Source organism: Rhodococcus sp. 5A-K4, from assembly GCF_046097995.1.
Lineage (GTDB): Bacteria > Actinomycetota > Actinomycetes > Mycobacteriales > Mycobacteriaceae > Rhodococcus_F > Rhodococcus_F erythropolis.
In genome coordinates this window covers 1-57,671 of the sequence record NZ_JBJURM010000030.1, presented here as the reverse complement: position 1 = coordinate 57,671, position 57,671 = coordinate 1, and the positions used below count along the sequence as shown (strand labels likewise).

The following is a 57,671-nucleotide window of genomic DNA, read 5'->3' as shown; positions in this document are numbered from 1 at the left end:
CCGTACGTCGCAATCATGGACGGGATCGTCATGGGCGGCGGCGTCGGAGTGTCCGCACACGGCGACATTCGCATCGTGACCGAGCGCTCGATGATCGGAATGCCCGAGACCGGAATCGGTTTCATCCCTGACGTGGGCGGAACTTACCTGCTCTCGCGTGCTCCCGGTGAACTCGGAACGCACATCGCGCTCACCACGGCGCGACTGAGCGCCGGCGATGCCATCGCAGCAGGCTTCGCGGATCACTTCATCCCGTCGGAGAACATCGAGACGTTCATCGCCGCACTCGCGTCGTCTTCGGTTGCCGACGCCGTGGCGCAGTACGCGGAGCCGGCTCCGGTGTCGGAACTGTTGGCCCAGCAGAGCTGGATCGACGCCGCGTACTCTGCCGACGACGTCTCCACCATCGTCGAGCGTCTTCGAGCGAGTGGAATCCCCGAGGCGGAGAAGGCAGCGGAGCAGATTCTCGGCAAGTCTCCGATTGCACTGTCGGTGACCCTGCGATCCCTGCGACATGCCAAGGAAGCAGCAAGCTTGGAAGAAGTCCTCAACGAGGAGTTCCGGGTCTCGACGGCAGCGCTCGCCTCACACGACCTGGTCGAGGGTATTCGCGCCCAGGTAGTCGAGAAGGACCGAAACCCGAAGTGGTTGCCGGCAACCCTCGAAGATGTCACGGCTGAATCCGTCGATGCCTACTTCGCCCCGCTGGGCGACAACGAGCTCGGACTCACCCCTCAACCGCAAGGCAACTGATCACCGCCGAAGGAGCATCACTAATGAGCACCATTGGATTTATCGGACTCGGTCACATGGGTGGCCCGATGGCGGCCAATCTCGTCAAGGCCGGACACAAGGTCGTCGGTTTCGATCTGGCACCCGCGGCGCTGGAGCAGGCAGTCAAAGACGGTGCATCGGTAGCGGATTCGGCGGTCGACGCCGTTCGCGGTGCCGACGTCGTGATCACGATGCTGCCGAGCGGTAAGCATGTTCTGGGTCTGTACGAAGAGCTGCTGCCGGTGGCAACACCGGGCACGCTGTTCATCGACTGTTCCACCATCGACGTCGCCGACGCCCGCGAGGCACACGACAAGGCCGAAGCGGCCGGTCACCGCAGCGTCGACGCACCGGTCTCCGGTGGAGTCGTCGGGGCTACCGCAGGCACGCTGGCATTCATGGTCGGCGGTTCCGAAGCTGACTTCCAGGCCGCGTCACCGTTGCTGGACGTGATGGGCCGCAAGGTCGTTCACTGCGGCGACGCCGGTGTCGGCCAGGCTGCCAAGATCTGCAACAACATGATCCTCGGCATTTCGATGATCGCGATCAGCGAGGCATTCGTGCTGGGCGAGAAGCTCGGCCTGAGCAACCAGGCGCTCTTCGACGTGGCGTCCAACGCCTCGGGGCAGTGCTGGGCACTGACCACCAACTGCCCGGTACCGGGACCGGTGCCCACCAGCCCGGCCAACAACGACTACCAGCCCGGCTTTGCTGTCGCGCTGATGGACAAGGACCTCGGTCTGGCTGCAAATGCGCTGCGCAACAACGGCGTCGATGCGGAGATCGGGCTCAAGGCCGCGGAACTCTACAGTCGCTTCCACGCCGCGGGCGGTGGCGGTCAGGACTTCTCTGCCATCATCAACGACATCCGTGACCGTTCGACCGAAGGACAGTAGTGACCGACTTCAACACCATCATCCTCGAGCGTAAGGGTCGCGTCGGCGTCATCACGCTCAACCGCCCGAAGGCTCTCAACGCCCTGAACTCCGAGCTGATGAACGAGGTCGTCGCCGCGGTTGCCGACCTCGAAGCGGACAACGGCATCGGAGCCATCCTGATCACCGGTTCCGAGCGCGCCTTCGCCGCCGGCGCCGACATCAAGGAAATGCAGTCCAAGACGTACATGGACGCATACGTCGAAGATTTCTTCACCCCGTGGGACCGCGTCGCAGCCGCTCGTAAGCCGCTGATCGCCGCCGTCTCCGGGTACGCGCTCGGTGGTGGCTGCGAACTGGCGATGCTCTGCGATTTCATCATCGCTTCGGATACCGCGAAGTTCGGCCAGCCCGAGATCAAGCTCGGTGTCATTCCGGGTATCGGTGGCTCACAGCGCCTTACGCGCGCCGTGGGTAAGGCCAAGGCCATGGAGCTGTGCCTGACCGGCCGCAACATGGACGCAGAAGAGGCCGAGCGCGCAGGCCTGGTTGCCCGGATCGTTCCGGCCGCCGATCTGCTCGACGACGCATTGAAGACCGCAACCACCATCGCCGAGATGTCGCTGCCGATTGCGATGATGGCCAAGGAAGCGGTCAACCGTTCCTTCGAGACCACACTCGCCGAGGGCGTCCGCTTCGAGCGTCGGGTGTTCCACTCGACCTTCGCGACGGAGGATCAGAAGGAAGGCATGACCGCGTTCGTGGAGAAGCGGTCCGCCGAGTTCAAGCACCGCTGAAATTCGTTAGCGCTGAACTTTCGAACAGCTGAAACTGCCCTCACACTCGTCGAGAGTGTGAGGGCAGTTTCTTTGTGTGTACGGGTCGTCGGTTCACCACTTGGTGGGCGCGCCGCCGGTGTCGAAGTCACCCGCAGTCTTGCGAAGTTCAGTGAGGATCGTCACCAATTGCTCGAGCTTGTCCTGCTGGAGCCCGGGGTGTGCGAACACTTTGCTGTTGAGCATTTCAGTGGCTTCGAGGGCCAGCGCGCGACCCGCGTCGGAGATCTCGATGAGCGTCGCACGTCGATCGCTGGGATGCGGGACCCGCCTGACCAACTCCGCTTTCTCCAAACGGTCGACGGCATTGGTGACGCTGGTGGGGTGAACCTGGAGTCGGGCACTTGCCTTGGCCATCGGGAGTGCGCCCGACCTGGTGAAGGTGAGAAGCGTCAGCAGTTCGTAGCGGGCGAAGGTCAGCCCGAGAGGCTTGAGTACCTCTTCGACCCGCGCCATCATGATCTGTTGCGCACGCATCACCGACGTGACCGCAGCCATACCGTCGGCGACATCGCTCCAACCGTGCTTCGTCCACTGACGATGCGCCTCTTCGATGGGGTCGAGGGGGAGCGGCGCGGGGGGAGACATAAGTTCGATCATCCCATGCTGGCAAGCGGTCGGGTGCCTTGTCTGATTGTGTGTCGCAGCCGCTTACGTCTGTAGAGTCCCACGGGTGATTTCAATCCTCGTAGCGGGTGGCGTCTCGTTGTTCGTCGCGCTCTTCCTGACTCCGTTTCTCATTCGTGTGCTTTCGCGGCAGGGGCTCGGGCACGAGATTCGGATCGAGGGTCCGCAGAGTCATCAGGGCAAGCGTGGCACCCCGTCGATGGGCGGGATCGCGATCATCGCCGGCATGTGGGCGGGCTACCTGGCGGCACACATCATCGGATTCGGCTCGCGGCTACCGCGGCTGTCTGCATCCGGTTGGTTGGTTCTCGCGCTCGCCACGTCGCTGGGAATCGTCGGTTTTCTCGACGACTTCATCAAGATCCGTAAGAAGCGCAATCTCGGGCTCAACAAGACAGCGAAGACCGTCGGTCAGCTCGCGAGCGCCATCATCTTCGGCATTCTCTTCCTGCAGTTCTCCAACAACAACGGAGTCACCCCCGGAAGCCAGTACCTGTCCCATGTGCGAGATATCTCGGTGTTCTCCATGGGTGCCATCGGCTTTGTGGTCTTCTTCTGCATTCTGGTGTTCGCCTGGTCCAACGCCGTCAATTTCACCGACGGTCTCGACGGTCTCGCGGCCGGCTCGATGGGCATGATCCTGGGGACCTACGTCGTCATCGCCGGTTGGCAGTACCGGAACTCATGTGTCCTCGAGCCTGCCGCCGGTTGCTACGACGTTCGTGACCCCCTGGATCTCGCGATCGTCGCTGCCGCCGCAGGCGGGGCGTGCCTCGGCTTCCTCTGGTGGAACGCCGCCCCGGCTCAGATCTTCATGGGTGACACCGGCTCCTTGGCGCTGGGCGGCCTGGTGGTCGGCCTGTCCGTCACGACGCACACCGAGCTGCTGATGGTCATCATCGGCGCCCTGTTCGTGGCTGAGATCCTGTCGGTGATCATCCAGGTTCTGGTCTTCCGATCGTCCGGCCGACGCGTATTCAAGATGGCCCCGATCCATCATCACTTCGAGTTACTCGGTTGGCCGGAAACCGTCGTGATCGCAAGATTCTGGATCTTCGTCGCGATCTCGTGCGTCCTGGGACTTGCCACCTTCTACAGCGAGTGGTTCTCCGCTGCCGGTTAGACCGATTCACTCTTTCGGGTCGTATCACTCTTTCGGGTCGTAGCCAGAAGAGCGACCAGACCGAGCGACACACACGCCGTCATCGTGACGGCCAGGGCTGTGCTCGTGTTTCCCAGCAGGCCGACGGCCGGCGCGATGGCCGCACCGACGCCGAACTGGAATGCACCGAGCATTGCCGCGGCAGTACCGGCCGCTTCGCCGTGACGAGCGAGCGCCAGTGCCGGGGCGTTGGGAAGAACGAACCCGATGGCACCGGCCATGACCCACAGTGCGATCACGAATCCGGCGAGCCCGCCCAGTTCCAGGACCGCGACGGCAATGACGACGGCCCCGGAGACAACTGCAGCCACGAGGGCCCACTTGGTGATCTGCTGAGGAGTCCAGCGATCGAGCAGTCGGACGTTGACCTGCGAAGCACCGATCAACGCAATCGCGCCCGCACTGAAGAGCAGTGCGAACTCCTGCTGATTGAGGCCGTACTGATCTTGATAGACAAACGACGCGCCTGAGACATACGCGAACAACGACGCCATACCGACGCTGGAGACGAGCGTCAGGACCATGAACGTGCGGTCGCCGAGCAGCGAACCGTAGGTGCGGAGAACCGACTTCAATCCGCTCGGGCGACGCTTTTCCTTCGGCAGTGTTTCGGACAGTCCGAAAGCACCGATCATCGCTGTGCCGACGCCGATCAGTGCCAGGACGACGAAGATCCCGCGCCAGTCGAGGGCGACGAGGAGGGCGCCACCGATGCTGGGCGCCAGGATCGGCGCAACGCCGAGCACGAGCATCAGCCGGCTCATCACGACGGCAACGGTGTTACCGCTGTAGAGGTCGCGGACGATCGCCATGGTGACCACTGCCGCGGCCGCCGCGCCCATGCCCTGGAAAACCCGCAGGATGCCGAGGACCGCGATGCTCGGTGCGAAGACCGCCAGCAGCGAAGCCAGGATGTGCACACCGATCCCGGCGAGCAGCGGCTTCTTGCGGCCGAGAGTGTCCGAGAGCGGCCCGACCAACAGCTGTCCGAGTGCGAGGCCGATGAGAGTTCCGGTGATCGTCAGCTGAACCGTTGACGACGAGACCCCGAGATCGGCGCCGATATCCGGCAGCGCGGGCAGGTACATGTCGATGGTGAAGGGCCCGAGCGCAGTCATGGAACCGAGGGCAAGAATCTTCCCGACGCTGGGCTTACGGTCGACACTGCTCATTTCCAGCGGGGCTGCCTCTATGGGCGGGGCTGCCTTCACGGGCGGGGCAACGGCGGTGTTCTCGGCACTCATGAAACCTTCTGGGTTGTCTGGGTCTGGCGAACTGCTCGGTCGTTCGGGCGAAATTCGTATGATCTGCGCCCGCCGAGGGAGTCAGCATCGAGACTGACCGATTTGTTCCCGAAGGGCTCGCAGTTTTCCCAGAGACTGGAACGGCGGGTGGGATAGCACTCGAATCATGCTGAGCGGAACTGTGGTTCGACGCCGTGACTCAGGGCAGAGTTACTCACTGACGCGGGTGTGGCTGAGTGGCTAGGCACCGGCCTGCAAAGCCGTTCACACGGGTTCGAGTCCCGTCATCCGCTCGTGTCGGAGACCGGCAGGCATACCGCCTGCCGGTCTTCCTTGTGAGGTCCCGGTTCACGGGGTCGGCTGCGATAGTCTGGGCTGCCGGAGCGAGCGGACCATATGAGTGAGGCACTGAATTGATTTCGGGACAGGACCTGCGATCACGGCGCTTGGACGTGGGGATCAGTCAGTTCCAGTTCGCCCGTCAAGCGGGAGTCTCGTCAGCCGTCGTCTCCGCGTGGGAACTCGACAAGGCGTATCCGAAGCCACCGGCGGAACGAGCAGTTCTCACGGCCCTCTCCGCGCTGGAAGCGGCCAAGCGTGAGGGTACGTACGCGGCACCCCGGAAGCGATCGAGCGGCAGTACCCGTGCGCGTCGAGTGACACCGGTCAACGACCCCGCCTCGGTGGCCCGGCGTGCCGTCGCGGGGGCAGGAAGCGGCGGCCCCACCGTATTGACAGCGTTCTCGGGTTGTGGCGGTATGGCCGAAGGCTTTCGGATGGCGGGGTTTTCGGTGGAGGGATACATCGAAGTCGTGCCGGAGGCGCGTGCGACCTTCGATCGGAACTTCCCCGGCGCGAGGTGCCTCGGCGAGGACATTCGGGCGATCGACGAAGCCCGGGTGAAAGATCTTCTGGCACAAGTGGACATCGATGTGTTGGCTGGGGGACCGCCGTGTCAGGGGTTCAGCCTCGCCGGCCGGCGAGACCGCGACGATCCGCGCAACCATCTCTTCCGGAACCTGCTGCAGCTCGCCGAATTGGTGAAGCCGAAGGTCTTGGTGATGGAAAACGTGCGACTGCTGCTCAGCATGAAGGACCCGGACGGTGGGATGGTCGTCGACCGGATTCTCGGCGAGATGGCTGCATGCGGTTACGACGCGTCGGTCAACACGGTCAATGCGCAGGATTACGGCGTCCCGCAGTTCCGGGAACGAGTGTTCATCGTGGCGACCCGCCGCGACAGTAGTATCGGGCCGCTGCGTTTTCCGCCGAAGACTCACGGCGTGAATGGTGTTGCACCGCTGAGGACTTTTCGCGATGCCACCGTCGACCTGGCCCCGCTGGAATCCGGGCAGGCTTGCGAGACGGACCCGCTGCACTGGGCCGTCGAGCATCCCGAGCACGTCTTGCGGTGGCTGCGTGATGTACCAGAAGGAATGTCGGCGCACGACAACGAAGATCCGGCCATGCGACCGTCGTCCGGGTACAACACGACGTACAAGCGCCTCCGGTGGGACGAGCCGGCGTCCACGGTCGGAACCACTTTCGGGATGATCTCGGCTTCACGCAACGTGCATCCGAAACACACGCGATCGTTGACCGTTCGAGAAGCTGCTCGCCTCCAGACCTTTCCCGACGACTACGTCTTCGAGGGTAAGTGGGGAGCGGTGCGCACGATGATCGGCAATGCGGTGCCGCCGCAGCTGGCGTCGGTACTGGCAGGAGAGATCAAGAAGGCACTCGGCTGAGATAGAGCACCTACGGAAAATGGGGCCGACAATGTCGGCCCCATTTCGAGTTACGCCCTGGCAGGGGTGTGGTGCAAGCGAATCAGCTGAGGTTGAGCTTGGCGATCAACGGCTGGACGACCTTGATGATGTCGATGACGGCGCTGAGGGTGTTGATGGAACCCATGTTTCGGTCCTCCGTGTCGTATGTACAGGTTTGTATGTACAAGGTTGTGTCTGCGTGGTGTTTCTGTACGACCTTGTGTCGCAGACACAAGTTAGCAAACTGGACGCTTGTTTTGGTCGAAATGGCCACTTTGCGCTGAAGTTGCTGAAAAGTTCACGGATTGTTCAGGAGCGGAAACAAAAAACAGGCCGGACTCCCCGAAGTCCGGCCTGTCGATGACGCTTTGCGATCAGCTGAATGCCGAAAGTGCGCTGATGAGGCCGATGCCCGCAACTGCGACCTTGAGGACACTCAAGACGTCTTCGAGCTTGACACCCTCGGGCAATACGTTTTCGACAGACTCCATGTTGGATCCTTCATGTGTTGGGGTCGTGGTCCAGCGCCACTGCAAGCAAGATACCCAATCGTGACCACCTGTGAAACCCCGGCGCGAAGATCACAGTTTTGTTGCGCCGGACTCACTGGCCGTCGCAGCCATGGTGGCCGCCACTATTTGTTCCACGCTGATGCCCGCCGCCGGTAGGCAGTGGTAGAAAATTCGTTCGCAGAGGTCGACCATCTCGCCTCGTTCGAGGGTCGGCTCGTCGATCCAGTTGACGACTATTTCCTCCATGAATGCCTGCCACCCGGCGATGGTCGCCTCGACGGTCGCATTCGATTCGATGCCCAGATTTGTGAGCGCGGCGACGATCCATGTGGTGAACGTTCGGCGCATCCCGCGATAGATCGTGCGCATCCGGACGTCGCCACTGCCGGCCATCCGCATCACGGCGAGGTAAATGGTGGGGTGCTCGATAACGGCATCGACGAAAGTTTCGATACCTGAACGCAGCTGGGACGTGATCGGTAGTTCGGGATCCGGTCGCATTCGATCTTCGAGATCGGCCGAGGCAGCCTCGAGGATCGCGTTCTGGAAACCCTTCTTGTTCTTGAAGTAGTGAAACAGCAGTGGGGGCGAGACACCGGCCTCGGCTGCGACGCGATCCATCGACAGTTGGTCGAAAGGCTCGGTCCGCAACATGTGTACTGCTACCTCGAGGATTTGCCTCTGACGGTCTTCGGGGGAGCGGGGGACTGCGGCCATTCCGACATCTTATGTATTGGTTCGGAAGGTTCATTGACTTTTACTCAACGCTGTCTATAACGTGAGGTAACACATACGTGAGGCGAGGAGTCCGACAGTGTCTGCTTTCGACATCGTGGTCAACGACGGGTTGTGGTTCGACGGGACGGGGGCTCCTGGTCTGCGTCGAAATCTCGGAATTCGAGACGGCGTGGTCGCGGAGGTGTCCACGACGAGCCTGGAGATCGGGCCGGACACCGAGGTGATCGACGCGGCCGGCAAGTGGGTTCTCCCGGGCTTTGTCGACGTCCACACGCACTACGACGCCGAAGCCTTGGTCAGTCCAGGCCTTCCGGAATCGGTTCGCCACGGCGTCACTACGGTCGTGCTCGGCAATTGCTCACTGTCGACGGTGTATTCGACCCCGCGTGAAATCGCTGACCTGTTCAGCCGGGTCGAAGCAGTTCCCCACGACGCGGTGCTGCGCATCCTCGAAGCGAACAAGACCTGGACCGGTCCCGCGGCCTACGCCGCCGCACTCGAAGCCCTTCCCCTCGGACCCAATGTCGCGGCATTCATCGGCCACTCCGACATCCGCACGCACGTACTCGGATTGGGGCGCGGCACCGACAAGAAGGTCAAGCCGACCCGCTCGGAACTCGGCCGGATGGGCTCGATGCTCGAGGACGCCATCGATGCGGGGATGCTAGGCCTGTCGTCGATGACCAATGCCCTCGACAAGATCGACGGCGACGAATACCGTTCTCGCTCTTTGCCGTCGACGTATGCACGGTGGAAAGAGTTCCGATTCCTCAACCGCATCCTTCGCGATCGCGGAAAGATCTTGCAGAGCGCTCCGACCATCAACCTGCATCCGAACGTCGCGGCGTTCTTCGCCGAAAGCTCCGCCATCGGACGCAAGAAGCCGCTCAAGACGTCGCTGCTCTCCGGTGCGGATTCGAAGGCCTACCCGGTGATCGTGTACTTCATGCTCGCTGCGGCCCCACTGCTCAATCGCTTCGCGAAGACCGATTTCAAGTGGCAGCACCTTCCGGTTCCCTTCACCGTCTACGCGGATGGAATCGACCTGGTCGTGTTCGAGGAGTTCGGTGCCGGCGCCGCCGCTTTGCATCTCAAGGACCAGGTGGAGCGCAACGAACTGCTCCAGGACGAGTCGTACCGTCGCGCATTCCGTAAGGACTACGACAACAAGTTCTCACCCCGCATCTGGCATCGCAATTTCTACGATGCGGTCATCGTGGGATGCCCGGACGAGACGTTGATCGGCAAGAACTTCGGTCAGGTCGGTGACATCCGCGGAGTGCACCCGGTGGACGCGTACCTCGACCTGGTGGTGAAGTACGGGCGAGATCTTCGCTGGCGCACCACCATTGCCAATCACCGGCCCAAGTTCGCGAAGAAACTCGCCGCGAGTTCCGGTGTGCAGATGGGCTTCGGCGATGCCGGCGCACATCTGCGCAACATGGCGTTCTACAACTACCCGGTGCGACTCCTCAAGCGCGTCAAGGACGCTCAGAGTGACCGCAAGCCGTTCCTCACCATCGAGCGCGCAATCCACCGCCTGACCGGTGAACTGGCGGACTGGTACGGCATCGACGCCGGACATCTACGCCAGGGCGACCGCGCGGACTTCGTTGTCATCGATCCAGCCGGGCTCGACGAGTCGGTCGACGGCCTGTTCGAGGCAACCGTTCCCGAGTACGGCGGGATCAGTCGAATGGTCAACCGCAGCGACGATGCGGCCGTCGCGACAGTGATCAACGGCCGACTCGTCTACCGCGAAGGTGAATTTGCCCCGGGATTCGGCATCGAAAAGACAGGCCAGTTCCTGCGCGCAGGTGAAAAGGCTCCGATTACACGGGCCGCGAAGACTAGCGTGGCGCTATGACTACGCCGGCGGATCGCCTCACCTCGTACTCCCGGTCCGGGCTGACTTTCGAAGTACGCGACGACGGACCGGCAGACGGTCCGGTCGTGGTCCTCCTGCACGGATTTCCGCAGGATTCCCGCTCATGGGATCACCTCGCGCCGTTACTGCACGCCCGCGGCTTCCGCACCGTGGCGCCGGACCAGCGAGGGTACTCACCCGGTGCCCGGCCGAAAGCGCGCTGGGCCTACCGCGGGTCCGAACTCGCCGCCGACACTGTCGCGCTGATCGACACACTCGGTGTGGGGAAGGTGCACCTGGTCGGCCACGACTGGGGTGCCGCAGTCGCATGGCAGGTGGCTGCCGAACGGCCGGATTTGCTCGATACCGTTACCACGGTGTCGGTTCCGCACCCGCTGGCCTTCATCAAGGCGATGGTGACCAGCACTCAGGGACTGAAATCGTGGTACATGGGGGCGTTCCAATTGCCCTTCGTTCCTGAGAAGATTCTGGCCTCGACTTCGCTGGGCGAGAAGTTCCTGGTTTCGAGTGGGCAGACGCCGGCGAATGCGCGGCGCGATCTGAACGCCATGCTCGCTCCCGGCAGACTGCGCGGCGGTCTGAACTGGTACCGCGCGATGTGGATGACCAAGCCGAACCCGGCAGCTGCCCGGGTCACCGTGCCGACCCTGCACGTCTGGAGTGACGGCGACGCCGCCATCGGGCCCAAGGGTTCTGCCCTCACTCCCGCGTTTGTCGACGGTCCGTATCGGTTCGAAGTTCTCCGGGGTGTGAGCCACTGGATTCCCGACGAGGCGCCGACGGAGTTGGACCGGTTGCTCGGCGAGCATTTCAGCAGCTGACCGAGTTGCGTACTGAAGCCCCCGCCGTCCGGCGGGGGCTTCAGTCGTCAGCAAGGTCGTCAGCAAGGTCGTCGACCAGCGGTGGTCAGCGAGTTCCGAATCGCTCCTCCACCTGTTCCTTCGTCAGGCCGAACTCCTCGAGCGTGTACTTGTGCGACGGTTTGCGAGCACCCGAGCGGCTTTCCTCGTGCATGGCCTCCATCGACTGCTGGGCGGTAGATGTCAACGGGATGTCGAAGTGCGTGTAGATGTTCTCGACGGTTCCCAGTGGATCGGTGACGAAGTCCTGATAGTCGACGTCGATGAACTGCGCGGGATTGTGGTGTGCGCGTGCACTGTCGAACTGCTCGAGCCCCCTGGCCCACAATTCGAGCTGACTTTCGCCGATCACCTTGTCGGTAAACGTGTTCGACCAACCCTCTGTCGCCTGGGCGGCCAGGCTGCACACCGACGGAATGATCGTCGTAGGGGAGCGGTGAGTCTGGATGACGAGAGCGTCGGGGTACGCCTCCATCAATTCGTCGAGCGCAAACAGGTGGCTCGGGTTCTTGAGGACCCACCGTCGATCCTGATCGGGCAGACCGATCAGCTGCAGGTTCTTCTTGTGTCGTGCATAGGCGTTCGACCACTCCTGGTCCTTCAGCCATGCGGAGTACGTGGGTAGATTTGCCAGGCACTCGTACGACACGGACTTGAACGTCTGACGCAAGAGTTGCCAACATTCTTCGACTTCGCTGGCCGACATGTAGTGCACGCCCATGAATTCGGGATGCTCGACGTGGTGTTGACCGAATGTCTCCTCGATCTTGGCGAAGACCGGGTTCGATTCCCACGTATCGCGAGGCGGGCGAGGCTGAGGGAACTCGGTCAGCCACATCTCGAGGCCCTGGTGAGCCGGGTCGACCGTGAGGAGGCGGTGCAAGGCAGTGGTGCCCGTCCGTGGCAATCCGGTGACGAAGATCGGCCGCTCGATCTTGACGTCGGCGTGTTCCGGATGCTCCTTCCACGCCGATTCGCTGAGCAGACGGGCCACCAGGGCGCCGCGAAGGAATACCCGAGAGATCTTGCTGCCGAAGGGCGTCAGATCCTCGTCGCGGTCGTAAGACTCGAGGAGGACCGACAGAGCCTCGGTGTAATCGTCGACGCCGAAGTCCGTCAGGCCGGTCATCCGCGTCGCCGAGGCATGGAGATCCTCGACGGTGCCGACGTGAGTGCGTTCAGTCATGGTGCTCCTAGTGATGGAATTCGCCGCAGTTGACGTCGATGCATTGGCCGGTGATCGCGCTGGCCATCGGGGACGCCAGGAAGATCGCCGCATCGGATACTTCATCCGTCGTCGGCAGGCGCTTGAGGTCGGTGTTCGACGCAGTGTGCTCGTAGATCTGCTCGACACTCATGCCGAACTTCTCCGCCTGGTGCGCGAAGTATCCCTTGAGGGTGTCTCCCCAGATATAGCCGGGTGCAATCGAATTGACACGAATTCCCTGCGGGCCGAGTTCGGTGGCCAGGGACTGCGACATGGCGAGCAGGGCCGACTTCGCCATCTTGTAGCTGCCGTAACGCTCTTGCGAATGCCGCAACACCATCGAATTGATGTTCACCACGGAGCCGTCCGACTCGGCAAGTGCCGGCGTGAACAGCTGAGTCAGGCGCAACGCACCCAGTACGGTCAGTTCGATGCTGTCGCGGATGTGCTGGTAATCGGTGCGAGCCAACGGTTTCATCGACGGAATCGAGAATGCGTTGTTGATCAGAGTGTCGACTTTGCCGTAGGCGGCAATGGACTCGGCCACCAGATTCTCGGCGGAAGCCTGGTCGGTGATGTCGGTGGCAACGGTGACGGCGCGCCCACCGGCATCGACTATTTCTTTCGCAACGTCGTCGAGTCGCGATTGCGTACGTGCTGCGAGAACAAGACTCGCGCCGGCCGACGCACATCGAAGGGCCAGAGCGCGGCCGAGTGCCGGGCCGACTCCGGAGATGACTACTACACGGTCTTCGAGCAAGGCGGTCATGATTACCCCAGCATTCGGTTGTCGATGGCGGCCTGGCGCTGGGCAATGCGCGCTGCCCAGTCCTCGGCGGTGATGGTGTTGGTGTCGAAATGCGGCAGGTGCTTCGCAATATCTGCGACGGCGACGATTTCGACGGTGGGACCGTCCTGCGGCGTCAGCTCGCGGGACACGCGCTGCCAACGGAACTGCAGAATGCCGCGCGGATGTCCGACGGTTTCGATCCAGTTGGTGACACCGGGGTTCTTCTCGCTGACCACCATTCGGACCATCCCGTCCGGATCGACCTGTGCCTGGCCGTTGTTGAGGGAGGTCTGATGATTGACGTAGTCCAGTGAGATGTACCAGAGGCTCCCCAGTTGGAAGCCGAGATACGGTGCGTCGGAGGCGGGAACGGTGATGATCATCGCCTGCTCGTCGGTGAGTTCGTAATGTCCCACCGACGAGTACTGCGTTGCCAGCCCGCCCGGTGTCAGGCGTGGTTCGGTCATGGTGTTGACCGTGAGCTTGAGGTAGAACCACTCCGGGAACTGGAGCCACGTCTTGACCCGCGTGACCAGTGCCTTCCCAGCCCGGGCGTAACGCTTCTCGGTCTCTTCGGCGGTGAGAGGTGGCGGCGCGATCCCGATCGAATCGGTGCGCTCGATGCGGATCACGCCGCGCTGCTGACTCCAGTCGCTGTAGACCTCGCGAACGACCAGCTGCGAGGATCCGGGCGCCAGGGTGTAGTAGTTGGCTCGTCCGTCGGCGGGGCCGGGGCCGAACCAAGCGACGAAGTTGCCGTCGTCGTCTATCTCCAGCTCGCGGTCGTCGAAGGCGATTTCGCTGCCGGGAACGTTCGAGTTGGTGTAGTTCCCACTCAACACCTGGAAGCTGAGATCGGCTGTGGTGCCGCGCTTTCCGGTGACCTTGTATTCCTTGTCGTCGTTGATACGGGCGCCGAAGTAGAGGGTGTCCGGGTTGTCGAGACCCATCTTGGTGAATGGTCCGGTGCCCTGGATGAAACTCGGATGGGTCTTTTCGCTGGCCCAGGCGGCATGCGTCGTCGCGATGATTCCGCCGGCCAGATATTGGTATCCCTCCAGTAGATCCTGTTCGGATCTGATGTGCGGCGCAGTCTCGATCAATTTCTCGGCTTCGGCGATCGCCTCGGCAAACGGGTCCGTCAGCACGCTGGCTCCTCACAGTTCCGACTATGTCGCCGGTCCAGAGCGTCGTGGTACAAATATGTACCTATTTGGTAGATGTTGGGTATTTCGACAATAGAACGCGTTCTAGGGAGTGGTCAATGGGTGGACCGGAGAAGACGCCTGACGAGGGACGCCCGCGGGGGAGGCAATCGCCTCCCACCGAACGGGTGGTTCAGGTGCTCGACTACCTCGTGGGCCGCCCTGATCAGCGGTTCGGGCTGTCGGAACTGGCCCGCGCGCTCGAGATCAGCAAGCCCACCTGCCTGGGAATCCTCACCGCGCTGGCTGATCGTGGATACCTGACTCGGGACGAGGTGTCGAAGACCTATGGGCTCGGTCCGGCCTTGATCGCGGCCGGACGTGCAGCTCAGCGAGGATTTGCCGTCGGACCCATTGCCCGCACCCATCTGGAGAAAGTGAGCACGGAGTTCGGGACGACGTGCACGGCGTCCGGTGTGATCGGTGATCAGATCAGCGTTCTCGAAGTGACCGGACCGATCGGAGCGCGTCGCGCCGCCAAGGTCGGTCAGGTGTACCCGTTCGCACCACCGGTCGGACTGATGTACGTCCTCTGGGGTTCGGATCACGACATGGACAGTTGGCTGAGCAAAGAGCCGAGCCTGCCGGTGCGCTTGGATCGCGAGCGTTTATGGAACGTGGTCCGCGAGTGTCGCGCTGCGGGGTATCTGGTCGAGAGTCTGGATCCAGTCGGGCAGCGACTGCACACGTTGATGGCGGGCGTTGCGACGCACGATCTTCCGCCGGAGGTGCGTGAACTGCTCGGGGAGATGGTGTCGAGCCTGGGCGAGAGGGTGTATCTCGGGCGTGACATCAGCTCTGACGACGAGCATCCCGTCAGTCTCATCGCGGCCCCGACCTACGACGCCGAAGGGCATCAGGCCCTTGTGCTGACACTTTATGTGGGCGGGGCGATCACCGGCGCCGAGATCGAGCGAAGGGCCGCGGCGTTGGTTGCGGCGGCGGATGCGGTGACGGCGGAAGTTGGTGGCCGGAGTCCGGTTCGCGGTTTGTGACGTCTGATTGCCGGTCATTGACCTTTGGGTAGAACGAGTTCTATTCTGTGATTGCGTTCAATTTAGAACCAGTCCGGTACATAAATGTACCGATGCGGAAATGGTGTTCCGCACGGAGTACGTGATGCTCAGGAGCGAAAGACATGGCAACACTCCAGACCCCGCCCGCCTACGAGTTGTCGCATTTGCGGGCACTCGAAGCGGAGGCGGTCCATATTTTCCGCGAAGTCGCAGCGACTTTCGAAAAGCCGGTCCTCCTGTTCTCCGGAGGTAAGGATTCCGTCGTGATGCTGCACGTAGCGGCCAAGGCATTCTGGCCTGCTCCATTGCCGTTCGCCGTGATGCACGTTGACACCGGTCACAATTTCGACGAGGTGATCGAGTTCCGCGACCGCACGGTCGATCGCTTCAACCTGCGTCTTGTCGTCTCCAGTGTGCAGGACGACATCGACGCCGGACGCGTCATCGAGGACACCGGAGTCGGTTCCAGTCGCAATCGCCTGCAGACGCACGCGTTGCTGCGCGGAATTCGCGACAACAAGTTCGACGCCGTGTTCGGTGGTGCTCGCCGAGACGAGGAGAAGGCGCGCGCCAAAGAGAGGGTGTTCAGCTTCCGGGACGAGTTCGGGCAGTGGGATCCCAAGGTGCAGCGACCTGAACTGTGGAACCTGTACAACGGCAAACACCGTAAGGGTGAACACATTCGGATCTTCCCGCTCTCCAACTGGACAGAGCTCGATATCTGGCAGTACATCGAGAAGGAACGGATCGACCTTCCCGGCATCTACTACGCCCATCGTCGCGAAGTTGTTCCGCGCGACGGAATGTTGTTGGCACGCACCCGCTTCCTCGAACTTCGTGCCGGCGAGGAGTCCTACGAGGCGTTGGTGCGCTTCCGTACGGTCGGCGACGCAACTTGTACCGGATGCGTCGAATCGTCGGCCGAAACACCGGCCGCTGTAGTGGAAGAAGTTGCGGCGAGCCGTATCACGGAGCGTGGCGCAACCAGAGCTGATGACCGGATTTCCGAAGCTGGCATGGAAGATCGTAAGAAAGAGGGGTACTTCTGATGCCGCAACTGCTGAGAGTCGCTACAGCGGGCAGTGTCGACGACGGAAAATCGACACTCATCGGCCGGTTGCTCTACGACTCCAAGTCGATCTTCGAGGACCAACTCGAGGCCGTGGAGCGAAGCAGTCGAGAACGCGGCGACGAGTACGCCAACCTCGCGCTACTGACCGACGGATTGCGCGCCGAGCGTGAACAGGGCATCACGATCGACGTGGCCCACAGGTATTTCGCGACCCCTCACCGGAAGTTCATCATCGCGGACACACCCGGGCACGAGCAGTACACCCGCAACATGGTGACCGGCGCTTCGACGGCCGACCTTGCCCTGATCCTGGTGGATGCACGCAAGGGTGTGCTCGAACAGACGCGACGGCACGCTTTCTTGTCGACTCTCCTGGGGATACCCCACCTCGTGCTGTGTGTGAACAAAATGGACCTCGTGGGCTGGTCTCAGGAACGGTTCGAGGAGATCAAGGAAGAATTCCGGCAATTCGCGATCAAACTGGACGTCCACGATCTGACGTTCATTCCGGTGTCGGCGCTGTTGGGGGACAACATCGTTGCCCGGACCGAGAACATGTCCTGGTACGACGGGCCTTCTCTGCTGCACCATCTCGAGCAGGTGCACATCGCTTCGGATCGCAACTTGATCGACGCGCGTTTCCCGGTGCAGTACGTGATCCGTCCGCAGAAGCAAACGGATGCCGACCTCCACGATTTCCGGGGATACGCCGGAACGGTTGCCAGTGGCGTCTTCAAACCCGGCGACGAAATCGTGGCTTTGCCTTCAGGATTCACCTCGACGGTGAAGGCAGTCCACGGGCCGGGCGGTGACGTGATCGACGAGGCGTTTGCGCCCTCGGCCGTATGCATCGAGCTGGCCGACGATCTCGACGTCAGCCGAGGGGACCAATTGTGTCGGCTCAACAACCGGCCGCAGGTCGGGCAGGAAATCGATGCGATGGTCTGTTGGTTGACTGAACAGACCACCCTGTCGGAGAACAACCGCTACTCGTTGCTGCACACCACGCGCTCCACGAAAGCGCAGATCGTCAAGCTCGACTATCGCCTGGACGTCAATTCTCTGCACCGCGACGAGAAGGCAGAATCTCTGTCCCTCAACGAGATCGGTCGAATCTCGATCAAGACGCAGCAGCCGTTGATGTTCGATCCCTACCGCCGCAATCGGGTGACGGGCAGCTTCATTCTCGTGGACGAGACCACGGGCAATACCGTTGCTGCTGGAATGATCAACGGTCCGACGCTCAAGGAGTCGCGCGTCGTCTGGCACAGTTCGGAGGTTTCTCGCGAGGAGCGTGCGACCGCCGGTGGGACTGTGTGGCTCACCGGTCTCTCGGCCTCGGGTAAGTCGACGATCGCCGTGGAACTCGAACGCCGCTTGGTGGCCGCGGGTATCCCGGCGTACCGCCTCGACGGCGACAACCTCCGGCACGGATTGAACGCGGATCTCGGGTTCAGTGCCGAGGACCGAGCCGAGAACGTCCGCCGAGTCGGCTCGGTGGCGCAGTTGTTCGCTGATTCAGGTGCAGTGGCAGTGGCCTGCCTGATCAGCCCGTACCGCGAAGATCGTGATCGAGTGCGGGCGGCGCACGAGGCCGCCGGGCTGAAGTTCGTCGAGGTTTACGTCGACACCCCGATCGAGCAATGTGAAGCCCGAGACCCCAAAGGTATGTACGCCAAGGCCAGGGCCGGGGAAATCAAGGGTTTCACCGGAGTCGACGATCCGTACGAGGCTCCAGCCAGTGCCGAGCTGGTGATCAGACCCGAAGACGGAACGCCTACCGAACTTGCGCTGCGAATTATGGAAGTGTTGGACCGGTGAGCGAATCCACACACAGCAGAATCGCCGACGAGGCACTCGCGGCGGAATTGGCGCAGGCCGCTGGTGCGATCCTCCTGGGGATCCGAGCCGAGGGCCTGGGTGTCGACGACGGTCGTGAGCTGGGTCGCCGGGGCGACAAGGCCGCCGATTCCTACATCCTCGACCGGTTGGCCGCCGAGCGGCCGGAGGATTCCGTGCTCTCGGAGGAGTCTGCCGATGATCGCAATCGTCTGGACGCATCCCGGGTTTGGATCATCGATCCGCTGGACGGCTCCAAGGAATACGGCTTGCCGGATCACGCGGATTGGGCAGTGCACGTGGCGCTTTGGGAGCGCGATAGCGGAATTACCGCAGCCGCGGTTGCTCAGCCGGCGCTCGGAGCGGTGTACTCCAGTGGCGACGAGGCCGATTCGGTTCCCGCGAATTCGCCGCTCCGCGTAGTAGTCAGCGGATCGCGACCGCCCGCATTCACCGAAGCGGTGGCCGCCGAACTCGGCGCCGACGTGGTGCACATGGGATCGGCCGGCGCCAAGGCGATGGCGGTGGTGCGAGGCGAGGTCGACGCCTACCTGCATGCCGGTGGGCAGTGGGAATGGGATTCGGCCGCACCCGTCGGCGTCGCACAGGCGGCCGGGCTGCATTGCAGCCGCATCGACGGTTCGCCGCTGCTCTACAACGAATCTCACCCCTACCTTCCGGATCTCGTGATCTGCCGACCGGAGTTGGCTGAGTCGATCCTGGGTGCAATTGCCAAGCACTCCACGGAGTCTGCGGTCAGTGGGCGCGTCGCCATGGCGCGTGAATACGTGAACGCGTTGCTCACTCACGACGCAACGAAGGTCCGATTCGCCGCTGACGCCTGGCGGGTCGAGAACGGTCAGCGAACCGGTGACACCGGCGCGTTCATCAGCAACGAGCTCGAACAGGGGCAGCAATATCGCGGAATCGTGGCGATACGTGAACTCGCGCTGCGTGAGTGGGGCGAGAGCGTCGTCGCGCGGTATCTGCTCGACCTCGGAACACCTGGCCAGGCACCGGCCGTCACAGTTTTCGTCACCGAGTACTTCGGGATACCGGCAGGCGAGATCGAAAGCATCCTGGCAATCATCGAACCCTACGACAACGATTCGAAAGAGGCTGGAACACAATGACATCGGACAAGCTGATCACCGATTTCTGCGCGCTGTGGGCGGCCGCCGATGTTGCAAAGATCGTCGACTACTTCACCGATGACGTCGTTTATCACAACATTCCGATGGAGCCCGTGGTCGGTCGCGAGGCCGTCCGGGCGTTCATCGAGCAGTTTGTCGGTGCCTTCGGCAACATCGACTTTCAGATCAAGCGTCAGGTCGCGGACGGCAACACCGTCATGAACGAGCGCGTCGACGTCTTCACCATCAACGGCGCCGAGGTAGCGCTCCCGGTCATGGGGGTATTCGAAGTCGAGGACGGAAAGATCAAAGCCTGGCGCGACTATTTCGACATGGCGCCGATCAACGCGGCAGCCGGCCAGGCCTGATCGGGGCGCCTATTCCGCGATGACAGCGTGCGGGTAGTCCGCCGAACGGTGCTGGAAACGCGTAATGGCGGGATTCACGATGACGCCGTCACGGATTTCGATGGCGCGGTCGACGGTCTCGTCTGCCTTCCAGGCCGTCTCTCCTGCCATCACAGTGGGCAGGTAGGGAAGAAGTGATTCGCTGATCTCCCACGACGCGGAGTTCCACAGGTACGACGGGCTGTGATCGACGCCGTAGTAAGTGATGTTGTCGCCGACGATGAAGGTCGGATCCGCGAACGAGGTGGGACGAGCCCAGCTGAACCCCATGCCTTCGTCGCACGAGACGTCGACGATGAGGCTTCCCGGTTGGAAGTCCATGAGATCTTCCTCGGTCAGGAACGTCAGCGGGGCATCCGTGTTCTGCAGTACGCAGTTGACGACGATGTCGTGCTCGGCCAGGAAGCCCGGTACCGGCACGCTGTGGTTGTCGAGCATGACGTGGCTGCCGCGGACATCGCCGTTGTTGTTGTCGAACGAGACCATTCGCGCCGAGTGGATGGGGGAGCTGACGGCGGTGACGCCGCGCTGAGTCAGTACGTCCACTTCGTGGATACCGTGCGCCTTGAGTGCAGTGACAGCGCCGCGTGCAGTGGCACCGAAACCGATCACGGCAGCAGTGAGACGGCGGCCGTAGTCTCCGGTGGAACCGATCAACTGCAGGGCGTGCAGTACCGAGCAATAGCCGGCCAACTCGTTGTTCTTGTGGAACACATGCAGATTGAACGATCCGTCGCTGTGCCAGAAGTTCATCGCTTCGAAGGCGATGAGAGTCAGTTTCTTGTCGATCGCGATCTGTGTCAGCTCGGTGTCCTGGACACAGTGCGGCCAGCCCCAGAGAACCTGACCCGACCGTAGTTCGGCGAGGTCACGCACCAACGGCTTCGGTAGCAGAACCACATCGGTTTCCGCCAAAATCTGCTTGCGCGTGCGGATTCCGGCCACCAGACGCGAGAGGTAGTCGTCGGAGTAGCCGAAGGGGTGGCCGTAACCCTCTTCGAGGTAGATCCGAGAACGTAGTTCGGCATCGATGCGATCGAAATGCGCAGGATGGATCGGCAACCGGCGTTCTGCCGGTTTGCTCGACTGTCCGATGACTCCAAGGGTGCGTGCGTTGTTCAATTGTGTATCTCTCGATAGGAGCAGGTAGAGATGTCAGGCAGGCGCCTGAGGGACTAGCAGAAGCCGCAGGAACGCTGGCAGATTGCCTCGGCCAGGATCGCGTGAAGGCGTGCCGGCTGCGCTGCTGTCGATCGCCGACGGCAACAGAAAGGCGCGCCGGTATGTGCTCAGTCTAGTCCTGAACGGTCCTCGCCCGGCGGCCGGGCGAGGTGCGGTGCTGCTCCGACGTAGGGCTACTGCTCGCGCAGGCGTGAATCCAGCACGGCCAGTTGAATTTTGCTGGCATCCGTGTGTACTTGACGACCTTTGTCGGTGACGTCGATGAAGACTCCGCGCCGGTCAGCCTCGCACAGTGCTCGCTGAACCAGTCCGGCCTTCTCGAGGCGGGCGACGCTGCGGGAGAGCGCACTGGGACTCAGGTACATCTCCGAAGCCAGATCCTGCATCCGTGGACGCTCACACGAGGTGTCCATGAGTCGGTCGAGGGCCTCGAAGTCGCTCATACTCAGGCCGTGCGCCGACTGCATCTGGCGATCGAGTTCGCATGCGATGTCGTTGTAGCTGGTCGACAACGAGCGCCAGGTGTTGCGCAATTCCGATTCCGACGTCACGACCGCATTCTAGTTGAAGACTCGATTACGTGCAATTGCATTAAATGCTTGTGCATTAAGTGCATGTGCATCTATTCTCGCTGACGTGACTTGCACAGACTCGACACTCAAACCATTCGATTCGCCGGAATCCCCGGGTTCTACGGAATCCACGGATCCGGCCACAGGAGAGGGCTGGTCCCTCAAGCTGTGGGGCATCCTCGCGGTGCTCTGCCTCGTGTTGTTCCTCGACGGTCTCGATGTGTCGATGGTGGGCGTCGCTCTACCGTCCATCGGCAACGAACTGGGCCTGTCCACTACTTCGCTGCAGTGGATCATCAACGGCTACGTCCTCGGATTCGGCGGCTTGTTGCTACTCGGCGGACGTACCGCCGATCTTCTCGGGCGCAGGAAGGTCTTCCTGATCGCGCTGACCGTGTTCGCAATCGCTTCGCTGGTCGGTGGCCTTGTCGACAACGGAACACTGCTGATCGCATCACGATTCGTGAAGGGACTGGCGGCGGCCTTCACTGCGCCGACTGCAATGTCCATTCTCACCACGACGTTCAAGGAAGGTCCGGCCCGTAACCGTGCGCTTTCGGTGTTCTCCGTGTTCGGCGCCAGTGGTTACTCGTCGGGCCTGATCCTGGGTGGACTGTTGACCAGTGCCGGTTGGCGATTCACGTTCCTGATGCCGGTTCCGTTTGCCGTCATCGCGCTGATCGGTGGGTACTTCCTCATTCCGCGGGACCGTCCCGCAGATACCGGGGGACACGACCTCGTCGGCGCCGTCACCCTGGTGACGGGAATGCTTCTCACGGTCTACACGATGGTCTCGGCTCCGACCCGTGGGTGGGCACACCCGATGACGCTGGGTTCGTTCGCCGTCGCAGCCGTGCTTCTGGCGACGTTCTTCTTCGTCGAGAAGAAGGTGGCTCATCCACTTGTGCGACTTGGGCTTCTGCGCGTCGGCACCATCGTTCGTGCGAATCTGGCCATCATCGCGCTCTTCGGTTCCTACCTGAGCTTCCAGTTCATGATGACGATCTTCCTGCAGTCGGCCCTCGGCTGGTCGCCCCTGAAGATGGCGATGGCACTGCTCCCCGCGGGCATCATCGTCGCCTTCGGATCGCCGTTCGTCGGACGGCTGGTCGACTTGTACGGCAGTGCCAAGCTCATCATCGCGGCACTGACCTCGCTCAGCGTCGGGTACCTCTGGTTCCTCTTCGCGGGCAGCGATTCACCGTCGTACGTCGTGGCGATTCTGCCGAGCGTCATCCTGCTCGGACTCGGATTCGCGTTGGGCTACACCTCGATCATGGCCCAGGCCACCTCGGGTGTCGACGACTCGGAGCAGGGTTTGGCGTCCGGGCTGGTGAACACCTCCGCTCAGGTCGGTGCGGCGCTCGTACTCGCTCTCACTACCGCCCTCGTGACCGCCGGATCGCACACCGCGTCCGGTGCCGGTACCGCCGGATTCGAACAGTTCCATCCCGGACTGATCCTGGTTACCGGAGTCGCGCTGGTGGGCTTGGCGATCACCGTCTCGCCGCTGGTACGTGGAAGGTCGCTGCGGGGAAGATCCGTGCGTGAAAGGCGCGCTGAGGAAGAAAAGGAATTGGCCGAGGTCAACTGAATACTTGCTTCATCCGCGAATGCGCTCGGCCGCGTAGGAGACAATCCTGCGCGGCCGAGTTGCTGTGTCTGAACTATCGGGTGGCAGATTTCGGGGCTGCGTCTTTCAGGGCTGCGTCTTTCAGGGCTGCGTCGAAACTCGTCGACGTAGCTTGCGAACCGAGAATCAAGGCAAGACGCACCAACATGGCTTCGCGGTCGGACGGATCAGCCTGATCCAGTGCGTTCGACAGTGCCAACCAGACGTGCTCGCGGTGGCCCTCGTCGTCGATCACCGCAGTTGTCGCCGACTGTGCCGTATCGAAGTGCGTCGGCGCAGTGCCGGCGGTGAGGTGCTTGGCCACGTCGTTCAAATGCGTGGGAGCGCTGATGCGGCAGAGCGTCAATCCGTCGGGCCGAATCACGAAGATCTCGCCGACACGAGCACCGAGGGCAGATGCGAGATTGCCTTCGGCATCGCGAATCGTGGAGTCGTTAGTTCCCGCGGTGATCACCCGTACGGTTTCCGGTGCAAGGGCCTGAGCGAGAATCTCGGCTTGCGTGTCGAGTTCGGATACCAGCTCAGCTGACAGTCCGAAAGCCAGCAGGCCGAATCCAGTACCGCGCAGACTGTTCAAGGAGGTTTTCGAACCGTCCGCCGAGACCTGGACGACTCTGTCCTCCAGCGGATCCCCGGGTAGTACGCCCTCGGTGCCCGCAGCTGTGGGCCACGTCAGCGGCGAGAGACGGGCGTGCGTTGCACTCGACTGGCGCGGGTTGATGAGGTGCGCGAATTCGCTTCGCTTGGTGGCGAGTTCGAGTACGGCGTCGCGGGTGGTCCGGTATCCATGACTGCCGGGCGACATGATGAGCGTCGACTTGCCTGCATTGTCGACGTTCTGCTGCCACGCGCTGCGACGTTCCTTCGAATACGCGTCGAGGATGCCGGTATCGGCAGCTCCGTTGATGACGGCGGCCAGTTGCCACACCAGGGTCTCGGCGTCTTCCATTCCTGAGTTGAGGCCACGCACACCGAAGATCGGAACAAGGTGCGCGGCGTCGCCGGCAAAGAGCACACGGCCGTGGGTGAAATCTTCCAGGGCGAGTGCATGGGCGCGGTAGAAGCCGAACCATTCCAGGGTCCAGGGGATGTCGCTCTCGAGCCATTCGAGGTGACGCGTGATGCGGTCACGGATGCGATCTTCTTGCGTCTCCGCTTCCGGATCGTCCGACGCATCGAGCTGGTAGTCGATGCGCCAGATGTCCCGTGGTTGGCGGTGCATGATGATCGTGGACCCCGGATTGCTGGGTGCGTCGAACCACACCAGACGCTCGGCCGGGAGTTCCGATTCCCAATGAATGTCGGCAATGACGTAGTTGCCCTCGTAGCTGTTGCCCTGCAAGCGGATTCCGCTGAGTTCGCGCATCTTGCTTCGTCCACCGTCGGCAGCCACGACCCACGCCGCGCGCAATTCGCGGGTTCCGAACGCGGTGGAGACGGTCAGTGTCACCTCGTCGTCACCGCCGGAGATGCCGGCGATCGACGACGACCAGTGGAAGTTCACCAGTGGGTGGGCGAGCAACTTGTCGGTCATGATCTGTTCGAACTCGGATTGCGAGACGTTGACCATGGGTCCGCGCGCGTCGTGCTCGGCGGATGCCATCCGGAACTGCAGTACTTCCTGATCGCGGTAGTAACTCCGACCACCCACCCACGGTAGAACGATGTCTTCGAGTTCGGCGCCGAAACCAAGGCGTTCGGCAACTTCGAGGCTGTGCCGTGACACGCAGATCGCGCGACTGCCGAACGAGACCTGATCGGCCGCTTCGAGAATCGTGACGGCAATGCCGCGCTGCGCCAAGCCCATGGCTACGCCCATGCCGACTGGGCCGGCTCCGACGATCACGACGGGAAGTGCGTCGGCCGAAGGCGCCATGGAAGCGAAGTCCTCGGGGGCGTACTTCTTCGGATGAAAGTAGGTCGACATGGTCACGAGGCTTTCTGTGCGGCAGTGTTTTTCGGGATCAGTTGAGGTTCCGGGAGTAGCAGGATGGAAACCAAGCTGATCACGGCAATGATCACGAAGTAAACGGTGATGGCGAACGAGGTGTCGAAGGCGGCGTAGAGCGCGGTGGCGATCATCGGGGCCAGACCGCCGCCGAGGATTGCGCCGATCTGGTAGCCGAGTGACGCTCCGCTGTAGCGGATGTGTGCGGGGAACAATTCGGCGAACAGTGCCGCTTGTGGGCCGGCGCAGCAGCCGAGCGTGAAGCCGAGGGCGATCATCGATACGAGCATCACCGGGACGATCGCTGTGTCGATCAGCGGAAAGAACACCGCTGCCGCCACTACCAGGGTGATCGAACTGCGGATGTAGACGGTCCGGCGTCCGAGAGTGTCCGACTTGTGAGCGCTGAAAGCCATTCCCGCCATCCAGAACGGGCAGGATGCGATGAGGAGGAAGAGCATCGTGGTTTTGCTGAAGCCGAGTTCGGTCTCGCCGTATTTGAGCACGTAAACCATGTACGCGTACGCAATTCCGTTGGTGGCGATGAAGGTTCCACCGGCGAGGAGCACTGTCTTCCAGTGTCTGGTGAGAACCTCGAGAATCGGCATGGACTCCGCCGGTGCTTCGGACTTCGAAGCGGTGAACTCGTCACTTTCCTCGAGGCCGAGACGGATCCACATCGCAACGCCCACAAGAACTGCGCTGAGCAGGAACGGGATTCGCCATCCCCAGGAGTTGAATGCATCGTCGTCCATGAAGGCGGCGAGGGGGAGATAGACGAGATTGGCCACCAGTACGCCTGCGGGAACACCGATTTGTGGTGCGCTGCCGTACAGCCCCTTCTTGCCCTCCGGTGCGTTTTCGGTGGCGACCAGAACTGCGCCGCCCCACTCGCCGCCGACACCGAGTCCCTGAACGAATCGCAAGGTCACCAGGAGTATGGGGGCGAAGACGCCGATGGCGGCGTAGTTGGGTAGCAGGCCGATGGCAACGGTGGCGCAGCCCATCAGCATCAACGAGGTGACCAACATGGATTTGCGTCCGATGCGGTCGCCGAAGTGGCCCATCACGATTCCGCCGATGGGACGCGCGACGAATCCGACGGCGAGGGTGGCGAAGGCGGCCAGGGTGCCGGCCAGATCGGACGTGCCGGGGAAGAACTGCTTGCCGAGCACGAGCGCGGCGGCGGTGCCGTAGATGAAGAAGTCGTACCACTCGATGGCGGTGCCGACAAAGCTGCCGAGGGCGGCCTTGCGCGCCTTGACCGTCGCGGCGGTGCGCGTAGCGGTCGGTGAGGCGATGGAGGTCATGAAGTGCCTTTCGAGATGAATGTGGCTTGAAGAAACAATGACGTGCGCCACAACAATTGAAAAGCGAAAGAATTGGAGGTTCTTGCACGGAAAATACGTGGAACCAGCTCCGCTGCCTGGTAGTGGGACTATTGGGCAGGTTCCGAGGGTGAAACGAATTCTATGAAAGCGCGTGCGACGCGGCTGAGGCGAGTGTTCTGGTGCCACGCGAGAACTACGTGCACCGACGGCACGACAGGGGAAGCGATGGTCTTGACGACTACCTCGAGCCCCTCGTACGTGACGTCCATCTTGGGGCGCTGGAGCAACAGCGTCCAGCCGAGTCCGCGCCCGACAAATGCCCGCGCCGTCTCGAAGTTCGCGGTTCTGTATGCAACCTTCGGGATGAATCCGCCTTCGCGGCAGACGTCGAGCGCGTGTTTGGTGCTCGGCGGCGCGTCGAGGAGAACCATCGGGTGTTCCGCGAGATCCGGAAGATGGATCGGTCGCTCGGACCGCGCGAGTGGGTGTTCGGCACCCAGGACGATCAAGGGTTCGCGGATGGCCAACGGAACTGTGCGCAATTGTGGAGACAGGTCCAGGTCGTAAGCGATCGCGAGGTCCAACTCGCCGTTCTCGAGATGTGCCTGGAGCCGATTCTGAGTGTCCTCGCGGAACTCCACCTGCGCGTCGGGATTCTCACGGGTGAACCCGGCGATCATCGACGGCAATACCGTCGGCCCCAGAGCGGGATAGCAACCGATCGCGATGGGCCCCGACACGCTTCCGCCGGTTCCGAGCGCATCGGATTCGAGTTCCCCGGCTTGCTGAAGTAGCGCCCGGGCGCGCACCAGAACGGATTCACCGGTGCGGGTCAGTTGAATGCCGAATGAGCGACGGCGAACGCACAGTTGAACTTTGAGCGCGCGTTCGAGTTCGGTGAGCGACGCGGACAGGGCGGAGGGGGAGAGATGCAAGCGCTCGGCCGCGGCGCTGATCGTCCCGGTCTCGGCTACCGCGACAAACGCAGCCAGCTGACGCATCGTGTACGTGGGAGCAGGATCGATGCGAGGCATGAGATCGACAGTAGTCGGATAGATTGCCCTGAATTGTTTGGTGTGGCACCGTGAAGAGGTCGACGATCAATCGCTGACCTGCGTCTTCGTGGTGCCCCCGGCAGGATTCGAACCTGCGACCTTTCGCTCCGGAGGCGAACGCTCTATCCCCTGAGCTACGGGGGCGCACCGAATGCTCGGTGTGCCGATTGGGCTGCGTTAGCGTAGCGCATCACGGGGGGACAAGACCAAACCGGCACCCGTCTCGGCATGGCGTCGTCGCGGGAGGCAGTCGAGGATGCGGCCGGGGACCATGGTCGTCGAATCATCTGTACCGACTGACTCGGATGCTTTTTACGCCTAGGCTCGGCTCTGAGCACAGGCTCGGGCGGACTGCTCGGGCACCCTCGTGAGGTACGGGAGTCGTTGATGACCGATCACCACTATTCCGAAGACCAGCTCGCGCTCGACCTGAAGTGGTGGGCAGCGGCCAACTACCTGACCGTTGCGCAGATCTATCTGAAAGACAACACGCTTCTGCGGGAACCGTTGCGAGCCGAGCACATCAAGCCTCGACTGCTCGGGCACTGGGGGACCAGCCCCGGCCTGTCGATGATCTACACGCTCCTCAATCGGCACATCGTCACCACTGATGCTGACTGGCTGTACGTCACCGGCCCGGGGCACGGCGGCCCGGCGCTGGTCGCGTCGACGTATCTCGAGGGAACGTATTCGGAGATCTATCCGGAAGTCTCGGACGACGCCGAGGGTATCCACCGGATGTGTCGGCGATTCTCGGCTCCCGGCGGAGTGCCCAGCCATGTGAGTGTGCAGACACCCGGAAGCATCCACGAAGGCGGCGAGCTCGGCTACGCACTTGCACATGCGGCCGGCGCTGCCTTCGATCATCCGAACCTCGTGGTGGCCTGTGTGATCGGCGACGGCGAAGCGGAGACCGGGCCGTTGTCCGGCTCGTGGAAGCTCCCGGCGTTCCTCAATCCACGACGCGACGGCGCGGTGTTGCCGATCCTGCACGTGAACGGCGCCAAGATCGCGGGCCCGACCGTGTACGGGCGCAGCAGCGACGAGGACATTCAGGCCTACCTCGGCGGCCAGGGGTGGGCGCCGATCGTCGTCTCCGGTGACGACCCCGACGTCGTGTTTCCTCAGTTGTATCAAGCGATCTCGCAGGCACACGAGAAGATCCGCGAGATGCAGGGTGCCGCACGCCGAGGCGACGAGTGGACGGGTTCGTGGCCGGCAATAGTCTTGCGGACGCCGAAAGGATGGACCGGTCCACACACCGTCGACGGAATCTTGGTCGAGGGCACACATCGTGCGCACCAGGTGCCGTTGTCCGGCGTGCGAACCAACGAATCGCATCTGCGGCAACTCGAAGAGTGGATGCGGTCGTACCGTCCGGACGAGTTGTTCGACGCCAACGGATCACTGGCCGCGGAACTGGCGGCGCTCTCGCCGGCGGGGGACAAACGCATGGGGAGCACTCCCTACGCGAACGGTGGGCGACTTCGCGTCGATCTCCCGATGCCGCCGCTCGAAAAGTACGCGCTTCCCATCCAATCCCCGGGTTCGACCTTCCACGAGACGACACGAGTTCTCGGCGAGCTTCTGCGCGACATCTACGCCGCCACGGAAACCGAGGACAGCGGCGGGATCTTCCGACTCTTCTGTCCGGACGAGACGTCGAGCAATCGCCTCGGCGCCGTGTTCGAGACAACCGACCGCTGCTGGCAATTGCCGATCACCGACTACGACGACGGACTGTCCTCGGACGGTCGTGTCATGGAGGTCCTCAGCGAGCACCTCTGCGAGGGTTGGCTCGAGGGTTATCTGTTGTCCGGTCGACACGGGATGTTCGCGAGCTACGAAGCATTTGCGATGGTGAGTGTGTCGATGCTCATCCAGCACGCCAAGTGGCTCCAACATGCCGTCGACCTGCCGTGGCGGGCGTCCGTCGCTTCGCTCAACGTGCTGTTGACCAGTACGTGCTGGCGCAACGACCACAACGGATTCAGTCATCAGGGCCCCGGCATGATCGACGCCGTTATTCCCTTGGCACCCAGTGTGATCCGCGTGTGGCTACCGCCGGACTCCAACACCTTGCTCTCGATCTCGGACCACTGCCTGCGTAGTACCGACCACGTCAACCTGATAGTCGTGGACAAGCAACCGCACCTGCAATACCTCACGCTCGAGCAAGCGCACGAGCACTGCGCGGCGGGCGCTTCGGTGTGGGAATGGGCCGGAACCGAAGCACGCGGACAGGAACCGGACGTGGTCCTGGCCGCTGCGGGAGATGTGCCGACGCAGGAGATCCTGGCTGCTGCACAGTTGCTGCGCGATCACACGCCAGAACTGATCACCCGCGTCGTCAACGTCGTCGATCTGATGGCCTTGCTGACGCCAACCGAGCATCCCCACGGATTTGGGGAGCGTGTCTTCCTCGATTTGTTCACCGCGCAGACCGACGTCGTGTTCGCATTCCACGGATACTCGCGTGCGGTGCACGAACTGATTCACGGGCGTCCGAGTCCCGAACGCTTCCACGTTCGCGGATTCAGTGAACAGGGAACAACCACAACACCGTTCGACATGGTTGTCCTCAACAAGATGAGCCGCTACCACCTGGTGATCGAGGCGCTACGACGCTCCAAGCGTCGGCCGGCCGGGGCGTCCGAGTTGGCGGAGTTCTGCCGGACACAGCTCGAAAAGCACTCGCGTTACATCGTCGAGTACCTCGAAGACATGCCGGAGGTAGAAAACTGGACCTGGTCCTGAAATTCAGGACCAGGCCCAGTTGGGTCTGAACATTCTCGGTTCAGCTCAGTGCAGTGCAGTGCAGTTCAGTTCATGGGCAGCGGCACTGCGCCGCGAGCTGCCAACATGTCGGTCATCAGCTTGGACTCGCTCTGCTGCGTGTTGACCATGGTCTGCGCCAGGCTGCGCACCGGACCCTCGGTGGCGTCGGCAGCTGCGTACTCCATCATCGGAAGCCCACCTTCGTGGTGACGAAGCATCAACTGCAGGAACAAGGTGTCGAGTTGCAGGCCTTCCGCCGCGCGGAGAGCCGCGAGGTCCTCGGGGGACGCCATGCCGGGCATGGTGTCGACCGGGCCGGAATGAGCCATGTCCATCGTGGCCGAAGTCCCGTGCGATCCGTGGCCGGAGCCTGAATCCGACGACATCCACTCCATGTACGGCCCCACCTTGGACAGCGGCTGATCCCACATGGTCAGCCACGCCTGCATTTGACCGAGCTGGTTCTGCTGCGTGGTCAAGATGTCGAACGCCAGCGTGCGCACATCGTTGTCCGTGGACTTCGTCAGGGCGATGGACGCCATGTCGACGGCCTGGCTGTGGTGCACGCTCATGTCCTGAGCGAAGCCCACGTCCACCGAATCCGATGCCGGAACGGTCAGTGACGACTTCGCATCGGGTCCGAGGAGGTTGGTCAGTGCGCCGAGGGCAAAACCGACGGCGATCGCGCCGATCAGACCGATGATCAGCAGTGCGGTGCGCTGACTCGGCTTCGAAGGCTGATCGGTGGTCTCTGAACTATTCACCGGACTATCCACCGGCGGGAATCTGCTCGTCGGTGGCCGGGGTAGCGCCCGTGCCGTCCATCTGGATGGCGTCGGCGCCCGGAGGCGTCGGATCGAACGGCGACGTCGACGGGGTGAACAGCGGGTTGGTGCAGCTCGCTCCGACCTCGGGGTAGACGTTCGGGTTCTGGTTCAACGCGGTGATGAACTGATCGATGCGATCGTCGTCGGCCTTGTCGATCTCGAGGCGATGGCCCCACGACTGCAGAGAAATGGGGCTGCTCTGGCCGGGGAACGGCGACATCAGCATGTAGGACTTGCCGTTGACGCGTCCGGCGAGGTTGTCGATCTGGTCCTGGTCGACGAGATCGGGGTTGTACGTGATCCAGATGGCGCCGTGCTCGAGCGAGTGGACGGCGTTCTCGGTGCGAATCGGGTCGGCGTACACGGTTCCGGTGCAGTTCGCCCAGGTGGCGTCGTGCGGGCCACCGAACGGCGGGGTCTGGTCGTACGCCACGCGCTGAGTGGAATCGACGTGCTGGCCGGCCGGGTACTCGATCTTGAGGACGCCGTCGATCTTGTCGGACGGATCCTTGTTCTCGGAGCTGTACTTGTACGGCTCGAGGGCCTGCCGCTCCTCGACCTTGGGCCACAGATTGATACCGAGCACGGCGATGAGTGCGAGCACAGCCACACCGGCGCCGATCGACAGCCAGGGGATCTGGCGGGGAGCGGGGACGCCGCCCTTGCCCTTCTTGGCCGGCCGACTGTTCTTGTTGGCGGCCTTGATGGCCTTGGCTGATTTGGCCCCGGAGTTCTTGTTGGGACCGCGACTATCGGAACCGCTTGGCATCGATTGGGCTCTTTCGGTGTGTGGGCTTGAGGTGTGGCGCGCCCGCGCATGAAGGTACGCGGTGGTAGCTCGGGCATTACCACTGTACTTTCCGAGTCTGAGGGCAAACTTTGAGAGTGGCGTGCGACACGCCACAGCGGCCCCGCGCACGTTCACGGAGAGCGAGGCGTGAGGCGAGTCTCCACTTCCGGTGTGCAGGCAATAGGATGAATACCTGTGACTCCAGCTGACCTTGCCGAACTGCTCCGCGGAACCGCAGCGAGCGTCCTTGCCTATCGTGGCCTCGACGTATCCGTGCTGCCCGAAACCCTTACCGTCGAGCGACCACGCAACCCCGAGCACGGCGATTACGCCACCAACATTGCCATGCAGGTAGCCAAGAAGGTCGGCACCAATCCCCGCGAGCTGGCGGGCTGGATCGCCGAAGCCCTCACCGCTGCCGACGGAATCGAATCCGCCGAGATCGCCGGACCCGGCTTCCTCAACATTCGGTTGGACAAGGACGCCCAGGGCGCGATCGTCGTGTCGGTTCTCGAAGCCGGTGCGTCGTACGGCTCGGGTGACTCCCTCGCCGGCAAGAAGATCAACCTCGAATTCGTCTCGGCCAACCCCACCGGACCGATTCACCTCGGTGGAACCCGTTGGGCTGCAGTCGGAGACGCGCTCGGACGCATTCTGTCCGCGCAGGGTGGATTGGTCACACGTGAGTACTACTTCAACGATCACGGTGCCCAGATCGACCGCTTCTCGCGTTCACTGATCGCTCCAGCGAAGGGTGAACCTGCTCCGGAAGACGGTTACGCCGGTGCATACATCGCCGACATCGCCGCCTCGGTTCTGAAGCAGCGTCCCGACGTCATGGAGCTGCCCGCCGACGAGCAGCAGGAAACCTTCCGCGCCATCGGCGTCGAATTGATGTTCACGCACATCAAGCAGACCCTCCACGACTTCGGCGTCGACTTCGACGTCTACTTCCACGAGAACTCGCTCTTCGAATCCGGTGCGGTCGAGAAGGCCGTCGAATCCCTCAAGGGTTCGGGCAACCTCTTCCACGAAGACGGTGCGTGGTGGCTCAAGAGCACCGACTACGGCGACGACAAGGACCGCGTCGTCATCAAGAGCGACGGCAACGCCGCCTACATCGCCGGTGACATCGCCTACTTCCAGAACAAGCGCGCCCGCGGGTTCGACCTCTGCATCTACATGCTCGGTGCCGACCATCACGGATACATCGGCCGTCTCAAGGCTGCCGCGGCCGCATTCGGCGACGATCCGGACACCGTCGAGGTGCTGATCGGCCAGATGGTCAACCTCGTCAAGGACGGCACTGCCGTCAAGATGAGCAAGCGCGCAGGCACCGTCATCACCCTCGACGACCTCGTCGAGGCAATCGGCGTCGACGCCTCGCGTTACGTCATGATCCGCTCGTCGGTCGACTCGAGCATCGACATCGATCTCGACCTGTGGACCAAGACCAGCAGCGAGAACCCCGTCTACTACGTCCAGTACGCGCATGCACGCCTCTCGGCGATCGCTCGCAACGCCGCGGACCTCGGTCTGTCCGCCGACGCGAGCAACCTCGCCCTGCTCACCGTCGAGCAGGAGGGTGACCTCATCCGCACGATCGGCGAGTACCCACGCGTCGTGTCGAGCGCGGCGAATCTGCGTGAGCCGCACCGTATTGCCCGCTACCTCGAAGAACTCGCGGGTGCGTACCACCGCTTCTACGGCGCGTGCCGCATCCTTCCGCAAGGCGACGAAGACGCCACCGACGTGCACCGCGCGCGTCTGGCTCTCTGCGCCGCCACCCGACAGGTCCTGGCCAACGGCCTCGAACTGCTCGGCGTCACCGCACCGGAGCAAATGTGAACGCGCACCCCGCCGGCCCCAAGCATGCCGAGCAGTTGCAGGCCCCCGGCTTGCCCGACCGTCCTGCCAGCCCCGAAGCCTTCGGTGAACTCTCACCGCAGGTGTGGCCGCGCAACGCTTCTCGCGGCGACGACGGTGAAGTGACCCTCGCGGGTGTCAAGGTCGGTGAACTTGCCGAGAAGTACGGCACCCCGCTGTTCGTCATCGACGAGGACGACTTCCGCTCGCGTTGCCGCGACATGGCCCGCGCCTTCGGCCCGGATGCCAAGGTGCACTACGCATCCAAGGCATTCCTCTGTGGCGAGATCGCACGCTGGGTCGCCGACGAAGGCCTCTCGCTCGACGTCTGCTCCGGCGGCGAACTGGCGATCGCGTTGCACGCGGACTTCCCGGCCGAGCGAATTGCCATGCACGGCAACAACAAGTCAGTCGCCGAACTGGCCGCTGGTGTCGCCGCGGGCGTCGGACACGTCGTGCTCGACTCGGCGATCGAGATCGACCGACTCGATCGTGTCGCCGGTGAGGCCGGTGTCGTTCAAGACGTGTTGATCCGACTGACCGTCGGCGTCGAAGCGCATACCCACGAATTCATCTCCACCGCACACGAGGACCAGAAGTTCGGTTTCTCGCTGGCCGGGGGAGCCGCGATCGACGCGGTCCGTCGCGTCTTCGCTGCCGACAACTTGCGACTGGTCGGCCTGCACAGCCACATCGGTTCGCAGATCTTCGACGTCGACGGTTTCGAGGTGGCAGCGCACCGCGTGATCGGTTTGCTCCGCGACGTCGTCACCGAGTTCGGAGTCGAGAAGACCAAGCAGATTTCGATCATCGACCTCGGCGGCGGCATGGGGATCTCGTACATCCCCTCCGACGACCCGCCGCCCGTCGACGAACTGGCAGCAAAGCTCGGCCACATCGTGCGCAACGAGTCCGCACTGGCCGGATTGCCGGAGCCGACGCTTGCCGTCGAACCCGGCCGCGCCATCGCCGGACCTGGCACGGTGACGCTCTACGAGGTCGGCACCATCAAGGACGTCACGGTGGGTAGCTCGCTGACACGCCGCTACATCAGCGTCGACGGCGGGATGAGCGACAACATCCGCACGTCCCTCTACGGTGCGGAGTACGAAGCCAAGTTGGTTTCGCGAACTTCCGAGGCTGATCCCGTCGTTGCACGTATCGTCGGTAAGCACTGCGAGTCCGGTGACGTGGTCATTCGGGACACCTGGATGCCCGAGGACGTCGGGCCCGGTGATTTACTAGCGGTAGCAGCGACCGGTGCATACTGCTATTCGATGTCGAGCAGGTACAACCTGCTCACCCGCCCAGCCGTGGTGGCGGTGCGTGACGGAGTCTCACGCGTGATTCTGCGGAGGGAAACAGTGGAAGATCTGCTCAGCTTGGAGGTATCGCAGTGACGAGCGAATCGGCGCATCGCGCTATCGGTGTGGCCGTTCTCGGCCTCGGCAACGTCGGGAGCGAGGTCGTCCGGATCATTCGTGAGCAGGCCGAGGAACTCGAAGCTCGCGTCGGCGCCCCGTTGGAACTGCGGGGAGTTGCCGTCCGCCGTATCGGCTCGGACCGCGGAATTCCCGAGGAACTGCAGACGACGGACGCCGAGTCCCTGGTCGGTCGTGACGACGTCGACATCGTGGTCGAGGTGATCGGCGGAATCGAGCTCCCTCGCAAGCTGATTCTTTCTTCCCTCAACTCCGGTAAGTCGGTCGTGACCGCCAACAAGGCGCTGCTCGCGGACCACACCGGTGAATTGGCGGAGGCTGCAGAGGCCAACTCTGTCGACCTGTACTTCGAGGCCGCTGTTGCCGGTGCGATCCCCGTGATCCGCCCGCTCACACAGTCGTTGGCCGGAGACCGTGTCAACAAGGTCGCCGGAATCGTGAACGGCACCACCAACTTCATCCTCTCCGCGATGGACGAGACCGGCGCCGACTACGAGGAGACCCTCGCCGAAGCCGGACGCCTCGGATACGCGGAAGCCGACCCGACCGCGGACGTCGAAGGCTACGACGCCGCGGCGAAGGCTGCGATCCTCGCGTCGATCGCGTTCCACACCCGCGTCACTGCCGCGGACGTGTACCGCGAAGGAATCTCCACGATCACCTCCGCCGACCTGGCGTCGGCGAAGGCACTCGACTGCACGATCAAGTTGCTCTCGATCTGCGAGCGCATCGTCACGCCCAAGGGCAAGGAGCGGATTTCCGCTCGCGTGTACCCGGCGCTGGTTCCGCTCAGCCATCCGCTGGCCTCGGTCAACGGCGCGTTCAACGCCGTTGTCGTGGAAGCAGAGAACGCCGGCCGGCTCATGTTCTACGGCCAGGGCGCTGGCGGCGCCCCCACCGCTTCCGCGGTGATGGGTGACCTGGTGATGGCGGCGCGCAACAAGGTTCACGGCGGCCGCGGCCCCCGCGAGTCCAAGTACGCCAAGCTCAAGGTCGCCCCGATGGGCGACATCCTCACGCGCTACTACGTGAACATGGAGGTCGCGGACAAGGAAGGTGTGCTGTCCGCAGTCGCCGCCGAGTTCGCCAAGCACGGCGTGAGCATCTCCGTCGTCCGCCAGGAGGGCGCCGGCGCCGGCGCGCGTCTGGTGGTCGTCACTCATGTAGCAACCGACGCGGCTCTCTCCGAGACCGTGGCGGCCCTCAACGAACTCGAATTCGTCACCGCTGTGACCAGCGTGCTGCGACTGGAAGGCACTGAACAATGACCGGCATCGTCAACCCCGTCCACAAGGCATGGCCGGGTCTCATCGAGGCATACCGGGACCGTCTCGCGATCGGTGACAACTGGAAGACCGTCACCCTGCGCGAAGGCGGCACCCCGCTCCTGCCGGCCGGCCACCTCTCCGAGATCACCGGCTGCGACGTCTACCTCAAGGTCGAGGGTCTCAACCCCACCGGTTCCTTCAAGGACCGCGGCATGACGATGGCCGTCACCGACGCCTTGGCCCGGGGCCAGCGCGCAGTTCTGTGCGCGTCCACCGGCAACACCTCCGCCTCGGCCGCTGCGTATGCAGCCAAGGCAGGCATGACCTGCGCCGTGCTCATCCCGCAGGGCAAGATCGCCATGGGCAAGCTTGCGCAGGCAGTCATGCACGGCGCCAAGATCATTCAGGTCCAGGGCAACTTCGACGACTGCCTCGAACTGGCACGCAAGACCACGGCGGAATTCCCCACCATCGGTCTGGTCAACTCCGTCAACCCGGTGCGCATCGAAGGTCAGAAGACCGCGGCATTCGAGATCATGGACGTGCTCGGCAAGGCTCCCGACGTGCACGCTCTCCCGGTCGGAAACGCAGGAAACATCACCGCGTACTGGCGCGGATACTCCGAGTACTACGCCGACGGTCTGACCACGGTCAAGCCCCGCATGCTCGGCGTCCAGGCAGCCGGTGCGGCTCCGCTGGTCAACGGCGCACCCGTCAAGGATCCCGAAACCATCGCTACCGCAATCCGAATCGGTTCCCCCGCTTCCTGGAACGGCGCTGTCGCCGCGAAGGAAGAGTCGAACGGTGCATTCCGTGCCGCCACCGACGAGAAGATCCTCGAGGCTTACCGTCTGATCGCCGCCACCGAGGGCGTCTTCGTCGAACCGGCGTCGGCAGCCAGTGTCGCCGGCCTGCTCGCCGCACGCGCAGAGGGCTGGCTCGAGCCGGGCCTGACCGTCGTGTGCACGGTGACCGGTAACGGTCTCAAGGATCCTGACACGGCTTTGAAGGGTATGCCGAACGTCGAGCCGATCGGTGTCGATCCCGTTGCCGTCGCGGCTGCCCTCGAGCTTGCATAGTGTCCGTGGATTCATCGACCACTCCGCGGAATCCGGTGTCTGACATGACTATAACCCTGCCTATCGGCCTTTCGGTGACTGCTCGCGTCCCGGCCTCGAGTGCAAACTTGGGGCCGGGGTTCGACACCCTCGGTCTGGCGTTGGGGTTGTACGACGAAATCGTGGTCACCACAACGGATTCGGGCCTTCAGATTCGCGTCGAAGGTGAAGGCGCTGCCGACGTACCTTGGGGTCCTTCGCATCTCGTGGTTCGCGCTATCGAGCGCGGTCTCGAAGCGGCCGGGGTGTGGGCTAGTGGCCTGGACGTGTTGTGCCGCAACGCGATCCCGCACTCGCGCGGGTTGGGATCCTCGGCTTCTGCGGCTGTCGGCGGACTGGCAGCAGCCAACGGTCTGGCGCGCGCACTCGATGCCGAGATCGGCTTGACGGCAGAGCAGCTGGTTCAACTCTCGTCCGAGTTCGAAGGTCACCCGGACAATGCGTCTGCCAGTGTTCTCGGTGGCGCAGTCGTCTCGTGGAGTTGCCCACCGGCCGTCGAAGGCGACGAGCCGATCTACTCCGCGGCGAAACTCGATGTCCATCCCGACATCCGTGCTGTGGCACTGGTTCCCGAGGAGCGGTCGTCCACCGCACACACTCGCGGCCTCCTGCCCGAATTGGTTCCGCACCAGGATGCCTCGTTCAACGCGAGCCGCAGCGCGCTGGCTGTCGTTGCGCTCACTGCTCGGCCCGATCTGTTGATGGCAGCCACCGAGGATCGCCTGCATCAGGCGCAGCGCGCACCCGCACTGCCGCTCACGACGCGATGGATCGGGATCTTGCGCGAGGCGGGCATTGCCGCGACCGTTTCGGGAGCAGGCCCCACCGTGTTGGCGCTCAGCACAGAGCCTTTCCCCGTCGAGCTCGCCGAAGCGGCGCGGGCAGACGGACTACGTGTGCTCGAATTGGACATCGCCGACGGCGTCGAAGTATCCACGACGACGGTCTGATCCCTGCCTTGGTCCTGGTGATCGCCCACTACCGATCGGTAGTGAACTGACACACCCAGTCGTCCAAATTCTTGCCGGACTCAGGTTTGGACGCTATCCTGGGCTATGTCCGTACATCGTGCGCGTCAGTCGCCGGTGCATCACCAGGGGGCAAAACTCCTTCCCAATCGGGGTCCACAGTCCTTGGCATGATTCTCGCAGGCATGATCCTCACGCTTGTACCTTCTTCGAAGGTTTGAATCCTCCGCGGATCGAACACTCAGAGGTTCCATATCTCTGGGGTTCAACACACGGGGGAGTGAATCGTCGACGAAGGCGCGTTGGGCAGGTTTGCGAGCGCATGAAAAGTTTGAGGCGAGAGTTTCCGACAATCATGTGACGGCGGACAAGCCGGCAGTTCTGGACAGCAACCACGTACGGCACCACCGAGTTCGGTATTCAATCGAACTGCGGGACGAACCCTCGACTTTGCGCAGTGCGAGTGAGGGAAGGAAAGGACCTCCGTGACCGATACGGACCTCATCGCCACTTCTGCACCCGCCGGGTCGGAATCAGGCGACAATTCTCAGGCGTCATCTTCAGCATCGAACGGTGCGGTGGCGACCTCCACGAAGCGTGCCGAAACGCGCCGTGGTGCCGGACTCTCCGGCATGGTGCTCACCGAACTCCGCACTCTTGCGGGTGAACTGGGCATCAAAGGCACTTCCGGCATGCGCAAGGGCGACCTGATCGCAGCCATCAAGGAGCGCCAGGGCGGCAGCGCAAAGGCTGCACCCGCACAGAGCGAACTCACTCTCGACGACGCACCCGTTGCGCGCACTCGTGCCAAGAGCGCCCGCGCCGCACGCACCGAAACCCCCGCAGCCGAAACGGCTCCCGCGGCAGAATCCGCTCCTGCCGAGGCAGCGCCTGCGCGTACCGAATCCGCCGAGGATTCCGATCAGAGCGCACCCCGTCGTGGACGTCAGCGTCGCGGCGCCGCTCGTCGTGCAGGTTCACCCGACCAGGGTGAACTGAGCATCGAGCAGGACACTCCTTCGGCAAAGTCCGACGCGGACACCTCGAAGGCTGTCGATACCTCGAAGGTCACCGAGACCGCCAAGGCTGAGGCTCCGGTCGAGCGTCCTGCGCGCACCGAGGGCAAGTCCGACGCTGATCAGGCTCCCGCCGAGCAGGGCAACGAGCGTCCCCGCCGCGAGCGCAACCGGGACAATCAGGGCCAGCGAGATAACCAGGGCCAGCGCGAGAACCAGGGCAACCGGGGTAACCAGGATCGCCAGGATCGCCAGGACCGTCAGGATCGCGGCAATCAGAACAACGCCGGCCAGAACAACGCCGGTCCGCGTACGGACAACCGCAACAACGGACCGGACGACGACGAAGAGGGTGGACGCGGACGCCGCGGACGCCGTTTCCGCGAGCGCCGTGGCCGTGGTCGCGACCGCGGTGAGGGTGGCGCACCCAACGATTCGCGTGAGACCGAAATCCGCGAGGACGACGTCCTTCAGCCGGTCGCCGGCATCCTCGACGTGCTCGACAATTACGCCTTCGTGCGTACGTCCGGGTACCTCGCCGGTCCCAACGACGTCTACGTCTCCATGAACCTGATCCGCAAGAACGGCCTTCGCCGTGGCGACGCCATCACCGGTGCCGTCCGCGTCTCGCGTGACGGTGAGCAGGGCAGCCAGCGTCAGAAGTTCAACCCGCTGGTCCGCATCGACACGGTCAACGGCGGCGACGTCGAGGCCGCGAAGAAGCGCCCTGAGTTCAACAAGCTCACGCCGCTGTACCCGAACCAGCGTCTGCGCCTCGAGACCGAGCAGCACATTCTCACCACGCGTGTCATCGACCTGGTGATGCCCATCGGTAAGGGCCAGCGCGCCCTCATCGTGAGCCCGCCCAAGGCCGGTAAGACCAGCGTGTTGCAGGCGATCGCGAATGCCGTCGCCACCAACAATCCTGAGTGCTACCTGATGGTCATCCTCGTGGACGAGCGTCCCGAGGAAGTGACCGACATGCAGCGCAGCGTGAAGGGTGAGGTCATTTCCTCCACCTTCGACCGCCCGCCGGGAGATCACACCGCAGTTGCCGAGCTGGCAATCGAGCGTGCGAAGCGCCTGGTCGAGATGGGTAAGGACGTCGTCGTACTGCTCGACTCCATCACGCGTCTGGGTCGTGCGTACAACAACTCCTCGCCGGCGTCCGGACGCATCCTCTCCGGTGGTGTCGACTCGACGGCGCTCTACCCGCCGAAGCGTTTCCTCGGCGCTGCCCGCAACATCGAGAACGGCGGATCGCTCACCATCATCGCCACGGCGATGGTCGAGACCGGATCCACCGGCGACACCGTGATCTTCGAAGAGTTCAAGGGCACCGGCAACGCCGAGCTCAAGCTCGATCGCAAGATCGCCGAACGCCGCGTGTTCCCGGCCGTGGACGTCAACCCGTCCAGCACGCGTAAGGACGAGCTGCTCCTGAGCCCGGACGAAGCTGCTGTGCTGCACAAGCTCCGCCGCGTCCTGTCCGGTCTGGACTCGCATCAGGCCATCGATCTGCTGATCGATCGACTGAAGAAGAGCAAGAACAACCTCGAGTTCCTGATGCAGGTCTCCAAGACCGCACCGGGTGCGATCGACGACTGATCGACTCGACGTCAAAGGCCCACAACCAGCTGGTTGTGGGCCTTTTGCGTGGGCGGAACAAAACCGAGGGGCAGTGCGTTGACAACTTCGTACAGCCACCCCGAGGCGTGCGAGACGCGGATTATCTGGTGAGGTACCGCATCTGGCATACTGAACGGCCGAGTCCGGTTCCGGTTCACGATGTCGATTGGCGACGTCGACCCGGCGACCATTGAAAGGGACACCATGAAGGCAGGAATCCACCCAACCTACGTAGCGACCACCGTCGTCTGCGGTTGCGGTAACACGTTCGAGACCCACAGCACCAAGGAGTCCGGACGCATCAACGTCGAGGTTTGCTCGCAGTGCCACCCGTTCTACACGGGCAAGCAGAAGATTCTCGACACCGGTGGACGCGTCGCTCGCTTCGAGGCTCGCTACGGCAAGCGCGCAGACAGCAAGGTCCCGGCCACCGAGTCCTAGCTGTTCCGCCGACGCCCGATCTGCCATGCGCAGATCGGGCGTCGGCTTTTTTGTGCCTGCACTCGGTTTGCGCGTTTCCCGGGTCCCGGCGTCGAAATACCTTCAAGCGCGCACCGTAGGAATCGAAACTCAGAGCGGAGCGAACCATGGCAGGCGCAACCCAGCCCTCGGCCATCGACGACATCTTGGCGGAGCACGCCGGTCTCGAAGCGCAGATGTCCGATCCGGCGCTGCACAACGACCCTGCCGCTGCCAGGCGCGTCGGTAAGCGGTTCTCCGAGCTCTCGCCGATCATGTCGACGTACAACAAGCTCACGGCTGCGCAGGACGATCTGGAAGCTGCGCGCGAACTCGCCGCCGACGATTCCAGCTTCGCCGCCGAGATCCCCGATCTCGAAGCCGAGGTCGCGCAGCTCGAGCAGACGCTGACCGATCAGTTGGCACCGCGTGATCCGCATGACGGCGACGACATCGTCCTCGAAGTGAAGTCCGGTGAGGGCGGCGAAGAATCCGCGCTCTTCGCCTCGGACCTGGCCCGCATGTACGTCCGCTACGCGGAACGGCACGGCTGGCGCGTCGAGATCCTCGACGCGACGGTCTCCGATCTCGGCGGATACAAGGAAGCCACGCTGTCGATCAAGAGCAAGTCAGATACCCCGGACGGAGTGTGGGCGAGGCTCAAGTTCGAGGGCGGGGTTCACCGCGTCCAGCGAGTGCCCGTCACCGAATCCCAGGGACGCGTACACACTTCGGCCGCCGGCGTTCTGGTCTACCCGGAGCCCGAAGAGGTCGAGCAAGTCCAGATCGACGAGAGTGACCTGCGTATCGACGTCTACCGTTCGTCCGGCAAGGGCGGTCAGGGCGTCAACACCACGGACTCCGCGGTTCGAATCACGCACCTTCCGACCGGCATCGTCGTCACCTGCCAGAACGAGCGCTCGCAGCTCCAGAACAAGGCGCGTGCCATGCAGGTGCTTGCAGCCCGTTTGCAGGTAGTCGCCGAGGAAGCCGCGGACGCAGAAGCGTCGGCAGGTCGCCAGAGTCAGGTTCGGACGGTGGACCGTTCGGAGCGCATCCGCACCTACAACTTCCCTGAGAACCGCATCACCGATCACCGCATCGGATTCAAGTCGCACAACCTCGACGCAGTGCTCGACGGTGAGCTCGACGCACTTCTCGACGCATTGGGCAAGGCGGACCGAGAGGCGCGTCTCGCGGCCGAGTAGATGCAGACCATGACTGACCTCCGTCCCGCCGGGAACTCGGTGAACCGCGTGTCGGTCGAGCGTGGCAGGCTGTACCCGTGAGTCGACTTCCACTTCGTTTGGCGCTGATCGAAGCTGCAAAACAGCTCGACGCCGCAGGTGTGCCCAGCCCACGCACCGACGCCGAGTTGTTGGCATCCCACCTGCTCGGCGTCGAACGCACGCGTCTCGGGCTGATTCCGTTGGTCGATCCTGAGGTCATCGCGGCGTTCGACGAGTTGGTGGCGCAACGCGTGAAGCGGATTCCGTTGCAGCACATCATCGGAGTCGCATCGATGGGCAACATCGACGTCGCTGTCGGTCCGGGTGTCTTCATTCCGCGGCCCGAAACCGAATTGCTCATGGGTTGGGCGCTCTCGTTCCTCGAAGGTTGCGGAAGCAAGCCGCCGGTAGTTCTGGACCTGTGCACGGGATCGGGTGTACTCGCGCTGTCCATCGCCGAGGCCCGTCCAGACGCCGTCGTTCACGCCGTGGAGAAAGAGCCCGCCGCGTTGGCGTGGGCGCGTCGTAATGCTGCCGACCGCGAGGCCGCCGGTGATACACCGATCCATCTGCATCAGGGCGATGTCACCGATCGGAACCTGTTGCCAGGGCTCGAGGGCGGCGTCGATCTGGTCGTGTCCAATCCGCCGTACATCCCCGAAGGCGCGCAATTGCAGCCTGAGGTCATGGATTACGACCCGCACACCGCGTTGTTCGGTGGCGCCGACGGTCTGTCCGTCATCAAACCCATGATCAGCAACATCGCGCGGTGGCTTCGAATCGGCGGCGCGGCAGGCATCGAGCACGACGACACCAACGGCGACGGCGTCGCTGCGCTGTTCTCGGCGCGCCGGGTGTTCGGCGACGTTGCGCAGCATCCCGATCTTGCCGGTCGTCCGCGTTTCGTCGTCGCCAGACGTGTCGCCACCGACGTCGAAGCGCAGCGGAATCGAACGCCCGAAGTGCAGAGTGAAAGGATGGCTGAGTGAGCACCGTGTACGACTGCAGTCAGACAGATTCCCGAACCGCAGGCTTGGCCGCCGCGAAGAACGCGCTCAAGGCCGGCCGACTCGTAGTTCTCCCTACCGACACCCTTTACGGACTCGCCGCGGACGCGTTCGACAGCGAAGCTGTCACGAGTCTGTTGCGTGCCAAGGGACGCGGGCGAGACATGCCCGTCCCGGTACTGGTCGGATCGTGGAACACCATCGACGGGCTCGTCTACAGCGTGCGCCCCCAGGCCCGGGATCTGATCCGCGCGTTCTGGCCCGGCGGACTGAGCTTGGTCGTCGAGCAGGCGCCTTCACTTGCCTGGGACCTCGGTGATACCCGCGGAACCGTCATGCTCCGCATGCCCCTGCACCCGGTTGCCCTCGAACTGTTGCGCGATGTCGGACCGCTTGCCGTCTCGAGCGCCAACATTTCGGGGCGTCCGCCGGCAACTACCGTCGAGGAAGCCCGAGATCAGCTCGGCGGATCTGCCAGCGTGTACCTCGACGGAGGCAAGGCCGAACACGCCGTTGCTTCCACGATCGTCGACCTGACCGGCAATTCACCGCGTATCTTGCGAGTGGGTGCCGTCTCGGCAGAATCCATCGCCGAGGTATTGGGCACCAGTCCGGAAAGCCTCGTAGAGGGAGTTTCGTAACGATGGTCGGCGCCGGCGGCGAGCGCGCGGGGGAATCCACGTATTGGGGACCGGATTTCGGTGAGCTTGCCACGGCGGACCCCGAGATCGCGGCTGTTGCGCTGGCCGAACTCGAGCGTCAGCGCGGCGGGCTTCAACTCATCGCAAGCGAGAACTTCACCAGCCCCTCGGTACTGGCTGCCTTGGGTTCGACCCTGAGCAACAAGTACGCCGAGGGCTATCCGGGTCGGCGTTACTACGGCGGGTGCGAGTACGTCGACGTAGCCGAGAATCTGGCGATCGACCGGGCAAAGGCACTGTTCGGCGCCGAGCACGTCAACGTCCAGCCGCATTCGGGGGCCACCGCGAATCTCGCGGTGTACGCCGCATTCGCCAAGCCCGGCGACACCGTATTGGCGATGAGTCTGCCGCACGGTGGGCATCTGACTCACGGGTCTCGGGTCAGCTTTTCGGGGCAGTGGTTCACCACCGTTCCCTATCACGTCGATTCGGCCACCGAATTGATCGACTACGACGAGGTTCGCACCCTGGCTCTGGCGCACAAGCCGAAAATCATCGTCGCCGGCGCGACCGCGTACTCCCGAACCATCGACTTCGCAGCCTTCCGGTCGATCGCGGACGAGGTTGGTGCGATCCTGTGGGTCGATGCCGCCCACTTCATCGGACTCGTGGCAGGCCGGGCGATACCGTCGTGTGTTCCGTATGCCGACGTGGTCTCCGCGACGACGCACAAGGTCCTCAGAGGTCCGCGCGGCGGAATGATCTTGTGCCGCAGCGAGCATGCCTCGGCTGTCGATCGCGCGGTGTTCCCCTTCATTCAAGGCGGCCCGATGATGCATGCGATCGCTGCGAAGGCGGTTGCCTTCAAAGAAGCGTCGACGCCGGAATATCGTTGGTATGCACAGGAAGTGGTTGCCAATGCGTCGGCGCTCGCGCAGTCGTTGGAAGCTCGCGGCCTGCGCACCGTGTCCGGTGGAACCGACACGCATCTGGCGCTTCTCGACCTGCGCGCAAGCGGTGTCACCGGAGTCGACGCCGAGCGTAGGTGCGGACTGGCTTCGATCACGCTCAACAAGAACGCGATTCCGTTCGATCCGCAGTCGCCGGCCGTCACGTCCGGAATCCGCGTCGGATCCGCGGCCGTGACGACCCAGGGATTCAACACGTCCGACATGAGCGTCGTGGGGGAGTTGATCGCGCGTGCAGTCGTAGCGGATCCAGCCACCACGTCAGGGGAGGCCGAGTTGGCATCAGTTGCCGACGGCGTTCGCGAACTGGTACGGGCAAAGCCTGCCTATCCCCGCCAGACGGGTGATCTCGCGCAGTGATCACTTCCTACGAGGCGACCACGTATCTGGCACAGGGCGGCGGGGGAGCGGGTGTTCCCATCCGTGAACTGTTGCTCGTGCTGTGTACGGCGGCGGTAGTGACATACCTGGCGACTGGCGCAGTCCGGTTGTTGGCGCTGCGGTTCGGCGCCGTCGCCATACCGCGTGATCGGGACGTTCACGTCGAGCCGATTCCGCGCCTCGGTGGCGTCGGAATGTATATCGGCATGGTTGTCGGTCTGCTGTTCGCGCAGCAATTACCGGCGCTCACAAGAGGTTTCGGCTTCGGTAGTCCGGATGTGCACGCTGCGCTCGTCGCGGGCGCCGTCATCGTCCTCGTGGGCGTGATCGACGACAGGTGGGGTCTCGACGCTCTCACCAAGTTCGTGGGTCAGGTGACTGCTGCCGGAGTTCTTGTGGTGATGGGCGTCAGTTGGTTCATCATCTACAACCCGTTCGGTGGTGACGGTGGGTCCACGATCATCCTCGATCAGATTCAATCGGGACTGTTCACGGTGGCTATCGCCGTGGCGACCATCAACGCGATGAACTTCGTCGACGGTCTCGACGGATTGGCCGCCGGTTTGGGCCTCATCGCGGCCTTGGCGATCCTCATCTTCTCGATCGGTCTGCTCCACGATCAGGGCGGCGACGCGAGTGTCTACCCGCCGGCGATGATCGCGGCGGCCTTGGCAGGCGCTTGTCTCGGTTTTCTTCCGCACAACTTCAATCCAGCGCGCATTTTCATGGGCGATTCCGGGTCGATGTTGATCGGTCTCATGCTTGCCGCGATCTCCACCAGTGCATCCGGTCGTATTCCGCTCACTGCTTACGGAACCCGCGACCTGGTCGGCCTCCTCGCGCCGTTGTTGCTGGTCGGTGCTGTGATGTTCATCCCGATGCTGGACATGCTCCTGGCCGTGATCCGCCGGACGAAAGCGGGCGTCAGTCCGTTCAGTCCGGACAAGATGCACCTGCATCATCGCCTCCTGCAAATCGGACACACGCACCGACGGGTTGTGCTGGTCATCTACCTGTGGGTCAGCGTTCTGGCTTTCGGTGCCGTCGGATCCTCGCTGCTCAATCGACAGCTGGTTGTCGTACTGGTTGCGGCCGGGTTGGTCATTGCCTTGTTCTTCACCGCGGTGCCGTCCCTGATCGATCGCAAGCAACAGCGTCGGTAGCCAAGTTTCCCGATCCATTACCCTTGGGCATCGTGACGAACACGCCGCAGCCTGTACCTGCCTCGCAACCCATCCCTGATTCGACCGCCGCCATGAAGTCGGCCGTGAAGTGGGGTGTGATGGGGCTGATCGCGCTGGCCGTGGTCGGCGCGCTCCTGGGCGGGCTCTTCGCCGGCAAGGAAGGCGTCTACGGCGCTTTGATCGGCGCAGCCGTCGGCGGCGGGTTCATCCTGTTCACGGCGCTGGGCGTGCTGCTCACAGCGAAGTTGCCTGCGCTCACGGCCGGTGCAGTTCTTCTCGGCACGTGGCTGCTGAAGATGATTCTCGCGATGGTTGTTCTCTTTGTCCTCTCGGACATGGATTTCTACAACAAGACCGCTCTCATCCTGGTCATCATCATGTCGCTGGTCGTCGTGCTCGGTGCGGAGACATACGGCGTTCTCGGAACCAAAACTCCGTACGTCGATCCCACTCCCAGCAGCAACGTCGACGACGACGAGTAGTACTACAAGAGGTAACTAATCGGACTTCCAGGTACCCCATCTACACAATGTCGTAGATGACTTGATAAGGTTCGGTTCAAGCGAGAGCAATGGTGGGCCGAGTAACACTCAGCCGACGATGCCATGTGCTCGCAGGTGGTCGAAATTCTGGCCACTGAGTCGACGAGAGTCGCCGACACCGACAGACGCCAGGCCCCTCTAGGGTTCTCCAGCTGCTGACGAATGCGCGAGTCGAACTTGTCGACTTGTAGATCGTCAATGTCCGATCGAACCGCAGTCAATGATGGCTGCGGACCGACTACGGGAGAGAACGCTGAGCGTCACCACCCTGGCCGCGGATGAATTCCATGCGCCGTCACTAGACGATTTTTTCCCGCCCTCCGTGTTGATTCACGCGGGCCCCTTCGAGCTCGACCGTCTGATGCTGATTCGTCTGCTGATGTCGGTGCTGGTCGCAGCCTTCTTCGTGATCGCGATGCGCAGCCCTCGATTGGTTCCCCGTGGGATGCAGAACGCCGCTGAGCTTGCGCTCGACTTCGTTCGTATCAACATCGCCGAGGAGATCCTGGGCAAGGAACAGGGCAAGCGCTTCCTGCCGGTCATCACGACGATCTTCTTCATCGTGGTCGCCAGCAACATGGCCAGCATCATTCCTTTCCTGAACATCTCGCCGAACGCACGAATCGGTATGCCCCTGGTACTCGCGGCGCTCGCCTACATCGTGTTCAACTACGTCGGAATCAAGAAGTACGGCTTCTTCAAGTACGTCAAGAGCAGCATCGTCGTTCCCGGCGTTCCGCTGCCCCTGCACTTCTTGTTGGTGCCCATCGAGTTCATCTCGACCTTCATCCTGCGCCCGTTCACGCTGATGGTTCGTCTCATGGCCAACATGTTGGCCGGCCACATCCTGCTGGTGCTGTTCTTCAGCGCGACGAACTACTTCTTCTTCGTGTCCGGCGGATTCCAGGCGATCTTCGGCGTTCCGTCGATCATCGCCGGTATCGCATTCACGTTCTTCGAGCTGCTGGTCATCTTCCTGCAGGCTTACGTGTTCGCGTTGCTGACCGCGGTGTACATCGAATTGGCGCTCCACGCCGACGAGCACTGACCTTTTACCTCCTCACCAGCTACACCAAGAACTGAGCCTCTTGCCGAATCCGGCAGAGGTCAACAGAAAGGGAATGGAACACCATGAGCATCGCTTACCTCGCTCAGGAAGTTGTCGAGACCAAGTCGCGCGGCTACGGAGCCATCGGCTACGGCCTCGCAGCAATCGGCCCCGGCATCGGCGTGGGCATCGTTGTGGGCAAGGCAATCGAAGGCATGGTCCGCCAGCCCGAGATGGCCGGCCAGGTTCGTACCACCATGTTCCTCGGTATTGCATTCACCGAGGCCCTCGCATTGATCGGCCTTGTCGCCGGTTTCATTTTCTAAGACAGACATGGGAGCCACCTTCGCAGTGCTCGCGGCAACAGAGGAGACACACAATCCTCTCTTGCCCGAGACATACGACATCGTGTGGTCCGCGGTTGCGCTCGTCGTAGTCGGTTTTGTCTTCTGGAAGCTCGTTCTTCCGAAGTTCCAGAAGGTCTTGGCCGAACGCACCGAGCAGATCGAGGGCGGCATCAAGAAGGCCGAAGACGCACAGGCAGAGGCAGCGGCCGCGCTCGAGCAGTACCGCGCGCAGCTCGCCGAAGCTCGTACCGAGGCAGCGCAGATCCGTGAGGAAGCGCGTACCCAGGGTCAGCAGATCATCGCTGACATGAAGGTTCAGGCGCAGGACGAGAGCGACCGCATCGTGGCCGCAGGCCACAGCCAGCTCGTCGCCCAGCGTCAGCAGATCGTCGCTGAGCTCCGCTCGGATCTCGGCAAGACCGCTGTAGACCTGGCCGAGAAGGTCATCGGGGAGTCTCTCGCCGACGACGTGAAGCGCGCCGGAACGGTTGATCGTTTCCTCAACGAGCTCGACACCGTCAGCGCTGATTCAGCCAGGAAGTGAGCAACATGTACGCAGCGAGCCGTGAAGCCTTGGCGCAGACTCGTTCTGCGCTGAGCAGTGCCCTGGGCGCCGTCTCTGCAGGAGCCGCAACTGCTGCTTCTGCTCAGGCTGGGTCCGAGCTCTTCTCGGTGGTCGAGGTACTCGACGGCCAGCGCGCTCTTCGCAGCGCGCTGGCTGACGCTTCGGCACCGGCCGCTGGTCGCCAGGCTTTGGCAGAGCAGTTGTTCTCCGGAAAGGTCGGCGCCGAGGCGCTCGCCACCGTGAAGGCAGCTGCAGGCCAGGACTGGTCTGCGGCCCGCGACTTGGTCAACTCGCTCGAACTGCTCGGACGCGAAGCTCTGCTCCGCGCCGCAGCCGATCAGAGCCAGTTGGACACCGTTGAGGACGAGCTCTTCCGTCTCGGTCGCATCGTGGCAGGGGATCCCAGCCTGGAGCAGACGCTCTCGGATCTGTCGGTTCCCGCAGCCCGCAAGCGTGAGTTCCTCTCCCGCTTGCTCTACGGCAAGGTCACCGCGGTCACCGAGGCACTCGCCGGACAGGCCGTCGGCCGGTTGAAGTCTGCACCCGCAGACACTTTCGATCAGCTGTCGAATCTTGCCGCAGCGCAGCGCGATACCACCGTTGCTCACGTTCGCAGCGCCTCGGCGTTGAGCTCGGAGCAGTCGGATCGCTTGGCCAGCACTCTTACCCGCACCTACGGGAAGCCGGTAGCAGTACACGTCGAGGTTGATCCAGAACTCCTCAGCGGCTTGGTCGTCCGGGTGGGCGACGAGGTTATCGACGGCAGCGCAGCGGGTCGACTCGCAGCACTGCGGAAGAACCTCAAGTAGTCCTTCAGCCGAACACATACTCCAGATCTTTTCGAAGACCAGACACCGAGAGCAGGAAAAACATGGCGGAGCTGACGATCTCCTCCGACGAGATCCGTAGCGCGATCGACAACTACACCGCGAGCTACTCCCCGGAGGCCTCCCGTGAGGAGGTCGGCACAGTGACCGACACCAGTGACGGCATTGCGCACGTCTCTGGCCTGCCTTCGGCTATGTCCAACGAGCTGTTGGAGTTCCCCGGTGGAATCGTCGGCGTCGCGCTCAACCTGGATGCCACCGAAATCGGTGCCGTCATCCTTGGCGATTACCAGAACATTCAAGAAGGCCAGGAAGTAAAGCGCACGGGCGACGTTCTGTCGGTTCCCGTCGGCGATGCTTTCCTCGGCCGCGTCATCGACCCGCTGGGTGCGCCCATCGACGGACTCGGCGAGATCGAGAGCACCGAGAACCGTGCACTCGAGCTCCAGGCCGCTTCGGTGCTCGAGCGCCAGCCGGTCGAAGAGCCGCTCCAGACCGGTATCAAGGCTATCGACGCCATGACCCCGATCGGCCGCGGCCAGCGCCAGCTCATCATCGGCGACCGCAAGACCGGCAAGACCGCGGTCTGCATCGACGCCATCCTGAACCAGAAGGCCAACTGGGATTCCGGCGATGTCAACAAGCAGGTGCGCTGCATCTACGTTGCCATCGGTCAGAAGGGTTCCACCATCGCGGGCGTCAAGGCTGCCCTCGAGGAGAAGGGCGCGATGGAGTACACCACCATCGTTGCTGCTCCGGCCTCTGATTCCGCAGGCTTCAAGTGGCTCGCACCGTACACCGGCTCGGCCATCGGCCAGCACTGGATGTACCAGGGCAAGCACGTTCTGGTCGTGTTCGACGACCTGACCAAGCAGGCAGAGGCGTACCGCGCCATCTCGCTGCTGCTGCGTCGCCCGCCGGGACGCGAGGCTTACCCCGGTGACGTCTTCTACTTGCACTCCCGTCTGCTGGAGCGTTCGGCGAAGCTGTCCGACGCACTCGGCGGTGGCTCGCTGACGGCTCTGCCGATCATCGAGACCAAGGCGAACGACGTCTCGGCTTACATCCCGACCAACGTCATCTCCATCACCGATGGTCAGGTGTTCCTCGAGTCCGACCTGTTCAACAAGGGCGTTCGCCCCGCGATCAACGTCGGTATCTCGGTCTCCCGCGTCGGTGGCGCTGCACAGACCAAGGGCATGAAGAAGGTTTCCGGTTCGCTGCGTCTGGAACTGGCTCAGTTCCGTGAGCTCGAAGCGTTCTCCGCTTTCGCATCCGACCTCGACGCTGCCTCCAAGGCTCAGCTCGAGCGCGGTGCCCGTCTGGTCGAGCTGCTCAAGCAGGATCAATACAGCCCGATCCCTGTCGAGGACCAGATCGTCTCGATCTACCTCGCCGGCGAAGGCATCTTCGACAGCGTTCCGATCGGTGACGTCCGTCGCTTCGAGAAGGAACTGCTCGAAGACCTCAAGCACTCGGCTGCTGGCGTCTACTCCAGCATCAACGGCGGTAAGGCACTCGATGCCGACAACGCTGCTGCGCTGATCGCTGCAACGAACAAGTTCAAGGAAGGCTTCATCGCATCCGACGGAAGCCGGGTCGTGAACGAGGCCGAGGCTGACGCTTTGGGCGCCGACGAGGTCGAGAACGAGCAGATCAACGTCAAGCGCAAGACCGTCAGCAAGTGACGTACGCGCCCATGACACTGCGAATTCCGAAGGGAGAGTGATTGATCGATGGCGAGCATTCTCGAATTGCGGTCTCGTATCAAGTCGGTCAACTCGACCAAGAAGATCACCAAGGCACAGGAACTGATCGCGACTTCGCGTATCACCAAGGCTCAGATTCGCGTCGCCGCGTCCAAGCCGTATGCCGAGGAGATCACGAAGGTACTCACCGAATTGGCGAGTGCGTCTGCTTCGCTCGATCACCCGTTGCTCAACGAGCGCCCGGAGCCCAAGCGGGCTGCGGTCCTCGTTGTCACCAGTGACCGCGGCATGTGTGGTGGCTACAACTCCAACGTCCTCAAGCAGGCAGAAGAGCTCATGGCTCTCCTCCGCAGCGAGGGCAAGGAGCCGGTCGTGTACGTGCTCGGTTCCAAGGGACTCGGCTACTACACGTTCCGCGGCCGCGACATCGGTGCTGCGTGGACGGGCTTCTCGCAGGATCCGGGTTACTCGGATGCAGCGAAGGCCAGCCGCCACCTGGTGGAGCTGTTCATGGCTGGTTCGGGTAACCAGGTTGCCGCTCCGAACGGTGAAGGCACGATCGAGGGCGTCGACGAACTCCATATCGTCTACACCCGCTTCGTGTCGATGCTGACGCAGACTCCCGAGGTTCGCCGTATGGCTCCTCTCGAGGTCTTCGTGTCGGAAGAGCGCATCGAACTCGGTGACGACATGCTGACCAACGGCCACGACGACGACCATGACAATGGCCCCGTCGCGGACTTCAGCTTCGAGCCCGAGCCCGAGAAGCTTCTCGGTGCTCTTCTCCCGAAGTACGTCAGCACTCGTATCTTCTCGTCGCTTCTCGATGCTGCGGCATCGGAGTCGGCAGCCCGTCGTACCGCCATGAAGGCCGCGACGGACAACGCAAACGAACTGGTGAACACGTTGAGCCGTCAGGCCAACCAGGCTCGCCAGGCCCAGATCACCCAGGAAATCAGCGAGATCGTCGGCGGCGCCAACGCGCTCGCCTCGAGCGCAGGAAGTGACTAGCACATGACCGCAGCAGTAACCGAAAACAACGGGGCAGGTTCGGCTTCGGCCGTAGCCGGCCGCGTCGTGCGGGTCATCGGTCCCGTCGTGGACGTTGAATTCCCGCGTGGCGCTGTTCCTGAACTGTTCAACGCCCTGAACGCCGAGATCACGCTTCCCTCGGTCGCCAAGACGCTGACGCTCGAGGTTGCACAGCACCTCGGTGACAACCTGGTCCGCACCGTCTCCATGCAGCCCACCGACGGCCTCGTCCGCGGCACTGCAGTGACCGACTCGGGCAAGCCGATCTCGGTTCCCGTCGGTGACGTCGTCAAGGGCCACGTGTTCAACGCCCTGGGCGATTGCCTCGACACCCCCGGCCTCGGCCGCGACGGCGAGCAGTGGGGCATCCACCGCAAGCCACCAGCCTTCGATCAGCTCGAAGGTAAGACCGAGATCCTCGAGACCGGCATCAAGGTCATCGACCTTCTCACCCCGTACGTCAAGGGTGGAAAGATCGGCCTGTTCGGTGGCGCCGGCGTCGGCAAGACCGTTCTGATCCAGGAAATGATCACGCGTATCGCTCGCGAGTTCTCGGGCACCTCGGTGTTCGCAGGCGTCGGTGAGCGTACCCGTGAGGGCACCGACCTCCACCTGGAAATGGAAGAGATGGGCGTCCTCCAGGACACCGCCCTTGTCTTCGGCCAGATGGACGAGCCGCCCGGAACGCGTATGCGCGTCGCCCTGTCCGCACTGACGATGGCGGAGTACTTCCGCGACGTTCAGGGCCAGGACGTCCTGTTGTTCATCGACAACATCTTCCGCTTCACGCAGGCAGGTTCCGAGGTTTCCACCCTCCTCGGCCGTATGCCTTCGGCAGTGGGCTACCAGCCCACGCTGGCGGACGAGATGGGTGAGCTCCAGGAGCGCATCACCTCGACCCGCGGTCGCTCGATCACCTCGCTGCAGGCTATTTACGTGCCTGCCGACGACTACACCGACCCCGCGCCGGCTACGACGTTCGCGCACCTCGATGCCACCACCGAGCTCTCGCGCCCGATTTCGCAGATGGGTATCTACCCCGCTGTGGATCCGCTGAGCTCGACCTCCCGCATCCTGGAGCCCGGCATCGTCGGTGCCGAGCACTTCCGTGTTGCCAACGAGGTCAAGCGCATCCTGCAGAAGTACAAGGAACTGCAGGACATCATCGCCATCCTCGGTATGGACGAGCTTCAGGAAGAGGACAAGGTCCTCGTCGGCCGCGCCCGTCGTATCCAGAAGTTCCTCGGCCAGAACTTCATCGTTGCCGAGAAGTTCACCGGTGAGCCCGGCTCCGTCGTGCCGCTCCGCGACACGATCGAAGCCTTCGACCGCGTCTGCAAGGGCGAGTTCGATCACCTGCCCGAGCAGGCATTCAACAGCTGCGGTGGACTCGACGACGTCGAAGCTGCAGCCAAGAAGATGGCCGGGAAGTAGTCCACGATGGCTGAGATGACCGTAGAACTCGTTGCCGTCGAGCAGCGCTTGTGGTCTGGTTCGGCGACGCTGGTCAGCGCTCAGACCACTGAGGGCGAAATCGGCATCATGCCCGGGCATGAGCCGGTCCTCGGCCAGCTGATCGAGGGCGGAACCGTGTCGATCACCCCGGTCGACGGCGAGCGTATCGTTGCTGCAGTACACGGAGGGTTCCTCTCCGTCACTGCGACGACGGTGACGATTCTTGCCGAGTCCGCGGACATGGCACAGGACATCGACGTCGAGGCAGCCAAGGCTGTCTTGGCCGAGAACTCGGGCGACCTCGAAGCGATTGCGGTCGCCAAGGGTCAGCTCCGGGCCGTCGAGCGCGCGTAAGTTACTCGAGTAAAGCCGCGACGGGAGCCGACGAACAGTGACATTCGGAATGACTGTGTTGATCATTCTGGTTGTGCTGCTCGCGGTTCTCGTTGCGGCTTTTCTGTATCGTCTGCTGGTTCTACGTCGCGGCGGTACCGCTGCACTGCTTCGTGTTCTGCCATCCCCGGGGGACAGCGGGTGGCGTCACGGAATCATTCGCTACGGCGAAAGCACCTTCGTCTTTTTCAAACTGTCGAGTCTGCGGCCGGGCCCGGACTCCAGGATTGATCGTCAAGGAATCGAGGTCGAGAGCCGTCGCTCTCCCTCGGGTACCGAATTCGACATCATGAGCGACGATATCGTCGTGGTCAAGGTCAACGACGGATCGTCGGCCTACGAAATCGCCTTGGACAGTGGAGCATTGACAGCTTTCCTGTCCTGGGTCGAATCACGGCCGGACGGGCGCGCCCGTAGGCGACGCACCGCCTGACCGGTCCCGCTCAAGCCCCGGCGCCGGGCTTCCAGAGCACATCGCCTTCAGGATTTGCCACTCTTCCCATGATGAAGAGCAGATCCGACAATCTGTTGAGATATTTCGCGGGGAGGACGCTGGTGTCTTCCGGGTTCGCATCGATGGCGGACCAGGCCGCACGCTCCGCACGCCGCGAGACGGTTCGTGCTACGTGAAGCAGGGCGCCCAGGGCAGTTCCGCCGGGCAGAATGAACGAATTCAACGGTGCCAGTTGCTCATTGAGCTCATCGCACCATCCTTCGAGTCGATCGATATAGGCCTGAGTCACTCGCAGCGGTGGGTACTTCGGGTTCTCGACGACAGGGGTGGACAGGTCGGCCCCCGCGTCGAAGAGGTCGTTCTGGATCTGGCGCAGCATCGTGAGCAGATTCTCCGGGGGTGTGCCGAGGGCAACGGCCACACCGATCGCCGCGTTGGTCTCGTCGCAATCCGCGTAGGCGACCAGACGCGGATCGTTCTTGGAGACTCGCGAAAAATCACTGAGGCCGGTGGTCCCGTCGTCGCCGGTCCGGGTGTAGATCTTCGTCAGGTGAACAGACATAGGGCTACGGTACCGGCGCGGTGCCGACGAGGTTGTGGCTCTAGGCTGTGAACCGTGAGTGAGCACTTTCTTGTGACCGGGGGTAACCGCCTCGAAGGTGAAGTACTGGTGGGAGGGGCCAAGAACAGTGTGTTGAAGCTGATGGCCGCTGCGCTGTTGGCCGAAGGCACCACTGTGGTGACCAACTGCCCGGACATTCTCGACGTGCCCCTGATGGCGGACGTCTTGCGAGGGCTGGGCTGCGAGGTCGAACTCGAAGACTCCGAAGTGCGGATCACGACGCCGGCCGAGCCGAAATATCACGCTGATTTTGACGCGGTGAAGCAGTTTCGGGCGTCGGTGTGTGTGCTTGGTCCGCTGGTCGCGCGTTGTCGACGCGCTGTTGTCGCACTTCCTGGCGGCGATGCGATCGGTTCGAGGCCACTCGACATGCACCAATCCGGGCTCCGCCTGTTGGGCGCGCGTAGCGAAATCGAACACGGATGTGTCGTTGCCGAGGCAGACGACCTTCACGGTGCGAACATTCGCCTGGTCTTCCCGTCTGTGGGTGCAACCGAGAACATCTTGATGGCAGCAGTGCTCGCCCGAGGTGAAACGGTGATCGACAACGCTGCACGTGAGCCCGAGATCGTTGATCTCTGCAACATGCTCAACGAAATGGGCGCCAAGGTGTCGGGCGGCGGAAGTTCGACGCTCACCATTCAAGGCGTCCGCAAGTTGGAGCCGACTACGCACCGCGTCATCGGTGACCGGATCGTTGCCGCAACGTGGGGTGTCGCTGCCTCCATGACCAGGGGCGACGTCCGCGTTCGCGGGGTGAACCACAAGCATCTCGGGTTGGTCCTCGACAAGCTTCGGACAGCCGGCGCGGAGGTGACTCCCGAGGTAGACGGTTTCCGTGTCATCCAGCGTGAACGGCCCAAAGCAGTCAATTTCGCAACATTGCCTTACCCCGGATTCCCGACAGACCTGCAGCCGATGGCAATCGGTTTGGCGGCGGTTGCCGAGGGCACCTCGATGATCACCGAGAACGTATTCGAATCGCGTTTCCGATTTGTCGAGGAAATGATCCGACTGGGCGCCGACGCTCGTACTGACGGTCACCACGCGGTGATCCGCGGAGTTCCAGTGCTGTCGAGTGCGCCGGTGTGGTCTTCGGACATTCGGGCAGGCGCCGGGCTCGTGCTTGCCGGGTTGGTCGCGGACGGAACCACCGAAGTCCACGACATCTTCCACATCGACCGTGGGTACCCGCGTTTCGTCGAGAATCTTCGTGGACTCGGGGGAGTGATCGAGAGGGTGGGCTCCGAATAGGTTCGGTGCTCGGCGTCACACTCGGGCCTATTCGCGATTGGCGGAAAGGCTTAACTGTCTGACCTGGCCTTGGCTAGTGAATCGGTGTTGTGACCAGGCGATTTGTGAATTGATTGAAGGTTCGCGTAACTTATTCCAAGTCAGAGCGACACGGACACCGACTCCCGCCTTCACGGC

The 57,671-nt window shown here is 62.9% G+C and carries 52 protein-coding genes and 2 tRNA genes (1 of these 54 running past the window's edge); 38 read left to right on the top strand and 16 right to left on the bottom strand.

Annotation, left to right across the window (positions count from 1 at the left end; translation table 11 throughout):
* The 3 genes in view from ACKAMS_RS28170 to ACKAMS_RS28160 are tightly spaced (at most 23 nt apart) and all read left to right on the top strand, a layout consistent with a single transcriptional unit that may run on beyond the window.
* Positions 1-753, top strand: the 3' portion of a protein-coding gene (locus tag ACKAMS_RS28170) for an enoyl-CoA hydratase/isomerase family protein (protein WP_019749206.1). 306 nt of this gene lie to the left of the window's left edge; only the last 753 of its 1,059 coding nucleotides appear in the window; its start codon lies off the left edge, out of view; the stop codon is at positions 751-753.
* 23 nt (positions 754-776) lie between these two features.
* Complete coding sequence (gene mmsB, locus ACKAMS_RS28165; RefSeq protein ID WP_003941308.1) at positions 777-1,670, top strand: 3-hydroxyisobutyrate dehydrogenase; 894 nt, start codon at positions 777-779, stop codon at positions 1,668-1,670.
* On the top strand, positions 1,670-2,446 hold the full coding sequence (locus tag ACKAMS_RS28160) for an enoyl-CoA hydratase (protein WP_003941374.1): 777 nt from the start codon (positions 1,670-1,672) through the stop codon (positions 2,444-2,446). Before mmsB ends, ACKAMS_RS28160 begins: the two co-directional genes overlap by 1 nt.
* 93 nt (positions 2,447-2,539) lie before the next feature.
* Here ACKAMS_RS28160 and ACKAMS_RS28155 read toward each other — a convergent pair whose 3' ends face one another.
* Complete coding sequence (locus ACKAMS_RS28155; protein ID WP_020970065.1) at positions 2,540-3,073, bottom strand: MarR family winged helix-turn-helix transcriptional regulator; 534 nt, start codon at positions 3,071-3,073, stop codon at positions 2,540-2,542.
* Positions 3,074-3,158: 85 nt separating this feature from the next.
* Between ACKAMS_RS28155 and mraY the strand changes: the two genes are divergently transcribed.
* On the top strand, positions 3,159-4,235 hold the full coding sequence (gene mraY, locus ACKAMS_RS28150; RefSeq protein ID WP_003941316.1) for a phospho-N-acetylmuramoyl-pentapeptide-transferase: 1,077 nt from the start codon (positions 3,159-3,161) through the stop codon (positions 4,233-4,235).
* Here the strand turns inward: mraY and ACKAMS_RS28145 are convergent.
* Positions 4,232-5,518: a multidrug effflux MFS transporter gene (locus tag ACKAMS_RS28145; RefSeq protein WP_378669909.1), complete on the bottom strand. Its 1,287-nt coding sequence runs from the start codon at positions 5,516-5,518 to the stop codon at positions 4,232-4,234. The two genes, mraY and ACKAMS_RS28145, sit on opposite strands and share 4 nt — an antisense overlap.
* Before the next feature lie 222 nt (positions 5,519-5,740).
* Here ACKAMS_RS28145 and ACKAMS_RS28140 point away from each other — a divergent pair.
* Both ACKAMS_RS28140 and dcm read left to right on the top strand, forming a co-directional pair.
* Positions 5,741-5,811 (top strand) — tRNA-Cys (locus ACKAMS_RS28140).
* 159 nt (positions 5,812-5,970) lie between these two features.
* Positions 5,971-7,266: a DNA cytosine methyltransferase gene (gene dcm, locus ACKAMS_RS28135; RefSeq protein WP_021334279.1), complete on the top strand. Its 1,296-nt coding sequence runs from the start codon at positions 5,971-5,973 to the stop codon at positions 7,264-7,266.
* Between the two features lie 82 nt (positions 7,267-7,348).
* On the opposite strand, the gene ACKAMS_RS28130 is transcribed toward dcm, so the two are convergent.
* Both ACKAMS_RS28130 and ACKAMS_RS28125 read right to left on the bottom strand, forming a co-directional pair.
* On the bottom strand, positions 7,349-7,474 hold the full coding sequence (locus ACKAMS_RS28130; RefSeq protein WP_255246884.1) for a hypothetical protein: 126 nt from the start codon (positions 7,472-7,474) through the stop codon (positions 7,349-7,351).
* Positions 7,475-7,868: 394 nt separating this feature from the next.
* On the bottom strand, positions 7,869-8,516 hold the full coding sequence (locus tag ACKAMS_RS28125; protein WP_019749202.1) for a TetR/AcrR family transcriptional regulator: 648 nt from the start codon (positions 8,514-8,516) through the stop codon (positions 7,869-7,871).
* A gap of 97 nt (positions 8,517-8,613) precedes the next feature.
* Between ACKAMS_RS28125 and ACKAMS_RS28120 the strand changes: the two genes are divergently transcribed.
* Together ACKAMS_RS28120 and ACKAMS_RS28115 are read left to right on the top strand one after the other, a co-directional pair.
* A complete protein-coding gene (locus ACKAMS_RS28120; protein WP_408989882.1) occupies positions 8,614-10,404 on the top strand; it encodes an N-acyl-D-amino-acid deacylase family protein in 1,791 nt (596 codons plus the stop codon).
* A complete protein-coding gene (locus ACKAMS_RS28115; RefSeq protein ID WP_153211226.1) occupies positions 10,401-11,246 on the top strand; it encodes an alpha/beta fold hydrolase in 846 nt (281 codons plus the stop codon). Before ACKAMS_RS28120 ends, ACKAMS_RS28115 begins: the two co-directional genes overlap by 4 nt.
* A gap of 85 nt (positions 11,247-11,331) precedes the next feature.
* Here ACKAMS_RS28115 and ACKAMS_RS28110 read toward each other — a convergent pair whose 3' ends face one another.
* Genes ACKAMS_RS28110 through ACKAMS_RS28100 form a run of 3 tightly spaced genes read right to left on the bottom strand, consistent with a single transcriptional unit; the run spans position 11,332 to position 14,430 of the window.
* The gene (locus tag ACKAMS_RS28110) at positions 11,332-12,471 is read right to left on the bottom strand and encodes a sulfotransferase (RefSeq protein WP_020908307.1); all 1,140 of its coding nucleotides are present in this window, start codon (positions 12,469-12,471) and stop codon (positions 11,332-11,334) included.
* A 7-nt stretch (positions 12,472-12,478) separates the two neighbouring features.
* On the bottom strand, positions 12,479-13,261 hold the full coding sequence (locus ACKAMS_RS28105; protein ID WP_317833171.1) for an SDR family oxidoreductase: 783 nt from the start codon (positions 13,259-13,261) through the stop codon (positions 12,479-12,481).
* A 2-nt stretch (positions 13,262-13,263) separates the two neighbouring features.
* Positions 13,264-14,430 carry a hypothetical protein gene (locus tag ACKAMS_RS28100; RefSeq protein ID WP_021334277.1) on the bottom strand — a complete coding sequence of 389 codons (1,167 nt, stop codon included), beginning with the start codon at positions 14,428-14,430 and terminating at the stop codon, positions 13,264-13,266.
* Between the two features lie 116 nt (positions 14,431-14,546).
* Here ACKAMS_RS28100 and ACKAMS_RS28095 point away from each other — a divergent pair, with 116 nt between their 5' ends.
* From ACKAMS_RS28095 to ACKAMS_RS28075, 5 genes are all read left to right on the top strand, one after another.
* Positions 14,547-15,482, top strand: a complete 936-nt coding sequence (locus ACKAMS_RS28095; RefSeq protein ID WP_408989881.1) for a helix-turn-helix domain-containing protein — start codon at positions 14,547-14,549, stop codon at positions 15,480-15,482.
* A gap of 143 nt (positions 15,483-15,625) precedes the next feature.
* Positions 15,626-16,552 (top strand): sulfate adenylyltransferase subunit CysD, encoded by a 927-nt coding sequence (gene cysD / locus ACKAMS_RS28090; RefSeq protein ID WP_019749195.1) that lies wholly within the window; start codon positions 15,626-15,628, stop codon positions 16,550-16,552.
* On the top strand, positions 16,552-18,396 hold the full coding sequence (cysC, locus tag ACKAMS_RS28085; RefSeq protein ID WP_408989880.1) for an adenylyl-sulfate kinase: 1,845 nt from the start codon (positions 16,552-16,554) through the stop codon (positions 18,394-18,396). Before cysD ends, cysC begins: the two co-directional genes overlap by 1 nt.
* The gene (locus ACKAMS_RS28080; RefSeq protein ID WP_408989879.1) at positions 18,393-19,547 is read left to right on the top strand and encodes a 3'(2'),5'-bisphosphate nucleotidase CysQ; all 1,155 of its coding nucleotides are present in this window, start codon (positions 18,393-18,395) and stop codon (positions 19,545-19,547) included. The genes cysC and ACKAMS_RS28080 overlap by 4 nt, the downstream gene beginning before the upstream one ends.
* Complete coding sequence (locus tag ACKAMS_RS28075; RefSeq protein WP_042952314.1) at positions 19,544-19,915, top strand: nuclear transport factor 2 family protein; 372 nt, start codon at positions 19,544-19,546, stop codon at positions 19,913-19,915. Before ACKAMS_RS28080 ends, ACKAMS_RS28075 begins: the two co-directional genes overlap by 4 nt.
* Positions 19,916-19,924: 9 nt before the next feature.
* On the opposite strand, the gene ACKAMS_RS28070 is transcribed toward ACKAMS_RS28075, so the two are convergent.
* Both ACKAMS_RS28070 and ACKAMS_RS28065 read right to left on the bottom strand, forming a co-directional pair.
* Positions 19,925-21,076 carry a N(5)-(carboxyethyl)ornithine synthase gene (locus ACKAMS_RS28070; RefSeq protein WP_019749192.1) on the bottom strand — a complete coding sequence of 384 codons (1,152 nt, stop codon included), beginning with the start codon at positions 21,074-21,076 and terminating at the stop codon, positions 19,925-19,927.
* A 233-nt stretch (positions 21,077-21,309) separates the two neighbouring features.
* Complete coding sequence (locus ACKAMS_RS28065; RefSeq protein ID WP_019749191.1) at positions 21,310-21,687, bottom strand: MarR family winged helix-turn-helix transcriptional regulator; 378 nt, start codon at positions 21,685-21,687, stop codon at positions 21,310-21,312.
* Positions 21,688-21,772: 85 nt separating this feature from the next.
* On the opposite strand from ACKAMS_RS28065, the gene ACKAMS_RS28060 reads away from it, so the two are divergent.
* A complete protein-coding gene (locus ACKAMS_RS28060; RefSeq protein WP_019749190.1) occupies positions 21,773-23,302 on the top strand; it encodes an MFS transporter in 1,530 nt (509 codons plus the stop codon).
* 73 nt (positions 23,303-23,375) lie between these two features.
* Here the strand turns inward: ACKAMS_RS28060 and ACKAMS_RS28055 are convergent, their stop codons facing one another.
* The 4 genes from ACKAMS_RS28055 to ACKAMS_RS28040 form a co-directional block, all read right to left on the bottom strand.
* A complete protein-coding gene (locus ACKAMS_RS28055) occupies positions 23,376-25,268 on the bottom strand; it encodes an FAD-dependent monooxygenase (protein WP_408989878.1) in 1,893 nt (630 codons plus the stop codon).
* A gap of 2 nt (positions 25,269-25,270) precedes the next feature.
* Positions 25,271-26,599, bottom strand: a complete 1,329-nt coding sequence (locus tag ACKAMS_RS28050; RefSeq protein WP_019749188.1) for an MFS transporter — start codon at positions 26,597-26,599, stop codon at positions 25,271-25,273.
* A 128-nt stretch (positions 26,600-26,727) separates the two neighbouring features.
* The gene (locus tag ACKAMS_RS28045; RefSeq protein ID WP_408989877.1) at positions 26,728-27,654 is read right to left on the bottom strand and encodes a LysR substrate-binding domain-containing protein; all 927 of its coding nucleotides are present in this window, start codon (positions 27,652-27,654) and stop codon (positions 26,728-26,730) included.
* Positions 27,655-27,743: 89 nt separating this feature from the next.
* Positions 27,744-27,819: transfer RNA gene (locus tag ACKAMS_RS28040), tRNA-Arg, on the bottom strand.
* 243 nt (positions 27,820-28,062) lie between these two features.
* Here ACKAMS_RS28040 and ACKAMS_RS28035 point away from each other — a divergent pair.
* The gene (locus tag ACKAMS_RS28035) at positions 28,063-30,432 is read left to right on the top strand and encodes a phosphoketolase (RefSeq protein ID WP_408989876.1); all 2,370 of its coding nucleotides are present in this window, start codon (positions 28,063-28,065) and stop codon (positions 30,430-30,432) included.
* 65 nt (positions 30,433-30,497) lie between these two features.
* Here the strand turns inward: ACKAMS_RS28035 and ACKAMS_RS28030 are convergent, their stop codons facing one another.
* Positions 30,498-31,217 (bottom strand): DUF305 domain-containing protein, encoded by a 720-nt coding sequence (locus ACKAMS_RS28030; protein WP_019749185.1) that lies wholly within the window; start codon positions 31,215-31,217, stop codon positions 30,498-30,500.
* A 4-nt stretch (positions 31,218-31,221) separates the two neighbouring features.
* A complete protein-coding gene (locus tag ACKAMS_RS28025; RefSeq protein WP_408989875.1) occupies positions 31,222-32,049 on the bottom strand; it encodes a DUF3105 domain-containing protein in 828 nt (275 codons plus the stop codon).
* Between the two features lie 216 nt (positions 32,050-32,265).
* On the opposite strand from ACKAMS_RS28025, the gene argS reads away from it, so the two are divergent.
* The 22 genes from argS (at position 32,266) to ACKAMS_RS27915 (ending at position 55,597) form a co-directional block, all read left to right on the top strand.
* Positions 32,266-33,918 carry an arginine--tRNA ligase gene (gene argS / locus ACKAMS_RS28020; protein ID WP_408989874.1) on the top strand — a complete coding sequence of 551 codons (1,653 nt, stop codon included), beginning with the start codon at positions 32,266-32,268 and terminating at the stop codon, positions 33,916-33,918.
* Entirely contained in the window at positions 33,915-35,336 is a 1,422-nt protein-coding gene (gene lysA, locus ACKAMS_RS28015) for a diaminopimelate decarboxylase (RefSeq protein WP_019749182.1), read from the top strand. The genes argS and lysA overlap by 4 nt, the downstream gene beginning before the upstream one ends.
* On the top strand, positions 35,333-36,646 hold the full coding sequence (locus ACKAMS_RS28010) for a homoserine dehydrogenase (protein WP_007726192.1): 1,314 nt from the start codon (positions 35,333-35,335) through the stop codon (positions 36,644-36,646). The genes lysA and ACKAMS_RS28010 overlap by 4 nt, the downstream gene beginning before the upstream one ends.
* Positions 36,643-37,725 carry a threonine synthase gene (gene thrC / locus ACKAMS_RS28005; RefSeq protein ID WP_003941280.1) on the top strand — a complete coding sequence of 361 codons (1,083 nt, stop codon included), beginning with the start codon at positions 36,643-36,645 and terminating at the stop codon, positions 37,723-37,725. Before ACKAMS_RS28010 ends, thrC begins: the two co-directional genes overlap by 4 nt.
* A gap of 44 nt (positions 37,726-37,769) precedes the next feature.
* Complete coding sequence (gene thrB / locus ACKAMS_RS28000; RefSeq protein ID WP_408989873.1) at positions 37,770-38,714, top strand: homoserine kinase; 945 nt, start codon at positions 37,770-37,772, stop codon at positions 38,712-38,714.
* 503 nt (positions 38,715-39,217) lie between these two features.
* Entirely contained in the window at positions 39,218-41,356 is a 2,139-nt protein-coding gene (gene rho, locus ACKAMS_RS27995; protein ID WP_047889191.1) for a transcription termination factor Rho, read from the top strand.
* 225 nt (positions 41,357-41,581) lie between these two features.
* Positions 41,582-41,818: a 50S ribosomal protein L31 gene (gene rpmE, locus ACKAMS_RS27990; RefSeq protein ID WP_003941310.1), complete on the top strand. Its 237-nt coding sequence runs from the start codon at positions 41,582-41,584 to the stop codon at positions 41,816-41,818.
* Between the two features lie 146 nt (positions 41,819-41,964).
* Positions 41,965-43,044: a peptide chain release factor 1 gene (gene prfA, locus ACKAMS_RS27985; protein WP_003941341.1), complete on the top strand. Its 1,080-nt coding sequence runs from the start codon at positions 41,965-41,967 to the stop codon at positions 43,042-43,044.
* Positions 43,045-43,121: 77 nt separating this feature from the next.
* Entirely contained in the window at positions 43,122-44,054 is a 933-nt protein-coding gene (prmC, locus tag ACKAMS_RS27980; protein ID WP_019749178.1) for a peptide chain release factor N(5)-glutamine methyltransferase, read from the top strand.
* A complete protein-coding gene (locus ACKAMS_RS27975) occupies positions 44,051-44,713 on the top strand; it encodes an L-threonylcarbamoyladenylate synthase (RefSeq protein ID WP_003941345.1) in 663 nt (220 codons plus the stop codon). The genes prmC and ACKAMS_RS27975 overlap by 4 nt, the downstream gene beginning before the upstream one ends.
* Positions 44,714-44,715: 2 nt before the next feature.
* Positions 44,716-46,041 (top strand): serine hydroxymethyltransferase, encoded by a 1,326-nt coding sequence (glyA, locus tag ACKAMS_RS27970; RefSeq protein ID WP_080910658.1) that lies wholly within the window; start codon positions 44,716-44,718, stop codon positions 46,039-46,041.
* Positions 46,038-47,225 carry a glycosyltransferase family 4 protein gene (locus ACKAMS_RS27965; protein ID WP_019749176.1) on the top strand — a complete coding sequence of 396 codons (1,188 nt, stop codon included), beginning with the start codon at positions 46,038-46,040 and terminating at the stop codon, positions 47,223-47,225. The genes glyA and ACKAMS_RS27965 overlap by 4 nt, the downstream gene beginning before the upstream one ends.
* A gap of 32 nt (positions 47,226-47,257) precedes the next feature.
* A complete protein-coding gene (locus ACKAMS_RS27960; protein WP_408989872.1) occupies positions 47,258-47,728 on the top strand; it encodes a hypothetical protein in 471 nt (156 codons plus the stop codon).
* Between the two features lie 280 nt (positions 47,729-48,008).
* Positions 48,009-48,836, top strand: coding sequence for a F0F1 ATP synthase subunit A (atpB, locus tag ACKAMS_RS27955; RefSeq protein ID WP_019749174.1), 828 nt, complete (start codon positions 48,009-48,011; stop codon positions 48,834-48,836).
* An 83-nt stretch (positions 48,837-48,919) separates the two neighbouring features.
* Positions 48,920-49,162: an ATP synthase F0 subunit C gene (locus tag ACKAMS_RS27950; protein WP_003941327.1), complete on the top strand. Its 243-nt coding sequence runs from the start codon at positions 48,920-48,922 to the stop codon at positions 49,160-49,162.
* A 7-nt stretch (positions 49,163-49,169) separates the two neighbouring features.
* On the top strand, positions 49,170-49,727 hold the full coding sequence (locus tag ACKAMS_RS27945; protein ID WP_019749173.1) for a F0F1 ATP synthase subunit B: 558 nt from the start codon (positions 49,170-49,172) through the stop codon (positions 49,725-49,727).
* Between the two features lie 5 nt (positions 49,728-49,732).
* Positions 49,733-50,557, top strand: a complete 825-nt coding sequence (locus tag ACKAMS_RS27940; RefSeq protein WP_003941304.1) for a F0F1 ATP synthase subunit delta — start codon at positions 49,733-49,735, stop codon at positions 50,555-50,557.
* Positions 50,558-50,619: 62 nt separating this feature from the next.
* Complete coding sequence (gene atpA / locus ACKAMS_RS27935) at positions 50,620-52,263, top strand: F0F1 ATP synthase subunit alpha (RefSeq protein WP_019749171.1); 1,644 nt, start codon at positions 50,620-50,622, stop codon at positions 52,261-52,263.
* A 48-nt stretch (positions 52,264-52,311) separates the two neighbouring features.
* On the top strand, positions 52,312-53,295 hold the full coding sequence (locus tag ACKAMS_RS27930; RefSeq protein ID WP_003941320.1) for a F0F1 ATP synthase subunit gamma: 984 nt from the start codon (positions 52,312-52,314) through the stop codon (positions 53,293-53,295).
* A 3-nt stretch (positions 53,296-53,298) separates the two neighbouring features.
* Positions 53,299-54,750, top strand: coding sequence for a F0F1 ATP synthase subunit beta (gene atpD / locus ACKAMS_RS27925; protein ID WP_003941349.1), 1,452 nt, complete (start codon positions 53,299-53,301; stop codon positions 54,748-54,750).
* 6 nt (positions 54,751-54,756) lie between these two features.
* Complete coding sequence (locus ACKAMS_RS27920; protein WP_019749170.1) at positions 54,757-55,125, top strand: F0F1 ATP synthase subunit epsilon; 369 nt, start codon at positions 54,757-54,759, stop codon at positions 55,123-55,125.
* Between the two features lie 49 nt (positions 55,126-55,174).
* On the top strand, positions 55,175-55,597 hold the full coding sequence (locus ACKAMS_RS27915; protein WP_029255703.1) for a DUF2550 domain-containing protein: 423 nt from the start codon (positions 55,175-55,177) through the stop codon (positions 55,595-55,597).
* A 10-nt stretch (positions 55,598-55,607) separates the two neighbouring features.
* On the opposite strand, the gene ACKAMS_RS27910 is transcribed toward ACKAMS_RS27915, so the two are convergent.
* Positions 55,608-56,180 (bottom strand): cob(I)yrinic acid a,c-diamide adenosyltransferase, encoded by a 573-nt coding sequence (locus ACKAMS_RS27910; protein WP_408989871.1) that lies wholly within the window; start codon positions 56,178-56,180, stop codon positions 55,608-55,610.
* A 54-nt stretch (positions 56,181-56,234) separates the two neighbouring features.
* Between ACKAMS_RS27910 and murA the strand changes: the two genes are divergently transcribed.
* Positions 56,235-57,494, top strand: coding sequence for a UDP-N-acetylglucosamine 1-carboxyvinyltransferase (gene murA, locus ACKAMS_RS27905; RefSeq protein ID WP_003941314.1), 1,260 nt, complete (start codon positions 56,235-56,237; stop codon positions 57,492-57,494).
* The last annotated feature ends 177 nt before the right edge of the window (positions 57,495-57,671 follow it).

Excerpts from the sequence above, each read along its gene's own strand:
- mmsB (WP_003941308.1), top strand. The coding sequence starts at position 777 with ATGAGCACCATTGGATTTATCGGACTCGGTCACATGGGTGGCCCGATG.
- ACKAMS_RS28155 (WP_020970065.1), bottom strand. The coding sequence starts at position 3,073 with ATGTCTCCCCCCGCGCCGCTCCCCCTCGACCCCATCGAAGAGGCGCAT.
- ACKAMS_RS28145 (WP_378669909.1), bottom strand. The coding sequence starts at position 5,518 with ATGAGTGCCGAGAACACCGCCGTTGCCCCGCCCGTGAAGGCAGCCCCG.
- ACKAMS_RS28125 (WP_019749202.1), bottom strand. The coding sequence starts at position 8,516 with ATGGCCGCAGTCCCCCGCTCCCCCGAAGACCGTCAGAGGCAAATCCTC.
- ACKAMS_RS28115 (WP_153211226.1), top strand. The coding sequence starts at position 10,401 with ATGACTACGCCGGCGGATCGCCTCACCTCGTACTCCCGGTCCGGGCTG.
- ACKAMS_RS28110 (WP_020908307.1), bottom strand. The coding sequence starts at position 12,471 with ATGACTGAACGCACTCACGTCGGCACCGTCGAGGATCTCCATGCCTCG.
- ACKAMS_RS28105 (WP_317833171.1), bottom strand. The coding sequence starts at position 13,261 with ATGACCGCCTTGCTCGAAGACCGTGTAGTAGTCATCTCCGGAGTCGGC.
- ACKAMS_RS28095 (WP_408989881.1), top strand. The coding sequence starts at position 14,547 with ATGGGTGGACCGGAGAAGACGCCTGACGAGGGACGCCCGCGGGGGAGG.
- cysD (WP_019749195.1), top strand. The coding sequence starts at position 15,626 with ATGGCAACACTCCAGACCCCGCCCGCCTACGAGTTGTCGCATTTGCGG.
- cysC (WP_408989880.1), top strand. The coding sequence starts at position 16,552 with ATGCCGCAACTGCTGAGAGTCGCTACAGCGGGCAGTGTCGACGACGGA.
- ACKAMS_RS28075 (WP_042952314.1), top strand. The coding sequence starts at position 19,544 with ATGACATCGGACAAGCTGATCACCGATTTCTGCGCGCTGTGGGCGGCC.
- ACKAMS_RS28055 (WP_408989878.1), bottom strand. The coding sequence starts at position 25,268 with ATGTCGACCTACTTTCATCCGAAGAAGTACGCCCCCGAGGACTTCGCT.
- ACKAMS_RS28050 (WP_019749188.1), bottom strand. The coding sequence starts at position 26,599 with ATGACCTCCATCGCCTCACCGACCGCTACGCGCACCGCCGCGACGGTC.
- ACKAMS_RS28045 (WP_408989877.1), bottom strand. The coding sequence starts at position 27,654 with ATGCCTCGCATCGATCCTGCTCCCACGTACACGATGCGTCAGCTGGCT.
- ACKAMS_RS28035 (WP_408989876.1), top strand. The coding sequence starts at position 28,063 with ATGACCGATCACCACTATTCCGAAGACCAGCTCGCGCTCGACCTGAAG.
- ACKAMS_RS28025 (WP_408989875.1), bottom strand. The coding sequence starts at position 32,049 with ATGCCAAGCGGTTCCGATAGTCGCGGTCCCAACAAGAACTCCGGGGCC.
- thrC (WP_003941280.1), top strand. The coding sequence starts at position 36,643 with ATGACCGGCATCGTCAACCCCGTCCACAAGGCATGGCCGGGTCTCATC.
- thrB (WP_408989873.1), top strand. The coding sequence starts at position 37,770 with ATGACTATAACCCTGCCTATCGGCCTTTCGGTGACTGCTCGCGTCCCG.
- rpmE (WP_003941310.1), top strand. The coding sequence starts at position 41,582 with ATGAAGGCAGGAATCCACCCAACCTACGTAGCGACCACCGTCGTCTGC.
- prfA (WP_003941341.1), top strand. The coding sequence starts at position 41,965 with ATGGCAGGCGCAACCCAGCCCTCGGCCATCGACGACATCTTGGCGGAG.
- glyA (WP_080910658.1), top strand. The coding sequence starts at position 44,716 with ATGGTCGGCGCCGGCGGCGAGCGCGCGGGGGAATCCACGTATTGGGGA.
- atpB (WP_019749174.1), top strand. The coding sequence starts at position 48,009 with ATGATGGCTGCGGACCGACTACGGGAGAGAACGCTGAGCGTCACCACC.
- ACKAMS_RS27950 (WP_003941327.1), top strand. The coding sequence starts at position 48,920 with ATGAGCATCGCTTACCTCGCTCAGGAAGTTGTCGAGACCAAGTCGCGC.
- ACKAMS_RS27945 (WP_019749173.1), top strand. The coding sequence starts at position 49,170 with ATGGGAGCCACCTTCGCAGTGCTCGCGGCAACAGAGGAGACACACAAT.
- ACKAMS_RS27940 (WP_003941304.1), top strand. The coding sequence starts at position 49,733 with ATGTACGCAGCGAGCCGTGAAGCCTTGGCGCAGACTCGTTCTGCGCTG.
- atpA (WP_019749171.1), top strand. The coding sequence starts at position 50,620 with ATGGCGGAGCTGACGATCTCCTCCGACGAGATCCGTAGCGCGATCGAC.
- ACKAMS_RS27930 (WP_003941320.1), top strand. The coding sequence starts at position 52,312 with ATGGCGAGCATTCTCGAATTGCGGTCTCGTATCAAGTCGGTCAACTCG.
- atpD (WP_003941349.1), top strand. The coding sequence starts at position 53,299 with ATGACCGCAGCAGTAACCGAAAACAACGGGGCAGGTTCGGCTTCGGCC.
- ACKAMS_RS27920 (WP_019749170.1), top strand. The coding sequence starts at position 54,757 with ATGGCTGAGATGACCGTAGAACTCGTTGCCGTCGAGCAGCGCTTGTGG.
- ACKAMS_RS27915 (WP_029255703.1), top strand. The coding sequence starts at position 55,175 with ATGACTGTGTTGATCATTCTGGTTGTGCTGCTCGCGGTTCTCGTTGCG.
- ACKAMS_RS27910 (WP_408989871.1), bottom strand. The coding sequence starts at position 56,180 with ATGTCTGTTCACCTGACGAAGATCTACACCCGGACCGGCGACGACGGG.